This window comes from Rouxiella sp. Mn2063 (assembly GCF_049319665.1).
Lineage (GTDB): Bacteria > Pseudomonadota > Gammaproteobacteria > Enterobacterales > Enterobacteriaceae > JBMOUD01.
The window spans coordinates 115344-173014 of record NZ_JBMOUD010000009.1; the positions used below are offsets into that span (position 1 = coordinate 115344).

53 protein-coding genes (2 of these 53 cut by a window edge) are annotated in these 57671 nt (G+C 43.2%); 26 read left to right on the forward strand and 27 right to left on the reverse strand.

Annotation, left to right across the window (positions count from 1 at the left end; all coding sequences use genetic code 11):
* Positions 1–260, forward strand: partial view of a LuxR C-terminal-related transcriptional regulator gene (locus tag ACL9RG_RS14570; RefSeq protein WP_422793337.1) — the 3' end only. It extends 424 nt beyond the left edge of the window; the window shows 260 of its 684 coding nt (coding positions 425–684); the start codon falls outside the window, past its left edge; it ends in the stop codon at positions 258–260.
* A gap of 88 nt (positions 261–348) precedes the next feature.
* Here the strand turns inward: ACL9RG_RS14570 and hpaR are convergent, their stop codons facing one another.
* A complete protein-coding gene (gene hpaR / locus ACL9RG_RS14575; RefSeq protein WP_422793338.1) occupies positions 349–807 on the reverse strand; it encodes a homoprotocatechuate degradation operon regulator HpaR in 459 nt (152 codons plus the stop codon).
* Positions 808–1096: 289 nt separating this feature from the next.
* Here hpaR and ACL9RG_RS14580 point away from each other — a divergent pair, with 289 nt between their 5' ends.
* A complete protein-coding gene (locus ACL9RG_RS14580) occupies positions 1097–2962 on the forward strand; it encodes a sulfatase-like hydrolase/transferase (RefSeq protein ID WP_422793339.1) in 1866 nt (621 codons plus the stop codon).
* Here ACL9RG_RS14580 and ACL9RG_RS14585 read toward each other — a convergent pair.
* The 3 genes from ACL9RG_RS14585 to ACL9RG_RS14595 all read right to left on the reverse strand — a co-directional run bounded on the left by ACL9RG_RS14585 (position 2959) and on the right by ACL9RG_RS14595 (position 6023).
* Complete coding sequence (locus ACL9RG_RS14585) at positions 2959–3852, reverse strand: GNAT family N-acetyltransferase (protein ID WP_422793340.1); 894 nt, start codon at positions 3850–3852, stop codon at positions 2959–2961. The two genes, ACL9RG_RS14580 and ACL9RG_RS14585, sit on opposite strands and share 4 nt — an antisense overlap.
* Before the next feature lie 422 nt (positions 3853–4274).
* The gene (locus ACL9RG_RS14590; RefSeq protein WP_422793341.1) at positions 4275–5588 is read right to left on the reverse strand and encodes a PQQ-dependent sugar dehydrogenase; all 1314 of its coding nucleotides are present in this window, start codon (positions 5586–5588) and stop codon (positions 4275–4277) included.
* A gap of 9 nt (positions 5589–5597) precedes the next feature.
* A complete protein-coding gene (locus ACL9RG_RS14595; RefSeq protein ID WP_422793342.1) occupies positions 5598–6023 on the reverse strand; it encodes a DUF2231 domain-containing protein in 426 nt (141 codons plus the stop codon).
* Positions 6024–6304: 281 nt separating this feature from the next.
* On the opposite strand from ACL9RG_RS14595, the gene ACL9RG_RS14600 reads away from it, so the two are divergent.
* Together ACL9RG_RS14600 and dcuR are read left to right on the forward strand one after the other, a co-directional pair.
* Complete coding sequence (locus tag ACL9RG_RS14600) at positions 6305–7963, forward strand: sensor histidine kinase (RefSeq protein ID WP_422793343.1); 1659 nt, start codon at positions 6305–6307, stop codon at positions 7961–7963.
* Positions 7960–8679, forward strand: a complete 720-nt coding sequence (dcuR, locus tag ACL9RG_RS14605) for a two-component system response regulator DcuR (protein ID WP_422793344.1) — start codon at positions 7960–7962, stop codon at positions 8677–8679. Before ACL9RG_RS14600 ends, dcuR begins: the two co-directional genes overlap by 4 nt.
* 6 nt (positions 8680–8685) lie before the next feature.
* Here dcuR and ACL9RG_RS14610 read toward each other — a convergent pair whose 3' ends face one another.
* On the reverse strand, positions 8686–9663 hold the full coding sequence (locus tag ACL9RG_RS14610; RefSeq protein WP_422793345.1) for an FAD:protein FMN transferase: 978 nt from the start codon (positions 9661–9663) through the stop codon (positions 8686–8688).
* A 63-nt stretch (positions 9664–9726) separates the two neighbouring features.
* On the reverse strand, positions 9727–12504 hold the full coding sequence (locus tag ACL9RG_RS14615; protein ID WP_422793346.1) for a flavocytochrome c: 2778 nt from the start codon (positions 12502–12504) through the stop codon (positions 9727–9729).
* Positions 12505–13141: 637 nt separating this feature from the next.
* Here ACL9RG_RS14615 and ACL9RG_RS14620 point away from each other — a divergent pair.
* Together ACL9RG_RS14620 and fumA are read left to right on the forward strand one after the other, a co-directional pair.
* Positions 13142–14653: an anion permease gene (locus ACL9RG_RS14620; protein ID WP_422793347.1), complete on the forward strand. Its 1512-nt coding sequence runs from the start codon at positions 13142–13144 to the stop codon at positions 14651–14653.
* Between the two features lie 304 nt (positions 14654–14957).
* Positions 14958–16604 carry a class I fumarate hydratase FumA gene (gene fumA / locus ACL9RG_RS14625; RefSeq protein WP_422793348.1) on the forward strand — a complete coding sequence of 549 codons (1647 nt, stop codon included), beginning with the start codon at positions 14958–14960 and terminating at the stop codon, positions 16602–16604.
* 61 nt (positions 16605–16665) lie between these two features.
* Here the strand turns inward: fumA and ACL9RG_RS14630 are convergent, their stop codons facing one another.
* Entirely contained in the window at positions 16666–17550 is an 885-nt protein-coding gene (locus ACL9RG_RS14630) for an esterase/lipase family protein (protein WP_422793349.1), read from the reverse strand.
* A 607-nt stretch (positions 17551–18157) separates the two neighbouring features.
* Here ACL9RG_RS14630 and ACL9RG_RS14635 point away from each other — a divergent pair.
* Both ACL9RG_RS14635 and ACL9RG_RS14640 read left to right on the forward strand, forming a co-directional pair.
* Entirely contained in the window at positions 18158–18865 is a 708-nt protein-coding gene (locus ACL9RG_RS14635) for a hypothetical protein (RefSeq protein ID WP_422793350.1), read from the forward strand.
* A gap of 20 nt (positions 18866–18885) precedes the next feature.
* Entirely contained in the window at positions 18886–19167 is a 282-nt protein-coding gene (locus ACL9RG_RS14640; protein ID WP_422793424.1) for a YjeO family protein, read from the forward strand.
* A 74-nt stretch (positions 19168–19241) separates the two neighbouring features.
* Here ACL9RG_RS14640 and ACL9RG_RS14645 read toward each other — a convergent pair whose 3' ends face one another.
* Both ACL9RG_RS14645 and rpiB read right to left on the reverse strand, forming a co-directional pair.
* The gene (locus ACL9RG_RS14645; RefSeq protein WP_422793351.1) at positions 19242–19874 is read right to left on the reverse strand and encodes a LexA family protein; all 633 of its coding nucleotides are present in this window, start codon (positions 19872–19874) and stop codon (positions 19242–19244) included.
* A gap of 234 nt (positions 19875–20108) precedes the next feature.
* On the reverse strand, positions 20109–20567 hold the full coding sequence (gene rpiB / locus ACL9RG_RS14650) for a ribose 5-phosphate isomerase B (protein ID WP_422793352.1): 459 nt from the start codon (positions 20565–20567) through the stop codon (positions 20109–20111).
* A 546-nt stretch (positions 20568–21113) separates the two neighbouring features.
* On the opposite strand from rpiB, the gene ACL9RG_RS14655 reads away from it, so the two are divergent.
* From ACL9RG_RS14655 to ACL9RG_RS14665, 3 genes are all read left to right on the forward strand, one after another.
* Entirely contained in the window at positions 21114–22115 is a 1002-nt protein-coding gene (locus ACL9RG_RS14655) for a dihydroxyacetone kinase subunit DhaK (RefSeq protein ID WP_422793353.1), read from the forward strand.
* Positions 22116–22124: 9 nt separating this feature from the next.
* Complete coding sequence (dhaL, locus tag ACL9RG_RS14660; protein WP_422793425.1) at positions 22125–22781, forward strand: dihydroxyacetone kinase subunit DhaL; 657 nt, start codon at positions 22125–22127, stop codon at positions 22779–22781.
* 82 nt (positions 22782–22863) lie between these two features.
* Positions 22864–23826 carry a sugar-binding transcriptional regulator gene (locus tag ACL9RG_RS14665; RefSeq protein WP_422793354.1) on the forward strand — a complete coding sequence of 321 codons (963 nt, stop codon included), beginning with the start codon at positions 22864–22866 and terminating at the stop codon, positions 23824–23826.
* Positions 23827–23984: 158 nt separating this feature from the next.
* Here ACL9RG_RS14665 and ACL9RG_RS14670 read toward each other — a convergent pair whose 3' ends face one another.
* Complete coding sequence (locus tag ACL9RG_RS14670) at positions 23985–25241, reverse strand: MFS transporter (protein WP_422793355.1); 1257 nt, start codon at positions 25239–25241, stop codon at positions 23985–23987.
* Positions 25242–25718: 477 nt separating this feature from the next.
* Complete coding sequence (locus ACL9RG_RS14675) at positions 25719–26573, reverse strand: sugar phosphate isomerase/epimerase family protein (RefSeq protein WP_422793356.1); 855 nt, start codon at positions 26571–26573, stop codon at positions 25719–25721.
* A gap of 543 nt (positions 26574–27116) precedes the next feature.
* On the opposite strand from ACL9RG_RS14675, the gene ghrB reads away from it, so the two are divergent.
* The gene (gene ghrB, locus ACL9RG_RS14680; RefSeq protein WP_422793357.1) at positions 27117–28091 is read left to right on the forward strand and encodes a glyoxylate/hydroxypyruvate reductase GhrB; all 975 of its coding nucleotides are present in this window, start codon (positions 27117–27119) and stop codon (positions 28089–28091) included.
* Between the two features lie 109 nt (positions 28092–28200).
* On the opposite strand, the gene ACL9RG_RS14685 is transcribed toward ghrB, so the two are convergent.
* Entirely contained in the window at positions 28201–28380 is a 180-nt protein-coding gene (locus ACL9RG_RS14685) for a hypothetical protein (RefSeq protein ID WP_422793358.1), read from the reverse strand.
* A gap of 157 nt (positions 28381–28537) precedes the next feature.
* A complete protein-coding gene (locus ACL9RG_RS14690) occupies positions 28538–28828 on the reverse strand; it encodes a putative quinol monooxygenase (protein WP_422793359.1) in 291 nt (96 codons plus the stop codon).
* Positions 28829–28952: 124 nt separating this feature from the next.
* On the opposite strand from ACL9RG_RS14690, the gene ACL9RG_RS14695 reads away from it, so the two are divergent.
* Entirely contained in the window at positions 28953–29786 is an 834-nt protein-coding gene (locus ACL9RG_RS14695) for a LysR family transcriptional regulator (protein ID WP_422793360.1), read from the forward strand.
* 137 nt (positions 29787–29923) lie between these two features.
* Here the strand turns inward: ACL9RG_RS14695 and ACL9RG_RS14700 are convergent, their stop codons facing one another.
* Positions 29924–30958: an LA_2272 family surface repeat-containing protein gene (locus ACL9RG_RS14700; RefSeq protein WP_422793361.1), complete on the reverse strand. Its 1035-nt coding sequence runs from the start codon at positions 30956–30958 to the stop codon at positions 29924–29926.
* Positions 30959–31754: 796 nt separating this feature from the next.
* Here ACL9RG_RS14700 and ACL9RG_RS14705 point away from each other — a divergent pair.
* From ACL9RG_RS14705 to ACL9RG_RS14740, 8 genes are all read left to right on the forward strand, one after another.
* Positions 31755–32351 carry a hypothetical protein gene (locus tag ACL9RG_RS14705; protein WP_422793362.1) on the forward strand — a complete coding sequence of 199 codons (597 nt, stop codon included), beginning with the start codon at positions 31755–31757 and terminating at the stop codon, positions 32349–32351.
* A 104-nt stretch (positions 32352–32455) separates the two neighbouring features.
* Positions 32456–32926, forward strand: a complete 471-nt coding sequence (locus tag ACL9RG_RS14710) for a DUF2946 domain-containing protein (RefSeq protein ID WP_422793363.1) — start codon at positions 32456–32458, stop codon at positions 32924–32926.
* A 106-nt stretch (positions 32927–33032) separates the two neighbouring features.
* On the forward strand, positions 33033–34448 hold the full coding sequence (locus ACL9RG_RS14715; RefSeq protein WP_422793364.1) for a cytochrome ubiquinol oxidase subunit I: 1416 nt from the start codon (positions 33033–33035) through the stop codon (positions 34446–34448).
* Positions 34449–34450: 2 nt separating this feature from the next.
* The gene (gene cydB, locus ACL9RG_RS14720; RefSeq protein ID WP_422793365.1) at positions 34451–35458 is read left to right on the forward strand and encodes a cytochrome d ubiquinol oxidase subunit II; all 1008 of its coding nucleotides are present in this window, start codon (positions 34451–34453) and stop codon (positions 35456–35458) included.
* A 77-nt stretch (positions 35459–35535) separates the two neighbouring features.
* Positions 35536–35715 (forward strand): YlcI/YnfO family protein, encoded by a 180-nt coding sequence (locus ACL9RG_RS14725; protein ID WP_422793366.1) that lies wholly within the window; start codon positions 35536–35538, stop codon positions 35713–35715.
* 143 nt (positions 35716–35858) lie between these two features.
* Complete coding sequence (locus tag ACL9RG_RS14730; RefSeq protein ID WP_422793426.1) at positions 35859–36011, forward strand: DUF2474 domain-containing protein; 153 nt, start codon at positions 35859–35861, stop codon at positions 36009–36011.
* Positions 36012–36312: 301 nt separating this feature from the next.
* Positions 36313–37110, forward strand: a complete 798-nt coding sequence (nlpA, locus tag ACL9RG_RS14735; RefSeq protein ID WP_422793427.1) for a lipoprotein NlpA — start codon at positions 36313–36315, stop codon at positions 37108–37110.
* A 151-nt stretch (positions 37111–37261) separates the two neighbouring features.
* The gene (locus ACL9RG_RS14740; RefSeq protein WP_422793367.1) at positions 37262–37411 is read left to right on the forward strand and encodes a DUF2474 family protein; all 150 of its coding nucleotides are present in this window, start codon (positions 37262–37264) and stop codon (positions 37409–37411) included.
* 121 nt (positions 37412–37532) lie between these two features.
* Here ACL9RG_RS14740 and ACL9RG_RS14745 read toward each other — a convergent pair whose 3' ends face one another.
* From ACL9RG_RS14745 to ACL9RG_RS14770, 6 genes are all read right to left on the reverse strand, one after another.
* Positions 37533–37862 carry a gamma-glutamylcyclotransferase family protein gene (locus ACL9RG_RS14745; RefSeq protein WP_422793368.1) on the reverse strand — a complete coding sequence of 110 codons (330 nt, stop codon included), beginning with the start codon at positions 37860–37862 and terminating at the stop codon, positions 37533–37535.
* 553 nt (positions 37863–38415) lie between these two features.
* Positions 38416–38814, reverse strand: coding sequence for a hypothetical protein (locus ACL9RG_RS14750; protein ID WP_422793369.1), 399 nt, complete (start codon positions 38812–38814; stop codon positions 38416–38418).
* A gap of 422 nt (positions 38815–39236) precedes the next feature.
* Positions 39237–41333 carry a peptidase domain-containing ABC transporter gene (locus ACL9RG_RS14755; protein ID WP_422793370.1) on the reverse strand — a complete coding sequence of 699 codons (2097 nt, stop codon included), beginning with the start codon at positions 41331–41333 and terminating at the stop codon, positions 39237–39239.
* Positions 41326–42600, reverse strand: a complete 1275-nt coding sequence (locus tag ACL9RG_RS14760) for an HlyD family secretion protein (RefSeq protein ID WP_422793371.1) — start codon at positions 42598–42600, stop codon at positions 41326–41328. Before ACL9RG_RS14760 ends, ACL9RG_RS14755 begins: the two co-directional genes overlap by 8 nt.
* 79 nt (positions 42601–42679) lie before the next feature.
* Positions 42680–43114 (reverse strand): toxin-activating lysine-acyltransferase, encoded by a 435-nt coding sequence (locus ACL9RG_RS14765; protein WP_422793372.1) that lies wholly within the window; start codon positions 43112–43114, stop codon positions 42680–42682.
* A 150-nt stretch (positions 43115–43264) separates the two neighbouring features.
* Positions 43265–44806 carry an MchC protein gene (locus ACL9RG_RS14770; protein WP_422793373.1) on the reverse strand — a complete coding sequence of 514 codons (1542 nt, stop codon included), beginning with the start codon at positions 44804–44806 and terminating at the stop codon, positions 43265–43267.
* Positions 44807–45797: 991 nt separating this feature from the next.
* On the opposite strand from ACL9RG_RS14770, the gene ACL9RG_RS14775 reads away from it, so the two are divergent.
* From ACL9RG_RS14775 to ACL9RG_RS14785, 3 genes are all read left to right on the forward strand, one after another.
* A complete protein-coding gene (locus ACL9RG_RS14775; RefSeq protein WP_422793374.1) occupies positions 45798–46052 on the forward strand; it encodes a colicin V family bacteriocin in 255 nt (84 codons plus the stop codon).
* A 169-nt stretch (positions 46053–46221) separates the two neighbouring features.
* Complete coding sequence (locus tag ACL9RG_RS14780) at positions 46222–46683, forward strand: hypothetical protein (protein WP_422793375.1); 462 nt, start codon at positions 46222–46224, stop codon at positions 46681–46683.
* A gap of 411 nt (positions 46684–47094) precedes the next feature.
* Entirely contained in the window at positions 47095–48201 is a 1107-nt protein-coding gene (locus ACL9RG_RS14785; protein WP_422793376.1) for a glycosyltransferase, read from the forward strand.
* Between the two features lie 244 nt (positions 48202–48445).
* Here the strand turns inward: ACL9RG_RS14785 and ACL9RG_RS14790 are convergent, their stop codons facing one another.
* On the reverse strand, positions 48446–48778 hold the full coding sequence (locus tag ACL9RG_RS14790; RefSeq protein ID WP_422793377.1) for a hypothetical protein: 333 nt from the start codon (positions 48776–48778) through the stop codon (positions 48446–48448).
* Between the two features lie 733 nt (positions 48779–49511).
* Between ACL9RG_RS14790 and ACL9RG_RS14795 the strand changes: the two genes are divergently transcribed.
* Positions 49512–49961: a hypothetical protein gene (locus tag ACL9RG_RS14795; RefSeq protein ID WP_422793378.1), complete on the forward strand. Its 450-nt coding sequence runs from the start codon at positions 49512–49514 to the stop codon at positions 49959–49961.
* Positions 49962–50924: 963 nt separating this feature from the next.
* Here the strand turns inward: ACL9RG_RS14795 and ACL9RG_RS14800 are convergent.
* The 3 genes from ACL9RG_RS14800 to ACL9RG_RS14810 all read right to left on the reverse strand — a co-directional run bounded on the left by ACL9RG_RS14800 (position 50925) and on the right by ACL9RG_RS14810 (position 52624).
* The gene (locus tag ACL9RG_RS14800; protein ID WP_422793379.1) at positions 50925–51125 is read right to left on the reverse strand and encodes a hypothetical protein; all 201 of its coding nucleotides are present in this window, start codon (positions 51123–51125) and stop codon (positions 50925–50927) included.
* 396 nt (positions 51126–51521) lie between these two features.
* A complete protein-coding gene (locus ACL9RG_RS14805) occupies positions 51522–52001 on the reverse strand; it encodes a hypothetical protein (RefSeq protein ID WP_422793380.1) in 480 nt (159 codons plus the stop codon).
* Between the two features lie 296 nt (positions 52002–52297).
* On the reverse strand, positions 52298–52624 hold the full coding sequence (locus tag ACL9RG_RS14810) for a DUF1493 family protein (protein WP_422793381.1): 327 nt from the start codon (positions 52622–52624) through the stop codon (positions 52298–52300).
* Between the two features lie 103 nt (positions 52625–52727).
* On the opposite strand from ACL9RG_RS14810, the gene ACL9RG_RS14815 reads away from it, so the two are divergent.
* The gene (locus tag ACL9RG_RS14815; RefSeq protein WP_422793428.1) at positions 52728–53063 is read left to right on the forward strand and encodes a DUF1294 domain-containing protein; all 336 of its coding nucleotides are present in this window, start codon (positions 52728–52730) and stop codon (positions 53061–53063) included.
* 278 nt (positions 53064–53341) lie between these two features.
* Here the strand turns inward: ACL9RG_RS14815 and ACL9RG_RS14820 are convergent, their stop codons facing one another.
* The 3 genes from ACL9RG_RS14820 to ACL9RG_RS14830 all read right to left on the reverse strand — a co-directional run.
* Complete coding sequence (locus ACL9RG_RS14820) at positions 53342–53839, reverse strand: hypothetical protein (protein ID WP_422793382.1); 498 nt, start codon at positions 53837–53839, stop codon at positions 53342–53344.
* Between the two features lie 423 nt (positions 53840–54262).
* Complete coding sequence (locus tag ACL9RG_RS14825; protein WP_422793383.1) at positions 54263–56350, reverse strand: GmrSD restriction endonuclease domain-containing protein; 2088 nt, start codon at positions 56348–56350, stop codon at positions 54263–54265.
* 138 nt (positions 56351–56488) lie between these two features.
* Positions 56489–57671: the 3' portion of a type I restriction endonuclease subunit R gene (locus ACL9RG_RS14830; protein ID WP_422793384.1), read on the reverse strand. The gene runs 2066 nt beyond the window's last position; only the last 1183 of its 3249 coding nucleotides appear in the window; its start codon lies off the right edge, out of view; the stop codon is at positions 56489–56491.

Genomic DNA, 57671 nt, shown 5'->3' on the forward strand with positions numbered 1-57671 from the left:
AAGAATACCTAATAAAACATCACCTTACGTATAATGAAGAACGAGTATTGATTCTGATGTTAACAGGATTATCTGAAACTAACATTGCCAACATATTAAAAAGAAGCATTAAAACGGTGAGTCACCATAAAGTAAATTTATTGAAAAAACTCCACATTGATACTAATGCGACAAAGCTATTTTTTCTTTATAATTATAGTATCGCTAGCGTCAAACAAGGTTATGATTCATTAAATAATAAAGTGATGGAAAATGTATAAAAAAGCCCTGAAATAGAAAACACGGTTTACCAAGGGCTATTTTACCAAGGGCTATTTTACTCTTATTTAATTCTCTCTCGATTTTATACTAGTCGCCAGATTCAGTGCTGCCCAATACTGAAGAAGGTGGCAATGTTTCGCTCAGCACAATCAACTCATTAAGTAATATCATCAATTGATCCATTTTTTGTTTCGAAAATGCGGCCTCAATTTCCTGATATCCCAGCTCTACTTTATGGCGTATTGCCTCGTACAATGCTTGCCCTTGAGGGGTAAGTGATACATACAATTTGCGCTGATCATTGACTGGTTTTAGTCGAAAAATTAGATTATCACGCTCCATACGTAATAAAATCCCGGTCATGCTGGGACGCAAGATACAAGTTTTAGCAGCCAGCTCATGGAATTCAATCGAACGACTGCTGGCTAATACGCGCACAATACGCCACTGTTGTTCCGTTAGATTATGACTTTTCAACGTTGGACGGAAAAATCCCATCGCACTTTCTCGTGCTTGTAGCAGTGCAATTGTTAGTGACTCATGCATATTTGTACCTCTGTTCTGATCAAAACCTTATTAATAATACACAAATTTATTAACAAGTTAATATTGATAATTCTTCGCAACAGCAATGAAACAAACTTCACGCGGTAGTCAAAACAATGAGTACCATATAACACTTTAATAATTATAGTTAAATTAAACTTACGCTCGATAATTTGTTAGCTTCATCACAAATAAAATTCACGCTGCTGCATAAAGGAGCAATGACGGTTTATTCTAAACGTTAATATATTAATAAAATAATTAATCCCACCTTTACCAAGGAGCTTATATGCAGGGCACTAATTTATCCCGCCGTAAACTGCTGACTCACGCCGGCATTATTGCAGCTGGTGGAATATTAAGTCATACCGCAGCAAGTACTGAACAGCCCGCTAGCCGCAGTTGGGATAAAGCCTTCAGCGGAGAGATCCCGAAAAATGTTCCTGCCGGTTATAATATTTTGTTGATAACCACCGATCAGGAGCGCTTTTTCGAACGCTATCCCTTCCCTGTACCGGGGCGTGAGCGGTTGATGAAAACCGGTACTACCTTTCGCCAACATCAAAATAATAGCAATGTCTGCACCTCTTCACGCTCGGTGATGTATACCGGCTTACATATGCCACAAACCCGAATGTTTGATAATCAGGGACTGCCCTGGATGCCCTATGATCTTGATCCTGAGCTAGGCACCATTGGTCATATGATGCGACGTTTGGGATATTACAGTGCCTATAAAGGAAAATGGCATCTGGCAGAAAAACTAGAGAGGCCGCTAGAAAATATCAAGAATGCTGATATTGACGTCGGGGAAATTCCAACGCCGGAACTGCATCAGGTAATGGATAAATACGGCTTTTCTGACTATCACGGCATTGGCGATATTATCGGCAGCAGTAAAGGTGGATATTTTTATGACGCAATCACTGCGGGACAAACAATTAATTGGCTAAGGAGTAAAGGGCAGCCAATTCAGGCGCAAAAAAAGCCTTGGTTTCTGGCTGTAAATTTAGTCAATCCACATGACGTGATGTTTATTGATACTGATAAACCTGACGAAAAAGTTCAGTGGAAAGGAGCACTGGATCAAAATAATAATACTTTATCCCCCACGCAACCTCCGAATAATACGCTGTATCAGGCAAGCTGGCCTGACTATCCCCTGCCGACAAATCGGCACCAAAGCTTTACCGAGCCAGGCCGTCCCGCTGCACATGTAGAATATCAGAACGCTCAGGCAGCAATGGAAGGTCAATTCCCTGATGAAGACTGGCGGTGGCGTAAATTTTTGGATTATTACTTTAACTGTATTCGCGACGCAGATACGCATATTGAGCACATATTAACCGAGCTGGATGATTTACAGTTGACAGAAAAAACCATCGTCGTATTTACTGCCGATCACGGCGAGCTCGGTGGCGCTCATCAAATGCACGGCAAAGGCGCATCGGTTTATCAAGAACAAATCCACGTTCCCTTTATCATCTCACATCCAGCTTATCCGGGAGGAAGAAGCTGCCAGGCGCTCACCTGCCATTTAGATTTAGTCCCTACGTTAATCGGATTAACCGGATTACCCAAAGATAAGCAGCAACAAGTGCTGGGCAACAGAAAAGGCTATGACATCAGTCAGTTCCTCTACGCTCCCGAAAAACTGGGGATAAATGGCATACGCGATGCGGCGCTATATTGCTATGGGATGATCTTATATGCCGACTCCAATTATCTGCATAAAATCGTCACGCTACAGCACGATAAAACGAAGGATGCGGCGCAGATAAGCTCAGAAATAAAACAATTAAGGCCCGATTTTAGCCACCGCTCAGCGACACGGATGATCAACGATGGTCGTTATAAGTTTGCCCGTTACTTCTCGCTACGAGAACATAACACACCGGAAACGTGGGAAAGCTTATTATCTTACAATGATATAGAGCTTTATGACCTGCTCAACGATCCGCAGGAAAATCATAATCTGGCGCAAGATAAAACGCGTTACCAAGCATTGATTATGGAGATGAATACTAAACTTAATCTATTAATTCGCCGGGAGATTGGCATCGATGATGGCAGCTTTATGCCCGCGATGCCTGACGCTAAAAACCTCGCTTGGGATCTGACTATCGAGCAATTCAAGCGATTAATGAAAGATTAAGCGATCACGCGATAAAGCGGCTCACGATCGCACCAACGCTCTTTATAATCACCCGTCGGGCGTCCAAAGCTAAAACGCACCTGCTTTTGATGCCTTTCACCATACTCCAGTGCTGCCCTCACATTTACCCAGGCGGCAAGAGTTCCTACCGAAAGATGAGATAGACTGAGATTCATACCGGCATTGATATAATCCAGATATACCTGCCGATGATCTTCCGATTTCACCACCCATTGCATAGCACAAGGTTCACCGTTGAACGCCAGTATATGGCCAAACATCAGATCGGGGATTTCGCTTAGCAGCTCTCGCGTTGTATCCATGTCAATGCGCTGATTGCGGCGCTGAAAATAGAGTTCTGCATAGGTGTTCATCAGACTTTCATGATCATATTCACTAACACAGTGTACGCTGCCCCCTGCCTTGAGGAATTTATTCAGTTCCCGGTTGCGCGAACTCCGGGTTTTAGCACTGACATCGCGAACAATGCTGACTTCCCGGCGGGCATTCAATAAATGGCTGCTATTGCGTAAAGCACATTGATTAAGGTTAGAAAGAAACTTGGTACGAAACGGCAGCACAGTGCTGTGAGAAAGTTTAATAGGTAAAACTAATTCATCAAAATTGAGTGGATAACGATCAATACCATGCTTGCAAGCCACACGCTGGTCACCGGCAACAAAATGGTTATCCCAAACACAAACGCCACCAACAATTTCATTAGCGCGATCACGTTTAATAAAATAGCGTTCATTAAGATTAAAGCGGCGATGAATAAACTGCAGTATGCGCGGATCGCTAAGTACGCTGCCTCCAAAAATCGCATAAGCCTGTCGATAGTCATCAAAGGAAGATTCCTGCCAACCTAACATGCGATAAAGTGAATTCATTCTACTTCCTATTTATTATTGTTATTATTTGATATAAGAATATCTTTGCTAAAAATGAAAAATGTTAATTTCCCATTAAATTCAATGCAATTGAAGCCGATTACATCCCAGAAAAATCCTATCAGATTTTAAGTCTGATGGTTTTCATGGGTAGTAACCAAGCTGAGTCAGAGTTTATAGCCCTACAGGTGGAAATGACAATTGTTTATTTGGATTAATTACTATTATTTGATTGGAAAGTGATCTATTGCGGGATTGATTATAATCGTATGATTCTGTAACAAAGCCCATCCATCAAAAGACGGATGGGCTTGATGTATTCTGAGCTATTTTTAGATTCCAAATTACTGCTGTTAAAAATAGATTCACAAAATAACTTCTTAGATATTACTGGTAATGTTCAGAAATAATTTGCATCGTGCTTATTTAGCACTCACGCGCCACACAGTATTACCAACATCATCAGCCACTAATAATGCGCCTGATTTATCGACAGCTAACCCAACAGGGGCACCATGGAGTTCTTTCTGATCGTCAGAAACAAAACCCGTCACAACAGGCTTTGGCACACCGACAGGCTTGCCCTGTTTAAACGAGACATACGTTACTTGATAACCGCTTAGCGGTGAGCGGTTCCAACTACCATGCTCACTGATAAATGCGCCACCTTGATAATCCGCAGGTAATGCAGACCCGCTATAGAAAAGCAGGCCGAGAGGCGCGACATGTGAGCTAAGCGCATAATCAGGTTTAATAGCCTTGGCGACTAAATCAGGACGCTGAGCCTTAACACGCTGGTCAATATGCTGGCCAAAATAACTGTAAGGCCAGCCATAAAAGCCCCCATCCTCTACGGAGGTCAGATAGTCTGGCACCAGATTTGCGCCAATTTCGTCGCGCTCATTAACAATGGTCCAAAGCTTGCCCGTTTGCGGTTCCCACTGCAATCCGGTTGGATTACGTAAACCACTGGCGAAAATTCGACTGGCGCCCGTAGCCACATCAACCTCTAATACTGCCGCTCGCCGATACTCTATATCCAGACCATTTTCAGCAATATTACTGTTAGAACCGACGCCCACATAAAGCAGTTTGCCATCAGGGCTGGCGAGCAACGATTTCGTCCAATGATGATTAACTCTGTCAGGTAAGTCTGCTAGCTCTTTCCCTGGGTCGGTAATCTGCGTATCGCCGGTCTGATAATGATATTTCATTATGCTATCGGTATTGGCGACATACAGCGTATCGCCAATTAACTGCACGCCGAATGGCGAGTTGAGGTGCTCAAGGAAAGTATGTTTTTCCCATTGATGCTCCCCATTCTGGCGCAATAACGTAATACGATTCCCCCCTTTACCCGACTTCCCTGACTTTCCTTGTACCAAGCCAGCAATCAACTGTTTTGGTGAGGTAACAGGCTCAGTGCCCGGTCCATTCGCTTCCACCACCAGAACATCGCCATTGGGTAAAGTGTAAAGCTGGCGCGGGTGTAAAAATCCATCGGCCACTTTTTCAATTTTCAAATCCTCAGCAACTTTGGGTAACTGATTTTCTTTCCAACCTACGCCTTTAGGCACCTGCATTGGCGGTAATAAAAAGTTTTTGGCTGCAGGTAATACCGGATCTGCACCAATTTGCTGTTCTGGCTTCACGTTATCTTTATCATCACAGCCACTAAGTAACACAGATGCTGAAATGGCGATCGCAATTGGCGCGATAAGCAGATTCTTTTTCATGGGGCCTCCTTATTTTAGGCGCGGGCAAACAGCTAACAAAATGTTTGCGATGCCAAGTAATGCCACCACAATGATAGAGAGTATCAGGCCTTCAGGTACGACAGCATAAGCATCCCGGCTGTGTACAAATGCATTAACAATGGCAACAACCACTGCCACGAGGTTTAACCAAAAGTAAATTTTAACTGATGAGGTTTGCGGCCACGTTTTACTACCAAATATCTGAACCAGATTCACCACACGAGGAATAATGGCAATAACCAGCCCGATGGCGATTAACCAACTGGCGCTTTTCGTCCAGAGAACATCAGCATTACAGACATAGATAATGTCGAAAATGAGAGCCGCCGTAAAAAAGCCAAAAGGTATTGGATTGAGTAACTCATAAACCGCCACGGCAAATGTTGAGTGCCGTACTGCAACTTGCGTCGTCATTCTGGTCTCTCCATTAAATGCTTTCCAAATGTTTGTAAACTGTTAAAGAATCGTTCAATTATTCAATTTTGAACAATTTCGACTGGTTTATTTAGCATTAAATGTTAAAAAGCTATTATGGCGACACCGTTTTCTTACGAGGGAAAATACACATTCATTAGGTATATAAAGTAAATTTGTTTCTTAAGAACCGATATATCAACAAGCTGGACACTCAAGACGCAAACGTGGACCATAAGCTATCAATAACGGTTACCTGACTTATTCTCTTCGGGACTCCAATGAGCGACTCGCAGCACCCTCGTTTACCACATCCGCATTCAGTGGATCCGCATATACATAAGCAGCCGATGAAACTCAGTACCTCGGTCATATTGATGCTTAGTGCAGTCATTATCTCGGTGTTGTTGGCAGTGCACTCACTCTATTTCGTCCAAGTGGCTAATATGTCTCGTGACGCAGTGAAAGAAAAAGCACTGACCGTCGCCAGAACGCTTGCCGATCTTCCGACGATTAAACAGGCGCTTTCAGCGCCACCGGATAGCGGTGTGATTCAGACGATTGCCAGCGCGGTGCAAAAAAGAAATGACCTGCTGTTTGTGGTCGTGACAAATATGGATGGCATCCGCTTCTCACATCCGAATACCCAAATTATTAATAAACGCTTTATCGGTAGTGACTTAGCTCCTGCGCTGCTGGGCAAAGAAAATGTCAGCATTAATCACGGGGTACTCGACGAAGCGCTTCGCATATTCACCCCGATTTATGACAGCCAACATAAGCAGATTGGCGTAGTCGCAGTGGGCATCTCCCTGAAAAATGTTACCAAGCAAATCAACCACAGCCGCTGGAGTATTTTATGGACAGTATTATTTAGTATCGTCGTGGGTGCACTAGGCACCTTTGCGCTAGTGCGCGCCCTAAAGCGAATGCTCTTCGGTCTGGAACCTTATGAAATATCTACGTTGTTTGAACAGCGCCAGGCGATGTTGCAGTCGATAAAAGAAGGGGTTATCGCTATAGACCAAGACGCTCGCGTGACGCTTATCAACCAGACCGCCAGAACAATCTTTCAGGAAACCTTCGCCGCAGGGCGAACCACTTTTGATAATAGCAGTGAATCCCAACCGCTGATTTTCGGTTTACATAACGTGCTGCATACCGGTATCCCTCTACGAGATGAAGAGATTAACTTCAAAGGCCGTTTGTTATTGAGTAATACCGTACCGGTGCGTAACAATGGCGTCATTATTGGTGCAATCTGTACCTTTAGGGATAAGACCGAGGTCAGTCAGTTGATCCAGCGCTTGAATGGCATGGTAAACTACGCCGATTCTTTGCGTGAGCGCTCGCATGAATTCATGAATAAGTTGCACGTTATTCTTGGACTACTGCATATGAAAAGCTATGCGCAGCTTGAAGATTACATTCTCAAAACCGCTAACAATTATCAGACTGAGATTGGATCTTTGTTGTTAAAAATCAAATCGCCGGTTATCGCAGGGTTCTTGTTAAGTAAGATTAGCCGTGCATCGGATAACGGGCATCGATTGGTACTCAGCGATGATAGCCTGCTGCCTGACAATCCCAATGAGAACCAGGTTGCGGCACTGATTACCGTGCTCGGTAATCTGATTGAGAACGCACTCGATGCGCTGGGCGAGCAACCCGACGGCGAGATTGGATTGCTATTGCACTACCAAAATGGCTGGCTCAACTGTGAAGTCAGTGATGATGGTCCCGGTATTGCGCCTGCGTATCTTGACGCTATTTTTGAGAAAGGTTTTTCATCGAAGGGTGAGGAACATGGTGTTGGGCTCTTCCTGGCGAAACAGCAGGTAGAAAGCCTTGGTGGAGCAATTGGCGTTGAGTCAGAACCCGATGTATATACCCAATTTTTTGTACAACTTCCCTGGGATAGTGAGAGGAAAATGGCATGATCAATGTCTTGGTAGTCGATGATGATGCCATGGTTGCAGAACTGAACCGTTGCTATATCGGTCAGGTACCTGGATTTGCTTGCTGTGGAACGGCCTCAACGTTGCAGCAGGCAAAAGAGTTTATCCTGAATACCCAGCAATCTATCGACCTGATTTTGCTAGATGTTTATATGCAGCAAGATAACGGGCTGGATTTACTGCCGGAGTTGCGTAGCAGCGGGCGACCGATTGATGTCATTGTCATCTCTTCGGCGGCGGATGCCGCAACGATAAAAAAGTCGTTGAATTACGGTGTGGTCGATTATTTGATAAAACCTTTCCACTTCTCCCGCTTTGAGGAAGCGCTGACCGGCTGGCAGCAGAAAAAGAAGTTGATGGATACGCATCAATATTATGAGCAATCGGACGTCGACCAGTTAATTCATGGTAATCATCACCCGGTTGTCGATGACAAAAAACTGCCGAAAGGATTAACACAACAGACCTTACGTACGCTGTGCCAATGGATAGATGCCCATCCTGAGAGTGAATTCTCAACCGATGAACTGGCGCAAGCGGTAAATATCTCCCGCGTGTCGTGCCGCAAATATCTGATCTGGCTGGCCGATAGCCATATTCTGTTCACCAGTATTCATTATGGTGTCACCGGCAGGCCAGTGTATCGCTACCGGCTACAGGCGGAGCACAGCGCATTGCTGAAACAGTATTGCCAGTAGCCGCTGTCAGTTAGCCAGACGATAGGCAGTATCGGTTAGCGCGAAGCTGAACTGCCGCTGAGAAGAACAGATCACCTGCTGGTCTCTGGTCACAAAAATAGCCTCGATATCTGCACATTGTTGCAAATACGCGAGGCTTTTTTCTACGCCCATGCCGTATAACAGCGTGGTATAGATATCCCCGTCGATGGAATCATCGCAAATCACCGTCACACTCAACAATTCGTTATCGAGCGGATAGCCCGTTTTAGGGTCAAGAATATGATGGTAGCAACGCCCGTCCAGTTCAAAATAGCGCTCGTAAATGCCCGATGTCACCACTGACTTATTCGCTACATTGATAACACCAATCAAAGCAGCGGCATCGGCAAAAGGCTTTTTAAGGCCAATAGCCCAACCGCCTTCTTCGCGTGCGCCATTATCATCGCCTGCGCCAATTGTATGCACATTACCACCAAGATTAATCAGCGCGTTTTCAATGTGTTCCTGCTGTAAAAAATCCCTCACGATATCGGCAATATAGCCTTTAGCGATTGCCCCGAGATCGATTTCCATCCCTGCTTTAGCCAAAAAAACACAACGAGATGACTCATCAAGCTGCACATCATCGGGGGAAGTCAACGCTAACAGCGCCTGAAGCTCATCACTATCTGGCACCGTATTACCGCTAAAGCCAATTTTCCATCGCTTCACCAACGGACCAATAGTGAAGTTAAAACAGCTACCTTCCAGCAAGCTAACGGCTTTAGCCCGCTTGATAATCTCAAAAATCGGCTGGCTAACAACAACAGGCTGCCGACCCGCCGCATGGTTTATTGCCATAATGTCAGAATGTGGGCGATTCACCGTGAGTATATTCTCATGCGCTTTAATCAATCGGAAAACACGGGCAGCCAAACTCTCGTTATGCTCAAAGAGCTTGAGAAGAATCGGGGACCCCATCAACACAGCAGAATAAGAATAAATACGGCGGTCTGTCGTCATTGAAATCACCTGCATCAAAGAAATGAACCCCTGTATCGCCAAGGCGATACAGGTTATTAGCCGCTATTTCATGGCGTAAGACGCCGCATTACGGCCTGCCAGAATACCGAAGATAATGATATCTGCAACGGCATTGCCACCAATACGATTACCACCGTGAATGCCGCCGACCACTTCACCGGCCGCATAGGCACCGTTAAGCGGTTGCTGCTGGCTATCGAGCACGCAGGCTTGTGTATTGATGGTAACGCCGCCCATAGTATGGTGCACACCGGGGGCAATACGGATGGCATAAAATGGCCCCTGATTAATCGGATGGCGCAGCGCGGTTTTACGACCAAATTCGGCATCATTTTGCTTATCGACGGCCAGATTATAATTTTCCAACGTGGCCAGGAAGGCATGAAAATCCATATCCAGTTTATGTGCCAGTTCACGCGGAGAATCTGCGCTAATTACAAAGCCGCGGGCAATATACTCGTCTGCCGCCTTATTTTTCATCCGTACTTGTTCGTCAAAGACGACATATGCGGATTTCTCTGGCAGGCCAATAATCTGTGCTGAAACTTTATCGCGGGTTTCCATCTCATTAAAGAAGCGCCTACCTGCCTGGCTCACCAAAATAGCACCGCCACCACGAATTGCCTCGGAGATCAGATACGAGGTGCTTTGTTCAACCGTCGGATGGATTTGGATCTCGCCCATATCAACGGTTCCTGCGCCGATCTTCTCCAGAATGGCTATACCTCCCCCCGTCGCACCTTGATGGTTAGTGGTAACAAAACCGTCTAATTCTGGGCGATATTTCACGACCATATCGCGGTTAGCACTGAAGCCACCGGTAGCCACAATCACGCTTTTAGCGTTAATTATCAGCGTCTCATTTTCATCGTTAAGCAGCTCAACACCGGCTACTGCACCATCAACATAACGGATGTCCGTTACCGCAGTATCGAGCATCACATCTATCTGGCGTTTATTGATATTCTTCACCAAACCGCTGATCAAAAAGCCGCCTACCGCACTGCAATCGGCCGGGCGGTGAGTACGATCGATGCTCATCCCACCGGTGATAGTGATGTCACTGAGTTCAATATCATGTTCTGCCAACCACTCGACCGCCTGCGGTGCATATTCCACAAACTGCTTCAGCAGCACAGTATCATTTTTACCTTGGCCGCCTTTCAGGGTTTCTTGATAGAACAGATCCTTGCTGTCGTTAATCCCTTTCAGTTTTTGGAAGCGAGTTTCTGCTGCATTCATCCCCACCGAAGCTTTGATGGTATTACCGCCGATACTTGGCATTTTCTCGACGATGAGCACCTTGGCCCCTTCGTCACAGGCCTGGATCGCCGCCGCTAAACCAGCACCACCGCTGCCCACGACTACCACATCATAGTTTTGTGGTTCGGACAAACTACCGCCCTCTTCTAATAACTGTGCTTTACAGGATTTTGCTATTGCTTTAGAGACCGCTTTTTTCACCGCTTCACTTTGGGTGGTCGCACCGCTGACTGCATCAACATGTGGGCTGTTGGCATCAAGAATACGCGAACGAATGATTTCAAAATTGGTAGTGAAAGCAACGTCGAGATCAGCATCGGCGTCCAATGCAATATCGGCAATACGGTCGATTTCCAGACTAACGTTAATTGCTAACGTCAATGTGTCATCCTGTACTTTCTCGTTGAAGATACCGGCTTTGAATTTCTTAGATGCGATACTCATATCGCGGATCATCGCCTCCACCAGAGAGAAGCGCCATAGCGGTTCCGGGATATTCAACGCTTCACGCTGAGTGCTGTCGATAAACAGCTCAAGTTTCTGCTGACTAATAATGCGATCTGCCCAGTCAGGATAAGCAATACAAGCTTTACCGACGGCGATCATGTCGTAGCCGTGTTCGAGCGCCAGTTCGGCATCTTGCATATTCACCACGCCGCCAACCCCCATCACCGGGATTTTCGCCAGCGTTGTCGAACGCATCGTCACATATTTATCGATCAGTGGCGTCGGGTCGCAGGTATCGACGATAGATGACCGCAGGCTATGACCGGTAGAAAAATGCAGATAATCCAGACCACGCACCGCCAGCTGTTCCAGCAAATACATGGTGTCAACAAAACGAATACCCGGCTCTTCAATTTCTTCCGGTGAGAAACGGTAGCCAATAATGAAAGAAGGATCGGCATATTGGCTTACCATCTGATGAGCAACGTCAAGCACTGCCAGCGGGAATCTCGCGCGGTTTTCGCGACTTCCGCCCCATTTATCATCGCGCTGATTAGAATTGGGTGAGTAAAACTGTTGGATCAAATATGTATTTGCACCGTGGATCTCTACGCCGTCAAACCCTGCTTCAATGGCACGACGTACCGCCTCACCAAATTTGGCAATCATCTCATCCACTTCCTGCGCGCTTAGTGCCGTTGGCGTTGTCGCCCCTTCACGCGGTGCAGCCAATGCACTTGGGGCCACAGGCGTCTGGCCACCAATGAGCTTAGGTTCACTCATGCGCCCACCGTGGTAGATTTGCAAAATGGCTTTGGAACCTGCGGATTTTATCGCCGCCGCAATTTTTGCCAGACCGGCAATCTTGCTGTCATTATCGATACCAATCGCCCCTGGGAATGCCAATCCTTTATCATCGATAAAACAACATTCAACGATTACTGTACCAATACTGCCGGAACGAACGCGATAATACTCGACCAATTCACGATTTACAGTGCCGTCATAATACCCTGTGCAGGTGGTAATCGGGGCCATAAGAAAGCGGTTTTTAAGTACGCTGCCGTTCGGCAAGGTGAAAGGCTGTAATAACCGATTTTGACTCTTCATGATAATTAACTCCAATCATAAGCATTTAATATTCTATAAATTCGCCATCGGATAATTTAATTTATTTTAGTTGGCATCCGATCTTATAACGTCAATATATAGTTTTATTTAGTTTAAAAAGTCATGACATTAATTACTTAATTGAAAGATCATTTTTAATTGATCAAACACATAAAACTAATCCCAGCCATGAAAATAGAAAGGTAATATTGTTTTAGATCAAGGAATTTTAAACCATCACATCAAGTTAAAAAACCAGCGATGAATCAGAGAGCTAAAAATCTTTAAGCACATAAATATAAGCAAAAAAAACAGAAGATAACCACACAAATCACATGTGAATTATGAGGTTATATATTTATGACGCATTACAGTTTATTGATCTAGATCAATTAGAAAAAAACAGATAAATAGCATTATATAAATATGCTCAGAGATAAAAACAAAGCCACTAACTTAAAAATTAAAAAACAAAAATAAAATAAAACCCCACATTAAGTAACTAAAGAAAGCAAAGAAGCTAAATAAATCAAGAAACATCACTTAACTAAAATTAATAACTAGAAAATAAAAAATATCTTATTTATGTGTATGAAAAATTCTCAAAAAAATTCTCAACAACTTGTAGACAAAAAAAATGACTAACATATCAAAAGCTATGGTTACACCATCGGCGGATAAAGCATCAGGCGGCAATAAAAAACGCCTGTTCTTTATGTTCCTGCCAGTACTCGTTGCAGTGTTGTTATTATTCGTCCCGGTTCCCAACGGACTCCCGCCCTACGCATGGCATTTCTTCGCCATTTTCGTTGGCGTCATTGTCGGCTTAATCTTCGAGCCACTGCCAGGAGCGGTTATCGGCCTGACAGGTATAGTCGTTATCGCTTTATTTGGACAATGGCTGTTGTTCAGTCCAGCAGAATTAGCCGACCCTAACTTCAAAATAGCCACTCAGTCTTTTAAATGGGCGGTAAGCGGATTCGGTAACTCAACCGTGTGGTTAATTTTCGGTGCTTTCATGTTTGCTGCTGGCTACGATAAAACCCAGTTCGGACGCCGTCTGGCACTGATTCTGGTGAAATATCTTGGCCGTCGCAGCTTGACTCTCGGCTATGCCATCGCCTTTGCCGATCTACTGCTGGCACCCTTCACCCCCTCTAACACTGCGCGTAGCGGCGGCACTATTTACCCGATTATTGCTAACTTGCCGCCGCTGTATGGCTCTAAGCCAAACGATCCAAGCGCACGTAAAATTGGCTCTTATCTGATGTGGGTGGCGATTACCGCAGCCTGTATCACCAGCTCAATGTTCTTGTCGGCGCTGGCTCCTAACCTGTTGGCGCTGGCGCTGGTGAAAAGCATTGTCGGTATTAATATTTCCTGGGGTACATGGTTTATCGCCTTTCTGCCGCTGGGTCTGTTGCTGCTGCTGACCATGCCGCTGCTGGCTTACTGGCTCTATCCACCAGAAGTAAAAATTAATGATGAAGTGCCGCGTTGGGCCAGTCGCGAGCTGGAAAAACTGGGCAAACTATCACGTAATGAGATCTTACTGCTGCTGTTCGTTTGCGCGGCGCTAGTCATGTGGATTTTCGCCGCCAGTTGGATTGAACCAGCCATGGCTGCCATGTTAGTTGTCACCTTGATGCTATGGACCGGCGTGCTTGATTGGAACGATATCACCAGCAATAAACCCGCTTGGAATACATTTGTTTGGTTCGCCACATTAGTCGCGCTGGCCGATGGCTTATCCCGCACTGGATTCATTAGCTGGTTAGGCCAGGAAGGCGGCGTGCTAATGAGCGGTATCTCCCCGGGCGTTGCTACTATTGTCCTGCTGCTGGCGTTTTACCTGCTGCACTACCTATTTGCCAGCAGCACCGCCCATACCACTGCGCTGCTACCTGCTATTTTGACCATCGGTGCCACCATTCCGGGCATGAATATGCAAGTGTTCTGCCTGCTGCTAGTGACATCACTAGGTATCATGGGGATTATCACCCCTTACGGCACCGGCCCAAGCCCAATTTATTACGGCAGCGGCTACCTTCCAACCAAAGATTACTGGCGTTTAGGGACTATTTTCGGTGGGCTTTTCCTGGTCGCGTTGATTGTGATTGGTTATCCGTGGATGTCGATGTTGTTCTGATAGTAGCCAACTAAGGCCACTCAAATCATTAACATGGCATTTACTGAAATAAAACATCTTTTCCCGGTTGCCAGCCAGTAGCTTAGGCTGGCAACATAGATACCCTTCATAGTTGTAGTTGCTTCTACGTTAGCGGCGCTCACTGGCCCGAACCACTTACAAAAGTAAGCGCATCGGGATGCGTTCCCTTTCAGCCTGGATGCAACGGCAATTATTTTGACTATAAAACGAATATAAATGTCGCTCGTGTTCTCTCCACAACAGCTGTACCCATGGCGGCAATAACGGATTAAGTGAGAAAACAATGTCGAATAAAGCTTTCTATTATCAAAATCCCTTTCCTCTCGCCAAAGAGGATACCGAATATTATCTGCTAACCCGTGACCACGTTTCTGTCAGTGAGTTTGACGGGGAAGAAGTGCTAAAAGTAGCCCCAGAAGGCTTAACTCTGTTAGCAAAACAGGCGTTTCACGATGCGTCGTTCATGCTGCGCCCTGCGCACCAACAACAAGTTGCTGCCATTCTTGACGACCCTGAGGCCAGCGAAAACGACAGATATGTCGCATTACAATTCCTAAGAAATTCCGAGATCGCGGCTAAAGGCGTATTACCAACCTGTCAGGATACCGGTACCGCGATCATTATGGGCAAAAAAGGCCAGCGCGTATGGACAGGCGGCGGTGACGAAGCAAGCTTGTCAAAAGGCGTGTACAACACCTTTATCGAAGATAACCTGCGCTACTCGCAAAACGCCGCGCTGGATATGTACAAAGAAGTAAATACTGGCACCAACCTGCCGGCGCAGATTGACCTGTATAGCGTTGATGGTGACGAATATAAATTCCTGTGCATCGCTAAAGGCGGCGGTTCTGCTAACAAAACTTATCTCTACCAAGAAACCAAAGCGCTGCTTAGCCCAGGCAAGCTGAAAAACTATCTGGTTGAGAAAATGCGCACGCTGGGAACGGCTGCCTGCCCGCCGTACCACATTGCCTTTGTTATCGGAGGAACCTCGGCCGAAGCTACGCTGAAAACGGTAAAACTGGCGTCTACCCACTACTACGACGGCCTGCCAACCGAAGGTAACGAACACGGTCAGGCATTCCGCGATGTAGAACTGGAACAAGAACTGCTGTTAGAAGCGCAGAATCTCGGCCTGGGCGCACAGTTTGGTGGTAAATATTTCGCCCACGACATTCGCGTTGTGCGCCTGCCACGTCATGGCGCGTCTTGCCCGGTTGGCATGGGGGTTTCTTGCTCAGCAGACCGTAATATCAAGGCTAAAATCAATCGTGATGGTATCTGGATCGAAAAACTGGAAGACAACCCAGCAAAATACATCCCAGAAGCATTGCGTCAAAAAGGTGAAACCGACGTAGTCGAAGTGGACTTAAACCGCCCAATGACGGAGATCCTTGCTCAGTTGTCTGAATTCCCGGTTTCTACCCGTCTTTCACTGAGTGGCACCATCATTGTGGCACGTGACATTGCCCACATGAAACTCAAAGAGCGTATCGATAATGGTGAAGGCCTGCCACAGTACGTGAAAGATCACCCGATTTACTACGCGGGCCCGGCCAAAACGCCAGAAGGCTATGCATCAGGCTCTCTTGGCCCAACCACCGCTGGACGTATGGATTCCTATGTCGATCTGCTGCAAGCCAATGGTGGCAGCATGATCATGTTGGCAAAAGGCAACCGCAGCCAACAGGTAACGGATGCATGTCACAAACATGGTGGCTTCTATCTGGGCAGCATCGGTGGGCCAGCGGCAGTCTTGGCGCAACAAAGCATCAAGAGTCTGGAATGTGTTGAATACCCAGAATTGGGTATGGAAGCTATCTGGAAAATTGAAGTAGAAAACTTCCCAGCGTTTATCCTGGTTGATAACAAGGGCAATGATTTCTTCCAACAAATCCACGCAAATCAATGCGCGAAATGTGTGAAGTAATCTGAAGTAAAAAGCCCTGCTGATTTAGCAGGGCTTTACGTTATGAGCGATTAATTCGCAATTACAGACCTTTTGATTTCAACAGCTCAATATGGTCTACAAACAGTTTTACCGGATCGGTTTTGGTGCTGACAGCACCGGCCAATTGGTTAATCGCATCCACATGGTCAGTGGTGTAATCAGAACGGATCACCTTGCCCAAATGCATACTGTAACGACCGACCAGACCGTCGTTCTGATCGCGCTCTTTGGTGAACAACAATGACATCGCAATCATCGCATGGTGTAGCGGGTCAAGGTTGTTGATCCCCTCATTGATCGGGTTATAGCCGACGATCCCACCCCACGAGTAGTAGTAAACGCCATTATCTAACTCTTTCCCTTGACCGCCCCAGGTTGCAGGCAAACCTTGAGGATATTTAGCGTTGAATTTCGCCACATTTTCAGTGGTCAACGCATCAATAGAGGCCATAAAATCTTGCGGTAATGAAGGCTTGCCACTGATGATTGATACGAATGTGCCGAATGCCGACATGATGCTATTAACCACCAACTCAGGAAGGCGGCCTGGGATTAATGCCAAACGTACCAGGTCGGCAATTTCTGAACCATGGTTAACACCGTTGACTGAGGTCACGGAAGCAATCAACTGAGGGTTGGTTGAAGCAACATAGCGGCATGCCAGCGGACCTTGGCTGTGACCGATCAGGTTGACTTTCTTCGCCCCGGTTTCTGCCAGCACCTTTTTGACATAGGCCAGCAGTTGCTCACCGCGCACTTCGTTACTGTTTTGGGCTGAAAGGCTGGCAACAAACACTTTCGCCCCCGCTTTTTCCATCGGCTGCTGGATGCCGTAGAAATAAGGGTAGATCCCCGCGATTTTATCGAAGCCAAGCAGGCCGTGGACCAAAATAACCGGATATTTCAAAGTTGAGTTCTGAGGCATGATTAATGATTCCTTTATTATTATAAACCACAACAATGTGGCATTGAGTTAGCGACTTATGTCGCACGTTACTATCACCAGACTTCTTTCCTTCGGCTTCCTGCAATCAGGAGCATCGATATCATTAAAGAAGTCTCCCCATCATCCTGACCGGTGCGGGTATCATCCTAAGCCGCATCGAACTTCATTCGATGAACAGACTCTACAACATAAATTGTATTTACAAAACAATAAATATTGTAATAATTATCTTAAATAGAATAATTCATTGTTTTTAAATGATATTTATTTTTGTTTATTCTTGTTTTTATGCGAATTGAGTGAGAGTGGCATCGATAGCGGAGCCTAGACGGCAGCAACAAGCAACATGGTTAGCGGTTATCCTTGGTTCAATGGTTACCAAAAACACAATACCAGAATGTCAAATCAAGAAATGGCCTCGTTTGTGGAGTACGGCATATCTTTCAGCATGAATGAAATGGTTTTATTTTTTATTAGACATGTACGGGAAAAATGCTTAGCGTAGAGCCTGGTATCGCCTATGTTATTTTGACAGATAAATAATGTTCATTTATTTACGTACAAACATTTTAAAAGGATTTTTAGCATGTTTTACAATGAGTACTGCAAAGTAGATAAACAAGGCTTTCCAAAATTCACTTTATTTGGAACAGCTCGATATAAACTCCTACCTAATGATATATATTTTTTAACCGGTGAATATTATCTATGGGCTTATAAGGCCGCGTATCTAAATTATCATAGGAAACTTATCACTCAAGTTGCACGGGAAGAAAAAATCCCAGTATTATTAGCTGGTGTAGCAGTATCGGAGGTTGGAGGCGCACCCGATCGATTAAAATCCATGGGTGTATTACCATTTCGTCAATTCATAATTGATACAATTACGGGTGATAACACAAAATCAAATGCAACCTCTGTGGGATTAATTGCTATACAGTTGAAAGTCGCAGCCGAAACAATAGGCTTATCTCCTGAGAAATTAACAATAACTCAACAAAACAAGCTAGCTACGTGTTTACTTTCAGATTCTTTCAACATACGAATCGTTGCACAACATCTACGGAAATTGATTTTATTCGATAACCCGACTATTCAAGACACAAGCAATTTAACTGACGAGCAAATAATTTTGGCAGGCTCTAGGTACAACAGAGGGATCCAAAGAAGTAAAAATGACTTCTTGCAATCAATATCATCACCTATTGGCAGTCAAAATCGTGAATATAGTTCATACGGTAGGCGAATTCTTGAAAAGAAAAAATCAATTAATAAAATAATGAGGACTCATTGATGATAAAATTCATCATTTGTATGTACTATGCATTTTCTTTTCCTTTGATTTACATTCTCTCCTCCTTTAAAGAGGAAGACTATGTTGATGGGGTTGATATAAAAAATACATGTATTGCCCACAGAGCATTAGTGGTGGATGACACTAGAGATTTCACTGCCACACTAGCAATCATTTTTCTCATCCCCTGCGTGTTTTTTTTAAAAAAATACAAATTAAAATCGATTCATATAAACATATTAACCCTTGCTATAATTTCCTATTCAATCTGGCGATTCTATCTTAGATTAAATATATGTTAGCCCTGATAGTAAATAAAAAACCCGGCACACTATGGCCGGGTGAGAAGAGTAAGATTGTTTTTATATGCTCCGACCTACAACAGCTTCATCTTCGTTTCTATTGCTACCCCGATGATTTTGCAGGTGCCATTAATTGGCACTAACGGCCATTGCGGGTTAAGACCTTTCAGGTATTTCTGGCCACCATCAATAATCAGCTTTTTAAAGGTTGCCTCGTTCGAGTCTGACAATTTAGCAATCACCAGGTTGCCATTAGCCGGGTCCCGGCCCGTATCAAACAAGACAAAAGTTCCTTCGGGAATACTTAAGCCAATGGGCGCGGTCATCGAATCCCCTTCAACCTCCAGCCAAAAACCCTCGCCGTGGATACTGGCGTCTGAGTCCAGCCACACATCAAGGTCTTTAATGCTATAAGCTTCGACAGCTTCAGCCCAGCAACCGGCCTGAACCTTACTGATTACTGGATATTTATTGCTGGGGCGGTAAGGTGTGAGATCGCTGATTTCCTGCTCCGGCGTACCGTGCACTAACCAGTCAACGGTGACATCCAATGCCACCGATAGCTCCGGCAGGTAACGAGGACGTTTGGTTTTTCCCCCTTCTAACTGCTCAATAGACTGTTGCGAGGTACCTATTCTCGCCGCTAACTCAACCTGAGTGAGGTTTAACGCCTCACGTTTAGACTTAACTCTTTCACCGATATTCATTATGCCCCCTTTTCTTCCCTCGCTATGCTTACAAGAAAAGGTGTAATTAACAAACAAAATAAATTGTTATGAGAAAAAACTATAGATGGGATACGCGGCAGACGGTTTTCACCATTCACTTTAGAGCAGAGAAATAGGATGAACATGTTCAGAGCATTCATCCCATGACTTGATATTTAGCGAGTTGCGTTGCGTTGAAACAAGAACGCATTTTTTATCTGACGAGAGAGATTTTCAACCCTGCTTTTCTAGATTTTCATACCAGCCAATTTTTTCAACCTTCGGCACTGAACGTCCCCCTTCAAACTCTGAAGCTAGCCAGCTATCAACAATTGTTTTGGCCAATTCAGCACCAATGACACGTGAACCTAAGGTCACGATCTGTGCATTATTACTTTTCCTTGCCCGCTCTGCGGAAAAAGTGTCGTGGCATTGTGCTGCACGAATACCACTGACTTTATTAGCTGTAATACTCATCCCAATACCTGTACCACAGATCAAAATACCGCGCTGATGTTTGCCATCTTTAATCGCATGAGCCACTTCATAGGCGATATCAGGGTAAGCAGTATTGGCGATATCAGACTCTCGTGTGTAATCAGTTACTTCGTAACCGCGCTCCTGAATGTGCTTAACCAAGATCTTTTTCAATTCAAATGCAGCGTCATCTGCACCAATAGCAATAGGTAGCATAGCGTTCTCCAGATAGTTGTTAGGGATGTGCTACCGGCATCAGCCTATATACAGGCAAACAGGGCAATTCACATCGTGATGCCAAGATAAAACCAAACATACAAATAATCAACAACTGTTCATATGATACATTAAGACAACTGAGAACGCTTCACGAAAAACACGCAAATATGAGTAATTAATAATCAAAACCTATCAAAAAAGCGTGTTATTGGTTTTTTATGAGCAACATCACACTTTAACCAATTATCGCTAGGCAAAAACCGAGCTGAATTATAGTGTTCATTTGAACAATTAATTCATTAATGAACGACAACTACAAAAAGTCGGCTTTATTGGATGAAAAGAAAGGAATTACTAGCGTTTTCGCCTTGATGGATGAAGGGCCCGGACCTCAATCCGCTGGTGACGCTCCGCCAAATCATAGGGTGTTCGCGTAGTAATGTTTCAGGAGTCACGCGGCAAATCCGTTGGTTGACGGCGGTTTTACAACCCAGTCATTGTCTTAAATACGAATTATTTCATTCGACATAATGAGAAATCGAGATGAACAGAATTATCAACGATCCTGATCACGTAGTTGAAGATGCTATCCAGGGATACCTGAAAGCATACCCCCAGTATTTTTCACCAACGGACAATGCTCGCGTCATCAAATATCCAGCGGTACCAATCAAAGGCAAAGTCGGTATTGTGACCGGCGGTGGCGCGGGACACGAGCCAGCCTTCCTCGGGTATGTCGGTAGAAATATGGTCGATGCTGTGGCGATCGGTGAGATTTTCTCATCTCCAACCGCAGGGGCTTTCCTTGGCGCGTTTAAAGCCGCCGATAGCGGTGCGGGTGTCGCCTGCCTGTACGGTAACTACGCTGGCGATAATATGAACGTCAAGATGGCCGTGAAAAAAGCCGCAGTACAGGGTATTACGGTCAAAACAGTGGTTGCTAATGATGATGTTGCCTCTGCGCCAAAAACCGATCTAGAGAAACGTCGGGGCGTCGCAGGCGAAATTTTAATGTGGAAAGTCGGTGCTGCCGCTGCCGCAAAAGGTTATGACCTTGACGGCGTGATCGGGGTTGCACAAAAAGCTATCAATAATTGCCGCTCTATCGGTGTTGGCCTCTCATCCTGCACAATCCCTGCCGTCGGACACCCTAATTTCCATATTGCCAATGGCATGATGGAAGTCGGTATTGGCCATCATGGCGAACCGGGCGTTGAAGTCTCCCCTATTCAACCGGCATCCGGTATTGCTAAAACGATGCTGACTTACGTGTTAGATGATTTACAGCCGCAGGAAAATGATGAGGTCGTGGTTCTGGTTTCTGGCCTCGGTGCAACACCTATCATGGAGCTGTTCATTTATTATGCTGAGATAGAGAAACTACTCAGCGAAAAAGGCATTCGTATCCATAGCCAATATGTTGGCAATTACTTCACCTCCTTGGAAATGATGGGCGTGACGTTAACGGTGATGAAAGTGGATGATGAACTGAAATCTCTGGTTGATATGCCCGCAGAATCAATAGGTTTAGTACAAGTAGAGTAGGAATAAATGATGAACCAATATATTTCAACACAGTCCGGCAACAGAATAGTGACCGATTTAATTTATATTATCGTCACAAACCGTGGATATTTGAGCGACATTGACGGTGCAATTGGTGACGGTGACCACGGCATCAATATGTCAAAAGGCTTTGCCATGTGTGGCGATGCAATAAAAGATAAAACGCTGACATTAGCCGAAGGTTTCGACGCTATCACCGACGCCTTAATGGAAGGCATCGGCGGTTCAATGGGCCCGCTCTACGGCAGCTTCTTCCTGGGTATGGCAAATAGCGTGCGAGATAAGAACAAACTCGACAAGCAAGATTTTCTCGCCATGCTCGAAAACGGCCTTACCGAGTTACAGGAAATCAGCTCTGCTGGCGTTGGGGACAAATGCCTCATGGATACGCTAGTACCGGCAATTAATGCTTACGGTGAAGCCATAAAACAGGGCGATAACTTTGCTGATGCGTTGAGCAAATTGAAAAATGCTGCGGAGCAAGGACGTGACTCGACCAAGGACTTGGTGGCTAAAATTGGCCGCGCTAGCCGCCTTGGCGAGCGCTCAAGAGGCGTGTTAGACGCCGGTGCAACATCCTGCTGTTTCCTACTGTGCCAACTGTCTGATACCGTAACCGAACAACTCAATCCCATCGCTGCTTAAGTTCATCTATACTACCCCGCATTACACGGGGTAGTCTCATTTCTCCCCTCAGAATTCACCCACTTGGAGTCAAGTAGGCCGTATGGATAAATCATCACAATACCAAGATTTTGAACTACTAACTGAAATAGCCACGGCATATTATCTTGAGGAAGTGACGCAGGATGAAATCTCAAAGAAATTTGGTATTTCGCGCATCAAGGTGGGCCGTTTACTGAGAAAAGCCAAAGAAGAAGGCATTGTTGAAATCAATGTTCGCTACCACCCCATCTTCAGCACTCAATTAGAAAAACAGATGCTTGAGCGCTTTCCAATAAGCCGGGCATTAATCGCTCTTGATCACCCTGACGATGATGAACAGCGCTCACAAGTAGCGTCACTGGTCTCAAGCTATTTGGCATCCAATTTAAAAGACAACATGGTGGTTACAGTAGGACAAGGCCGGAACGTTGCAGCCATTGCCGAATACAATACTATTATTCCTCCACGCGACTGTCGTTTTATCTGTGGTATTGGCGGTACGCACCGTCCAGGCGATGTCATTAATGCCGATCATATCAGCCGGTTGCTGGCCAAAAAATTTGGCGGCAGCAGCGAAACACTTTATGCCCCGGCTTACGTTGAAAATCCAGAGATGAAAAACTTTCTGCTGAGTAACAGCACAATTAAAGAGACGCTGGACCGGGCAAGAAAAGCCGATATTGCCTTGGTTGGCATTGGTGATATGAATGAAAATAGCTATATGGTTAAGTTGGGCTGGTTTACGCCACAAGAGATAAACGATGCCAGTCTAAATCAAGGCGTAATTGGCGATATCGCAGGTTATGACTTCTTTAATATTCAGGGTAAGCATGTTAATACAGTAATGGATAATCGAGTCATTGGTCTTAACATTGATGAACTTCGCAACATCCCTTGTGTTATTGCGATTGCCTCCGAGAGCACTAAAGCGATTTCTATTATTGGTGCGCTGCAAACAGGAGCCATTGATATTATTGCCACCAGCGCTAGAAATATACGTACCGTACTCAGTATGAAGCAGTAAAACACAGCGTGTCACTCTCTCCCATTCAAGCCCGCGCATTACCCACTAAAAATAACGATAAACAAAACTAAGCGCGGTCCATTTGGACCGCGCTCGCCGCATTGTTTTTAACGATACGCCAGCGACGCCAAGCCGCCGGCTAGATAGCAGAGTGAAGGTTATTTAACCTCGAGTGCAGCTTTACCAACATACTGATTACTGCGGCCATCAAAACGAATCAATAATGAGCCCAATAAGTACATGATGGAACAGAAAGCAAACAGCATCAGGACACCATTGAAGCTCGCTGTAAATTGTAAAATAAGGCCAACAATAATCGGAATCAGGATACCGCCCACGCTACCGGCCATATTCATAATGCCGCCGACCAAACCCGCCCGAGATTTATGTGCCAACAATGCAGGCAAACTCCAATAAACCGAGCCGACACCGGTCACAAAGAACGAAGCCAGTGAAAGTAACCCGACGGCGACAATAGGGTCAGAAATATGTGGTAAATAAAGGAAAATACCAAAAGCAACTAAACCGGAAAGCGAGAACAAACTCTTAAAGGCGATATTACGACTTATGCCTTTTTTGACCATGTAATCGACTAAGAAACCATAGCTAAGCGCGCCAAGCCCACCGAGTAGGAAAATAAAGAACGTCGCATTGCCCACCGATTTAATATCAAATCCTCTCGCCTGGGAAAGATAACTTGGCCCCCAGGTCAATAATCCAAAGTAGATCATCGACCAGAAAAATCTTGCCACAATAATAGCCAGCATTGATACCTTATGAATACCTAAGCCTTTTACCTCTACTGGTATTTCATCGGTGCTGTTTTTTTCAAAAGCGTCATTTTCTATTAAATCAATTTCTGCCTGGTTAATACGTGGATCATCACTTGGTTTATCTTTTAATTTACGCCATGCGACGATGCTTAATAATAAACTGAAGACAGCGACAATAATAAAAGACAAACGCCAGGAATCGAGTGTTGCGATCAGGTAAGCAATCGTTATCCCCCCCAAACCAATGCCGATTGGACTGCCGCAGTCGATCAGCACCGCGCCGCGCGCACGTTCGGAACGCGCCAGCCATGCAGAGGTTAGTTTCGCATTCCCCGGCGACATTGGTGCTTCAGCGACGCCAAGGAACAGACGAGCAAAGATCAACGACAACCCGCCGCTGACCACCGCCATACAAAGCTGACTAATCCCCCACATTCCCGTGGCTACGGTAATGACTTTACGCGGACCAAAACGATCGAGTAACCATCCTGCCGGGAGCTGCATTAATGTATACGACCAGAAAAAACCGCTCAGTACTAATCCTTGTACCGTCGGTGACAGATGTAATTCGTCTTTTATATAGGGAAGCGCAATAGAGATAGTTGTCCGGTCCATCATATTTACAGCAACTAATAGACACATAACCGCTAGAATCTTCCAGCGAACTGAAGTAGGGGTGGAATTATTATTAGATACAGATCGTTGGGCATGCATATTCATATATTCTCCGCTGGCTTTTTTAAGGCGGTGATGTAATGCAATAATTTTTAATAGTCACTACTACCCTGTTAAGTTAAAGCCACGCAGACCTGTTTATATAAATGCAGATTGGTAGGCATCATTTTATTATAGGTAGTAGGGCTCCGATTTTATTATGGGTAAAACATACAGTTATACGTCAAGATACAGAGAGCTTTCGATCGTTTGCCAGCATCTCTGTATCTCGATGTTCATTGCAATAATTCCCCATAATAGTGTAGGTTGCATCCGTATTGGCTAAGCTCACTACCCCGAGTCACAGACACCAGCCAGTTCATCGGAAAGCACGACCTTATCATCCGGATACCACTCCAATTATTTTGGGTATACGACGTCTTTTTTCGTTATATTGCAAAAAAATTAATACAGCGAATGCCCTAGTAATTTTTCAATCGCCAGACGCGATCGAATTAGCACCTCAAGACTAATAGAGGGATCAATCGGCATCTCGCCGCGTAGCGGGTAGGTATTTTGCTGGCGATGCATCCGCAGTGGGATCTCTAAACTGCATGGGATTTGACGCAATGCCAATTGTTCCAGCAATGAGCCATAGTTCAAACATCCGTCGCCAATAGCGCAGAAGTAAAACTCACCGTCTTTTATTTCGATATCTTTAATGTGGAGATGGCGCATCGCTGGCAGCATTTCGAATGCCTGAGCAATCGCATCTTCATCAGGTCTAAGGGAAACCATGTTCCCAGCATCAATATTGAATGCGACGGCATCATGACCGATGTCTTGTAGCATTGCGAACCCTTCTTCGGCGACCGCGAAAGCATCAAAATTCGGGTCTCCGCCGTTCTCGATGCAAATGACACAATTATGTTCAGCAGCGTAGGGGGCAACGGCACGTAAGTTGTCAACAATCACATTGTAATGCTCTTTGCGGCCTGTGCAGATATTCATCGCGGTTGCGCCAATTGCGTGGGCGAAACGTACGCGCATCCGCAATTGCTCAACGGTATCTGGGGTCGCTAGGTTCATTGTACAGCCCAACGCGGCAGTTTTCAGACCGTATTGGTTTAGCAGGCGCTTAATATCTTCGGCATGTGATTGGCTAAAGAGCTCAGGGCTAATATTACCAATATATCCCTCGTTGTAAGCTAACTCGACATAGCGAAAGCCTGCCTGCTGAATTGTCTGAAAGGCTGTTTCAGTATCAACGCCATCAAACATTGCGGTATTGACGCCCACTACCCACTCTTTCGTATCCACTTTCTACCTCACAGAATTATTAAGTTCGACCAAAAGCTCAACGCTGCTGCACAACATTTAACGATAACCATCTGACGTTAAGGTTTTGTCTATTTGTCGCAACCACCAAAACATAAGAACACGACTATTTCTTTTGTTCAATATGCGTCGAAGGCCAGTTATGCAGACAGTGAAGAAGGTCACAAAACCAACATCGTCCCGTAAATAAACGATATCGCGAGGAGAGATGCCAAGCTGTATGCCTGCATAAGCAAAAGAAAGGCATCTATGCGATCGATACTTAGTGAAAAATATAGCTTTTCTCCGATTTTATTCTGTGAACCTTCTGCCATTTCTTAGCGATTCATCACTGAGATGGCTATCATCCCGCAACATTTTTTGTTTCATTTGTCTTTGCGTTAATCATATGAACACTTTATTGTGTCCTTGTATTCACAGATGCAGTGATAACAACACTGCATAGTAAGAAAGTGCAGCACGGGTTGAGGTACATAGAATGTGCTGGCATGGCCGTGCTTCAGAGCCTATTTTGGGGAGAGCCTAATGAAACCTGCCGTTTTACTATATAAAAAGATCCCTGCTGAACAGCATGAACGTTTGCTACAACACTTTAGGGTTTATACCGCTGACGGATTAGATGCAGCAAGTCTCTCCAATTTGGACGAGATCCTGCCAGTACTCGACGGCATTATTGGCGCGGGTGGCAAAATAGATCGTGAATTCTTGCAACAGACCCCCAAGCTGCGTGCTTTTTCCTCAATCTCGGTGGGTTACGACAATTTTGATGTCACCGCCTTGAACGAACGTCGCATTGCATTGATGCATACGCCTTCAGTGCTCACCGAAACCGTAGCGGATAACATTATGGGATTGGTGATCGCTTCTGCACGCCGTTTTGTGGAACTCGCAGACGGCGTGAAAGCCGGTGAATGGCAAGCAAGCGTCGGCCCTGCATGGTTTGGCGTTGATGTGCATCATAAAACCATCGGCATCTTGGGGATGGGACGCGTGGGAATGGCGCTGGCACAGCGGGCACATCATGGGTTCGGGATGTCGGTACTCTATACCGGTCGGTCACCAAAACCTGAAGCTGACCATCGATTCAATGCGCAACATTGTGAGTTAGAAACACTACTCACCGAGTCTGATTTTGTTTGTATTACCTTGCCACTGTCACCTGAAACCTATCATCTGATCGGTGCGGCTCAATTGGTGAAGATGAAGAAAACGGCCGTATTAGTGAATGGTGGCAGAGGAGACGTTATTGATGAAGAAGCATTGATTTCTGCTTTGGAGACCAGAACGATTTTTGCCGCTGGGCTTGATGTTTTCTCTAAAGAGCCATTACCTGTATCATCGAAATTACTAGCACTACCGAATGTTATTGCCCTCCCCCATATTGGTTCAGCAACTCAAGAAACACGTAATAATATGGCAACATGCGCAGTAGACAATTTGATTGCTGCATTATCCGGTAATATAGAAGAGAACTGTGTTAATTCGCGGGATCTAAAATAATGATCAGCTGCTACATATGGATTTTTAGCTGAGTAATATGTAGCGAACATGGATTATCAGCAGCGTAACAAAATAATCCCGCCAATGTTATACGACGGCGGGACTTTTATCAGAACGTCATATGGAAGTTAGTTGCACCGGCATAGTTAATAACACCTATATCCGTACCGCTGGTTTTCATCGTAGTGTTGATAACGCCGAAGTTAAGCCCGTCCACATCGTTCGAGACGTTCACAACGCCCAAGTCCATCCCTTGTACGTTATTGGCAATGATGCCCTCCTTCGACACTCAAAATACTGAGTTACTCACTTTTAGAAGCTCATATAACATATTGATAAAAAAATATTAATCATCATATGTAAAAACACCACCTTTATAAAAAGGTGGTGTAGAGCTGCGAACTAAGACTTATGCGGACAGCAATAGCTCGCCTAAATAAAATACATTAGCGAGCAATTTCGCTAAAGTGATGCTCATCATACGGTTCAGTAAGGAACGTGTTTACAACATCATTAAATGCGATCCAGTGCGGGGTTTGCTGATGTTTTTTCAACACATCTTTGTCTTTCCACAGCTCAATGAGTGCAAAGTGATTTTTATCACTTTCGTTATTCCACAGCTGGTAAAAATGACATCCATCTTCTTTATTTGACTCAACAACCATATTGTTCAAAACAGAAAGGAATTCAGCTTTCTTGTCAGCTTTTACTTTAAAGAATACGTTTAATGTAATCATCTTTGCTTTCCTCTATTAATAAGAAAATTTTCTCGCGTCTGGCGACAAGGTGAAGATTACTTGACTTACACATTCACTAAAAGTAACTTATTTTCAACAAATCAATTCACAAAATGGAACACAAATGAAGCTAAGATCTGCTGAAGCATTTTGTCGAGTCGTCGAATTAGGAGGAATTGGCCCCGCGGCACAAACGATGTTTTGTGTACCGTCCAATATCACTAAGATGATAAAAGAGCTGGAGAATGAACTAAGTGAGCCCTTGTTTGAACGCTACAAAGGCAGGCTAATTGTCACACCATTTGGAAAAAGTTATTACCAAGACGTAAAGCCATTAGTCGATTTCTCGAGCGAAATAGATAAAAAATATCAAAAGAATAATGGCTACTCATCGTTAACGATCGGGGCAATAGATGTGGCCGCTGATTACTGGTTACCGCCCAAAATACTCTCGTTTATGCAGGCTAATAATCACATTCAGGTAAACCTGATAAATGCACATTCGCGAGTGCTTGAAGAGGGACTGATTGACCGTAAGTTTGATCTGATCTTTTCAGATGGTCCGATTGAAAACCCCGAGATCACTAGTGCATTAGCATTCAAAGAAAGACTCATTTTGGTTGGCAAACCTGATGCCGTTTCTCGCGCCCCTATCCCGCTATATACCTTTGGTAAAGAGTGTCTTTACAGCGATATGGTTACAGCCTGGCTTACTACACAACCAGTAGGTAAATACCAAATCATCATCATGGAAAGTTATCAGACAATGCTCTCTTTGGCGGAGAACCACCTTGGCATCGCCTTTATCCCAGAGCGAGTACTAGAAAAATATTCCGCAACGCCCCTTCACCAGCAAACAGAGTCTATAGCCTGTGACGTGCATGTTGCCTGGCATCGATCTATCAAACACAAAACAATTACTACAATGTTAGATTTTATACAGATAGAACATCTGTAACTTATTCAAAAGCACTATTTTTCACCAATGAAAATGCCACGCGAATGCCGATTTAAGGGCTCAACGTGGCATCATTTTTGATATTGCTCCTTATTTTAAGATTAATAAGAACCAAATCACTCTATATTAAACACCTATCAGAACGTCATATGGAAGTTGGCAATTGGCAATACCGGTACCGCAGCATTCATTGCTACGTTAACCACACCAATCTGCAAACCTTCCAGATCTTCAGCAACGTTCACCAGGCCGAACTGGAAGTTAGTTGCACCGGCATAGTTAATAATACCTATATCCGTACCGCTGGTTTTCATCGTGGTGTTGATAACGCCGAAGTTAAGCCCGTTCACATCGTTCGAGACGTTCACAACGCCCAAGTTCATCCCTTGTACATTATTGGCAATATTAACTGCACCAAAGTTGAACCCCGTGACATCACCACTCCAGTTCAGAGCACTTATATTTGCCCCAACCACATTGCCAGATTTATTAATCGGCGCAAAGTTTAAACCTGTAACATCACCAGAGACGTTAACGATACCGAGGTTCACACCGGTGATATTCCCCTCACTCCAGTTGCCAAGTGCGCCGATATTGACACCTTTAACATCGCCAGTGTGATTGAGAACACTGACATTAACACCATCGGTTTTCTGCCCGGTCCAGTTAAATGGCGCAATGTTCAGCCCTTTAACACGCCCGGTAGTGTAGTTAGCAATAGCGCCTACGTTCAGACCATACATATTACCTGATGTGGTAACTGCACCAAGGCTTACCCCGTGCACTGTGCCGGTTGCGCCGCTATAAATACCAAGGTTAACACCATCAATATCATTAACCTGATTCGCTAAGCTAAAGTTAACGCCCTGATCATAGCCGCCGTGCCAGTTGAACAGACCAAAAGCTGCGCCGTTCATACCATTGCGGATGTGAGAACCTGAGATAAGGCCAAGCTGGAAACCGTTAAGCTGATCCATTTCGCTGTAGCCGAGGATTGGCAAATCAAAACCGCTTACCGTTCCAGTGTCGCTATACAGGAAACTACCATGGAAACCGTTAACTTCACGGTCAGCCGGCAGATTGCCGAATGATGACACCTGGACGGGCGCAGCAACGCTTGCCGCAGAAAATATCACGCATGAGAGTAATAAACCTAATTTTGAGTATTTCATTTTTCATCTCAACTTTTCAGTTTTAATTAATTAAGGAAATTAATTCCTTACTGTTATTGTTTAATAATGTTCGTTTTATTCAGTCTGGTGGATGTTGAAAATAACAGAAATGAAACACACCAATGATGACTTACTATGATGCATCCCTTCGACAATCAAAATACTGAGTTATTCACTTCTTATTTATCCAAAAAATGCTTCTAGATTTTTTATGATAAGTAATAGTTACATTTCATATTCCAATGAAAAACAGATACACCGAAAATTTTTTATAAATTTAATTAAACGTGCCATTTTCATATCTTAAAATGTTATTTATTCAATTTTATTAATTCATTAGAAATGGTGACATCATCATACCAGCCGAACCCAATCAGCAAACCACACGGCTAAGCCTGTAGATAGCCACAAAGTGTCACAATTGACAAAGAAAGCGCCGTACTAAGAGGCATTTTAAGCTACCCGTTTTATACGGCCCCGTTGGCAGAAAAACTCTTTTACACTTGTGACAATATTGTAAATAGGTTAGTTTTTCATCTTATTGTCGTAAAACGACGAATTATAGAGATAACGCTCCGCATCCAATCGAAAAATACACGATTAATTCTGTTAACAATAACATTACGAGGCCAGTTGAACCCGTCCAAAATGAACTAAGAAAACAGCTGGCAAACGTTGCAACCAATGCAGCAGGTCTGGCAGGAAGCGCGGTTAGTGGTGTCATTGCAGCACCTGGCAATATCCCAAAAACTGGGCGTTATATTTTGGGTACCATTCAATCTCTTGCGGTAATTTAATGAAATTATTAACCTTTTTAATCGGCCCACGATTTTTCGAGTTATTCCTGCACGGTAAGGAAACTGAGCAGGTTATTGCGCGAAAAGATGACCAGTTATTGCAGCACTCAACTATCGAACTAGAACGTTATTTCGATAAGCCACCGCAGCAGTTACCGCGTCAAAATGCTTTTTCTCTGGCATGGGTCTTATTGCTATTTATACTGACATTTGCGCTAAATCTGCTGACGTTGCTGCATGTTTTACCTTCACTGTCGCCACCAGCCAGAGCAGCAGCCTTCTTCCTGCCATCGATAGTTTTTATTATCAGCAATCTTACTGCTAGTTATCTAATTTCCCGCGGCTTTAATAGTGGCCTGACCATTTATTCTCTGGTCTATAACGGGTTGTTCGTCGCCACAATTTTGCAACTGATAAATGTGGCGCTCTCCTGGGATACTCGCCATGTCATTTTAATGCTAATTTCTCTGGCTTTTATCCTATCCTGTCGTTCGTTGATTAACGGAGGGTCATTTATCGTGTTTGTGCTGTATTGCCGCACGCAGCGCATCACTAGCATTGCACGTAGCCTGCGATTAAAATCACGAAACACTTAAAATAGACTTATTTTTTAACAAAGTGTGCGATATTACATCGTCAAAAAGCAAATACCTTAATAAAAATTTTAACAATTATCCTAAAGGCCGTAAAATCCTGCACCATGCATAGAAATGTTTATCATGGCTCAGTGTTAAGTTGCTTTAGCCTTTCGCGAAAAAACCTCCCTTCCTGGCTGGGTATTTTCGCAATTATGATGTTGTTTATTGGCCCAGCAGTTTCTCGAGCGCTGGACCATGGGAACACTTCTGCGCATGAAATGGCGATGGCATCAATGTCGGATGCTGATATGCACGACATGTCAATGATGGACATGTCGCAGATGGACATGTCGCACCCTATGATGGGCGATCATGCTCATATGGCAGGTGGCATGATGATGGATGATGTGGCATGCGGCTATTGCGTGATGTTGCTACATGTTCCGTTACTCGAGCTAAAACTCCCTGCTAATATCATACTGATTAGCCTATTTTCCCGCGCTCCGCCTGAACGATATTTTGTCAAATTTGTTCCGCACGCCGTTTTAAGAGATGTTCAACCTCGCGCCCCACCTCCATATCGCCATATCTAATACTCAATATGCCCTTCTGCTTGCTTTGCGGTAAGTGGACTTTTTTGCTGCGCTTTCTGCGGTAGGGATAGATGTACGCGTTATAAAATTGTTGTGAGGCCAATCAATGTTTACTTTGACGGCGCTGGAGCTTGCACGTATCCAGTTCGCATTTACGGTGTCTTTTCATATTATCTTTCCGGCGATAACTATTGGTATTGCTAGCTATTTAGCAGTATTGGAAGGTCTATGGCTTAAAACTAAGCAGAGCGTTTACCGCGATCTCTATCATTTTTGGATCAAAGTATTCGCGGTCAACTTCGGTATGGGCGTGGTATCCGGCCTGGTTATGGCTTACCAGTTTGGCACTAACTGGAGCCAGTTTTCGGTCTTCGCAGGCGGTATCACCGGACCGCTTTTAACCTATGAAGTGTTAACAGCATTCTTCCTTGAAGCTGGTTTTCTGGGTGTCATGCTGTTTGGCTGGAACAGAGTGGGGCCAAAGCTACACTTCTTCGCTACTTGCATGGTGGCGCTGGGAACGATCATTTCCACCTTCTGGATACTGGCATCGAATAGTTGGATGCATACCCCGCAAGGCTATAGCATCATCAATGGCGAAGCGGTTCCTTCAGAGTGGTTAAAAGTCATTTTCAACCCATCCTTCCCCTTCCGCCTGGCTCATATGTCGACAGCGGCGTTCCTGGCATCAGCGTTCTTTATTGCCTCTTCTGCGGCATGGCACCTGCTCAAAGGCAACGATACCCCCGCCATTCGGAAAATGCTTTCAATGGCAATGTGGATGGCACTGATCGTCTCGCCGATACAAGCCTTTTTAGGCGATGCGCATGGCTTGAACACCCTGAAATATCAACCTGCAAAAATTGCGGCTATCGAAGGGCATTGGGAAAATACCGATGACAAACCCTCACCTTTAGTCTTAGTCGGCTGGCCGGATATGGAGCAAGAAAAGACTCACTTTGCACTAGAACTTCCGGCACTTGGCAGCATTATTCTGACGCACAGTCTCGATAAACAAATCCCCGCGTTAAAGACCTTCCCCAAAGAGGATCGCCCCAATTCAACGATTATTTTCTGGTCATTTAGGATCATGGTTGGGCTTGGCTTGCTGATGATACTTTCCGGTATCTGGAGTTTGTGGCTAAGGAAAAAAGGAAAACTTTATCAATCCCGACTCTTCTTGCGCTTTGTATTTTTGATGGGACCTTCCGGCCTTATTGCCATCCTCGCGGGTTGGTTTACCACAGAGATTGGGCGACAACCTTGGGTTGTTTATGGCCTGCTTCGAACCCGCGATGCCGTCTCTGCACATGGTGAGTTGCATATGAGCCTGACTCTGCTGGCTTTTATTGTCGTCTATTTCTCCGTATTCGGAGTTGGTTACGCCTACATGATGAAACTGATACGCAAAGGGCCAACAGTTCACGACGATGGTACCGACGAGCATGGCGGCCCAGGACAACAACGTACGCCAGCGCGCCCGTTATCTGCCGTGAATGAAACATTAGACTCAAGGAGCTGAAAATGGGTATTGATTTACCACTAATCTGGTTTGTTATTATTGTCTTCGGCATCTTGATGTATGTCGTTATGGATGGTTTCGACTTAGGCATTGGGCTGATCTTTCCATTGGTGAAAGACAGCGAAGATCGCGATGTCATGATGAACACCGTTGCGCCTATCTGGGATGGTAACGAAACCTGGCTTGTTCTCGGCGGCGCTGCATTATATGGCGCGTTTCCTCTCGCCTATTCAGTTGTACTCGACGCACTCTCTATCCCCATTACAGTGATGCTTTTCGGGCTTATCTTCCGAGGCGTAGCCTTTGAATTTCGTTTCAAAGCCAGCCCTTCCCGGCGTCACATTTGGGACAAATCGTTCTTCTGGGGATCGTTGCTTGCGACGTTTTCTCAAGGGGTCATTGTCGGTGCATTTATTAATGGCTTTACCGTTCACAATAAGACTTATGCCGGAGGAGCGCTTGACTGGCTGACGCCCTTCACCCTTTTCTGTGGTTTTGGCCTGATGGTGGCTTATGCACTTTTGGGGGCAACCTGGCTGGTCATGAAAACAGAAGGCACGCTACAACAGCGCATGCATAATTTGTCCAAACCTCTGATGCTGTTTTTGTTGTGGGTACTTGCCGTCATTAGTATCTGGACCCCGATGGCACACCCGGAGATTGCGCAACGCTGGTTCAGCGTGCCAAATATTTTCTGGTTTATGCCGGTTCCGCTACTCGTTGCGCTGTGTACGTGGCGGTTAATCCATGCAGTCGAACGCGGTGCACATTTCTCTCCTTTCCTATTAACACTGGTATTGATCTTCTTAGGCTTTAGCGGCTTAGGGATCAGCACGTGGCCAAACATTATTCCACCGAATATCTCCTTCTGGCAGGCTTCTTCTTCGCTAGAAAGCCAAGGATTCATTTTGGTCGGTGCACTGTTCATCATCCCGATCATTCTGGCGTACACCTTCTGGAGTTACTACGTGTTTCGCGGCAAGGTCACGCCAGATCAAGGCTACCACTGATAGAGTTTTATTCGACAAAGAAAGGGGCAACACCGCGTTGCTCTTTCTTTGTACCGAGGCACAACAGGAAGCATCGTATGGTTGCAAAAAATGTAACGCCAAGAACGGCAACAAAAAATATTCGATTTCCGCATCTGTTAATCGCAGAAATCCAAATAGCCTTGCAGCAAGAGGGGGAGTCGAACTTCTCTGCATGGGTCATCGAAGCATGCTCGCGTCGCATAAAAGACGAACAGCACAAGGCATCAGACAGCTGATAATGAACAATTTGTAATTTGTGCCTAATCGCACCAATTCAACATTATCACGGTTAACATAAATCACACTCTCACCTACTGCGAAGACCGCTGCGCATAGAGGTGAGAGTTTGGAGATGCGAATGAAACCAAAAATTCAAAAAATGGATATCGGCACCCTTCCCTCTGGAAAGGGACGTTGGTGGAAAAAAATGTTTTGGCTGGTAGTGATCTACCTGGGCAGTATTCTAACGTTATTTGCCATAGCCAGTATTTTCCGCCTCTTCATGTCAGCTGCCGGAATGAAAACGCATTAATGAACACTAACCGTCCTTCTGGGCGGTTATTTCCTCTGTACTGACCGAGAGAATCCTCATTATTTATCGAGAGAGAAACGCACCCGACCATCGCTCAGCCCCATATTTTTTAGAGGAAATTCACGTTAAATATTAATATTCCTATGGCGATTTAACGTTATTTCAAGCAATACCCTCAAGGTATAGAATTATTTCTTATTGTTGATGCTTTTTCGTTTTTTAGGCACTCATTACCATCCTGCTATAGTCTTCATATTATGTATTACTCTTTATTTTATAAGGAAAAAATGTGAAATTGACCATGAAGGTTGGAATAGTAGCTCTGTTGACAGGATTATTACTGGCAGGCTGCGATCAAAAAGATCACGATGCAAAACATATCAAGGTTGGCGTAATTAATGGCGCTGAGCAGGATGTGGCCACGGTTGCTAAAAAAGTAGCGAAAGAGAAATACGGTCTGGATGTTGAACTGGTTGGTTTTAGTGGATCGCTGCTACCAAATGACGCGACAGAGCATGGCGAACTGGATGCTAACGTCTTCCAGCATCGACCGTTCCTTGAGCAAGATAATAAAGCACATAACTATCATTTGGTCGCCGTAGGTAACACCTTCGTATTCCCGATGGCCGGTTATTCAAAAAAAATTAAAACCGTCGATCAACTCAACGATGGGGCAACTATCGCTATTCCGAACGATCCAACCAATCTGGGCCGCGCGCTTTTACTGCTGCAAAAAGAAAAGCTTATCTCCCTAAAAGAAGGCAAAGGCCTGCTGCCAACTGCGCTGGATATCACTAACAACCCACATCATCTGAATATCATGGAACTCGAAGGTGCACAGCTACCCCGCGTGCTCGACGATCCGAAAGTAGACGTGGCAATTATCAGTACCACATATATCCAACAAACGGGTCTATCACCGGTACATGACAGCGTGTTTATCGAAGATAAAAATTCACCTTATGTGAACATTCTGGTCGCAAGGGAAGACAACAAAGATGCCGAGAATGTAAAAGAATTTCTGCAATCCTATCAATCGCCGGAAGTGGCCAAAGCCGCAGAAAAAATCTTTAACGGCGGTGCCGTACCGGGTTGGTAATCTCTGTTATATCGTCATATCAGGAATACAATAACCATAACGCAAAGTCATTCTCCAAATGTAGTGTGCCGCTGCAATTATCACTGATAACATAGCGGCCCCGCCTAGGCCGAAGCAAAGTGCCCGGTTAGGCGGTTGTCTGGAGAGTGAGATGAAACCAAAAATTCAAAAAATGGATATCGGTACCCTTCCCCCAGGAAAGGGGCGTTTGTGGAAAAAAATCTTTTGGCTGGTGTTGATCTACGGAGGCTGTATTTTAGCTTTATTCGCCATCGCCCAAATATTCCGCATTTTTATGTAAGCAACAGTTATGCAAACACACCAATCACTCATCGCTCGTTTAGGCAGTGAGTGATTGGCGCTCTAGACATGTGTTTGAATGCTTTTTATCACTGTCCCAACGTTTATTGGCAGTATCTGCATTACTCTGCTTTTAACATATAGATCCAAGATTGCAGTATGCGCCCATCTGCAGCGGTAACTTCGACGGCAACCCGCTCATATCCGTCGCCTTCAAAATCGTCAAGAGTTTTCCAGTTTGCTAACAGATTCTCAGAGAAGAAAATAAATCCATTAACCCGATTGCCGCTGTCGTCGAGAACAATACCAGGATAACCCATCTCAGCGCCCCAGCCTTTGTTAAGCAGCGAGCCGCCAACGTGCCCCTCTTCCCAGCGCCCGCCGATATCTTCCAGAACATGCGCATTAGGCCGGCCCGGCCCTAAAGTTCCATAAACAAACAGACTTTCCATTATCACTCCTATGCTGATGCGGAAAATTGAACAACGTTAGCATTTATGTCCAATATATCTAACATAGATAAATGTGTGGATGCATCTGATTTGTTGAGATATTTCGCTGACAGCGATAAGAACGGTATATTTGATGTATATTTTTATAGTAACGGGGCTACACCTATTTAGGAACTAATGAATCCAGCACGCCACCTATATCTGACCAGTATCATCATCGCCGATGGCTACAGTGTTTATTACACATTAACTAATTATTATGCTTTATAATAGATGCCTTTCATTCTCCACAAAATAAAAAATCATTCATCCTTGAGTTTATTAATAACCTCAAAAAAAACATCATCAAATAACTCAGGGTTGGTTTCTTTTAAAATCATTGTATCAACAAATGGTTTCGCATAACTCTCTACTAAAAAATAGAACAAATCTAAATCATCAAGACTTCGCAACACTCGATATAATTCAGGAAGATTTTTTTCTAAATAGTTAGATGAACGAATAGAGCGAACTCCTGCACTACAGAAACTAAATATGATATAAAAAACAGCCCTTAAAAAAACTTAGGAATAATTTTTTTGCTGAAAAAAGAAGTCACGCTATTCATTGAGATCATATTATTAACTTGATTGTAAGCTATCTCATCCAATAATAAAGATGACTTTTTAATTTTATCTCTAGGTATTTTAGATATATACATTTTCACTACTTCTTCCAAGATCTTAGCTAGTTCTGATTTACCCACTCCCGTTTCCAATGTATGAATAAGCCTGGTTTTCTCGATAAAATCCTTGGCTTTATCGTCAGATATATCACAAGCTATAAATTCAATATCAGCTTCAAAAGCTATTGCTTCCTTTCCAAATTTATCCATATAAATAACATATAAGTTTTTTTGCTTCCCTTTTATGACCTCAACTATTTTACTTGATAGATCCCCCACAATTGGCACATTCACTCCCTTTTAGTACATTCCATGTTTTCACGACCATCTATTTAACACTTTTATTTTCGCCTTGCCAATGATAAAAACCTTTAACATTCTATATTTTTATTTGTGATAGCTAAGGTCCTTAAACACATTGCAGAAATATAACCTTATTTAGTTACGTACTAACAAGCTCATTACGATATTACGATATTACGACATTACGACATTACGACATTACGACATTACGACATTAATCTTCGCTACTAAACATCACTCAACATAATAAAAAGAGGCACGTTCATTCCTTTTAAAACTCAAATCAACCATACTTACCACGCCTTTCTTTATAAAAATAAAAAAAGAAAATAACAACTTATAACCAATAGCATTTAGCCCCATATGATTAAATAAAGTTCACCTCAGTCATACTTCTTAATAATTAACTATATGGAAATAATTCTATCCACTGCCTTAAGTGTCTTTTCTCTGTGTGCAATAATCACTCTGGTAATATTTAATTTTTTTATTTCCCCATTCACAAAGCGTTCACTTTCTGTATCAAGAGAACTGGTTGCTTCATCCATGAATAAAACACCCGGTTTTCGGTAAAGTGCGCGGGCAATAAAAACCCGTTGTTTTTGCCCACCAGAAAGCCCTTCACCTAATTCACCGATCAACGTTTCATATCCCATAGGCATTTTCATTATCACATCGTGAATATAACTCGTTCTGGCACATTCCATCATCCATGTTTCATCTATATTTTCTGTAAACCCACAAATGTTCTCCCGAATTGATCCAGAGAATAGTCGGTCATCCTGCATGACGCATGCGATCATCTTATGGTAATTGTTGATACCCAACTGTCGGATATCGGTACCATTGACAAAAACCTTGCCGGAGTCGGGCTCGAACAATCCACACAATACTTTCATCAACGTTGTTTTCCCGGCTCCAGACACGCCGGTTATAGCGACACTTTCTCCTGGAGCGATTGAAATCGATAAATCAGTGAACACTGCCGCTGACTGACTATCATAGCGGTAGCTTAAAGCGACTGTTTCTAAAGATACCGGGCACATGGTAGCAATAATATTGATATCCGGCTTTTTCGCGTCCCTTTCGTGCAATGCAATATCTGCGATACGTTCATTGTGCAAACTCATAATGCGCAGTTGCAGAAGAAAATTCGTCAGCGAGGCAACACGATCGGAAAATTGACCACGAAAAGCGCCAAATGCCACAAACATACCGATGGTCATATGATTACCGATCACAAGACTCGAACCCAGCCATAAAATGGCTACTTGGTCACAGGTTGTCACCAGCGTATTGATACCACCAAAAAGCATATCCATTTTGGTTAATTTGATGCCAGAATTGATGGCATCTATTTTTAGGTTAAGCCAGTGTGAGCCTCGAAGTTCAGCCATTCCCTGCATTTTTACTGTCGCAATACCGTACAGTGTTTCCATAAAATATGAACTGGCCCGCGCCCCTCTAACAAGAGTCTCTTCAGATGCTTGCCGATAATAGCCGTAGGTTAATAGACGAATTAAAACGTAGATGGCAGTAAACCCCAGAACAACCCATGTCAGATAGCCGCCATATAGGCCCATCATCACCAATACGCCGACAACCATAATGCTGTCCATCATCGCGCCAACAATACTGGTCGTAAATGTAGTACGTACCGTATCCAGCGAACTAAAACGGGACTGAATATCTCCTAATTTTCGTCGTTCAAAATATCCTAACGGTAGCCTCAGAAGATGTTTAAACAGACCTGACTGCCACTGCACATTAATGAGTGTTCCCATCACTAGCGATGTCCAGGCTCGAACCATCCCTGCCACCGCTCGGAGAAGAATAAACAGCACCAAGCCGACACAAATAAGAGTCAGTAGCCCTTTATCACTGGCAGGAATGGCATGATCCATGACAAGTTGGGTGCCTATCGGCATGAACAGATTGATAGTTTCAATGACAAGCGACAGACAGAAAATTTTTGCCAGCGTGTTTTTAATACCGTAAATACTATGAATCAGCGTATACAGGCTCACCCGATTCTTAACGGTTTGCACAGTAAATTCGCTGCCAGGCCAGATCTCAAGCGCCACGCCGGTAAAATACTGCGACATCTCATCCAACCCGACATTTCTCTGTCCTCTCGCGGGGTCATGCAATACAAAGCGGTTACGCTTTACGCTAACCAACACAACAAAGTGATTAAAATCCCAGTGAAGAATACAGGGCATTTTCAACGCCCCAAGCTCATTTAACTCGAGCGAAGCAGCCCGGGTTGCCATACCTAGTTGCTCTGCGATGCTGTTAATACCAGCAAGATTGGCACCGCGTGATGATAAATTGAACTGTCGACGTAGCGATATCAGATCGACATTTTTGCCATAGTGCCCACATACCATTGCCAGACAGGCCAGCCCACATTCAGAGATCTCCGTCTGATGAATAACCGGGACTCGCCGTTGCCATCGCATATTTAGCTGACTGATGATTTTTTTGAAATTTCCGTTATTCATTTACCTGCCCTGTAGCGCTGTGTTTCATGTCATAGAAGGGTGAAAGCATCCATTGATAAATTTTCCTTTTTTCTAGAAAAAGTGTGCTTTGTGCCTTCATGCCATTTTCCAGAGGAAAAGATTTTCCGTCGTAGGTAATGAGCTGTTTTTCTGGTGTCACAATTACCTTGTACCAAGGCCCCGATTTTTCTTGCGTATTTTTCGTGGCTCCCTGATAGGTAAGCATCTCCTGCAATGAGGCGGGGACTCTGCTTATCGTCCCGACCGTAGCGGAAAACTGGCCAAATTTTTCAGCAGGGAAGGCTTCATAACGAATGTTGACTTTATCCCCCACCGATATATAAGGGACAGCATCATTGGGAACCCAAATAATCAGATAATAGTGCTCTATATTCTTTGGGATAAGTTGCAACAGACTATCCCCTGCATTAACCATTTGCCCGACAGTGACACTCATTGAATCTATTTTCCCATCTGATAATGCACGGATGATAATTTCCCCACCCATATCAGTATTAACCAACTCCTTTTGCAAATCATATCGCTTTAATTCCATTTCGTAGATTCGATTATCAAAATCAGCCGCTTGAGTTTGGATCTGACTTTCCAAGCTGGTCATCTGCAAGGCATTCTGTTCATTTTCACCACTCAGTGTGAGTAAATTATTTTGTTGCTGGTAATAAAGTGCGACCTGATTAGCCAACTGGTCTTTATTAATAAGTCCTTTTGACTGATAACGTCTATAACTCTCCATATTGTCTTTCATTATTTTTATCCCTTCCTCAGCCCGACCGATAATGCTCGATGATCGCTTGAAGGCATCGCTATATTGCAGGCGTTGTTTTTCCAATGTATTAAGCGTAACTTTCTTACTTTCCTCCAACCGTGAAATGATGTCTCTTACTCGAAGTAACTGACTTTCGGTATTATTATGCTCATTCTCGCTAACAACACCGCTCGACGTGCTCTTACTAACATCGAGTTGATAAATTGGATCACCCTTTTTAATTATCTGTCCTTCATAAACATACTGCTTCACGACAACACCCTGTATGCCAGAGTAAATATTAACAGCCCGCGGCCAGGTAGTAATTTCCCCACTGACATTAATACGCCGCGTATAAGACCCGACAATGACGAAAGTAAGAACCACAATTAAATAAATAATACTGCTCGACACAACTAACCAAAGAGGGATGCTAGGAAGTAAAATCACCCTTCCCCGCCATTTCATTTTCCTGTTTGCTACCGCATCCTTACGAAACAAAGTAAATCACCTTAACTATTATTGATGTACATTAACATTCCGATATTATCGGGCATCGTATATTTCCAGTTAACAGATGTTATCGTCTAAGAATCATTATTTTCTTTCTACGGTTAAGCCAGTACACCTTACCTTCTCCCCAAGGCTGCAACTTAATTAAATACTCTATAACCTTGCGCCCAAAACCTGGCTTACAGCAAAAATCGAGGAGCCAGATTTTACTTCCTTCATTCCATTCCGAAGGATGCAGTCTGAATTCAGTGTCGTTAAGCAATCGTTGTTCAGTATCAGCATCCAAATATGCCCAAGTGACATACGCCAGAGGATGGCCGTTTGTATCGAAAAGGAATTTTATCTGATCGTGTTGTATCGCGAATTCAGTCCAAAACTGAATACTCAAGACCGGATAGAGACTGTAATTAGGGTTGTGCAGCATACAACTTACGGCAAAACCAACCTGTTCCTGAGCAGACCATAATTCACGGCCATTTACGGATTCGCTTAAATACAACATGGTATTTTTATCCTTTAGGCTCTATACCCCAAATAATTGGAGTTGCAGGTAGGCAGCAACTGAGGGAGTCCCCGGGAGCTTAGATGACTAAGTGACTGGGGCGAACAAAGGCAGCCAACACCCCTGCAACTTCAAGTATGACGGGTATAACTATAAAGTCGGTTGCTGGGGATATAACACCTTTAGAGCGAATACCTGCATTTTGGTCACCATGTCACCAATCGCATGTTGCAGAGATTGAGTATCTTCGCCATAAGCATCCAACAGACCGGTAATTTCCTTAAACATCCGCAATTTACCCAGCCATGCTCTGGGCTGTAGCCTCTGTCGTACATGCTGCTCCATCTCTTTCAAGATCACAGAAGCGTCAATCCCTTGAGAATCGCAAGCTCTAGCCAGCCAGTAGATGCCGTCGTTAAAGTACCGTAATACCTCGGGGAAATAAGCATGTTGTTCCAAGTCTTGGTTGTCTGGGCGATTTTGCCCTTGGCTGCGGTGAATCAAGGCCACGGCAAGTCTCTCTAATAATGACTCGTTTGGCATATCGCTATACGAGCAGCCCATCGTTCCACTGAGGCTATCGAATAATTTCATAAAGCCATGCACCAGTTGAATCAATGTGTCAGGGATAACTTCCAATTGCAGGATATCGACGGGGATCCCTAACAACGTCAGATAACCACGGACGTAAGCTTCAGCAAATGCTTTCTGAAATGCCTCTTTCACCCGTTGGCGGGAAAGCAATGTAAATGCAGGATCGAAAAGATATTTGCCGAGATATAAACAGAGATCAGACAGCCCCTGTTGAAGAACAACGGGTTCTTTCATTAATTCTGTGAGTCTGAGTCTATATCCAAAATCGTCAGGATAATCACCGGGAAATAAGCAGCTCAGTCCGTTAAAATCCAGTAATCTGCCGTCCATTGCCATATTAGACGGTGATGTTGTCAGCCTTAGGAAACGTGTACGGCAATATGCCATTTGCCAAGCCTGACGCCGGGCCAATTCACATAATCCTTCAATACAATAGAGGCGCGGATCGAAATATGCTTCTTCACTGAATCCTGCTGACGGTGTCGGTAAACTCGCCGGCAGCATGCGGATCACCGATCTCACGCGATGCGCATCGTGCATTAGCAAGCTCGAATACTCAGGCTGCGGTCGGAAATAAGGTGCCCTTTCGAAATGCGCCGGACGCACCGCCGGCTCACGAACCAGTAATGCCCGTTGTGAGGAACCTTGCGATAATTCAAATGCGTTATCTATTCGTTTGTCTGTCAGTAAAACGGCCTGCGTTCGCACGGCTCCGTAAGGCAATACCTGTGCGAGCACTTCTCCCCATAAAGCCTCATAAATTGCATGAACGGCACCAAGCGCACCATTGGAGTGACGCTTATCCGTCCCCAGCCCGACTAATGGATTGGCACCAATACCTTTGACCTGATAACGCCCATCAAAACCGCAGCGTGCGCCACCACCGTTGCGCTGAATCCCACTACCGCCATAACGTTCGGCCAGAAATATTTTAGTAGGAGCCGAGCTGACGGGATCGATCAAATAGCTGCAAGCATGATGCAGTGCCTCTTCGTCATCTACGCCAGGAACGCACCATATCAAGGAGGACGTTACCCGCCGCGCGCAAAAGGGCACAAGATTATCTGTGAGCGCTGCAAGCGAAAGGGGATAACTCATTTATTGTATTCTCCGCTGTGTTTACTGATATGAGTCCGGTTTATTCGTGTATGGGTTTACACCGATACACTCAAGAACAGCCTTCAAAAAACGAAAAAATGCAGTTAATACCAAGCCATGAATTTATTCAGCATTTTGAACAAACTGATAAAACCAATAAATATAATAAAAGAGAGAAATACGTCTACAAAAGAATTTCCCTCGCCTACTATTTTCAATGATGAAAATGAAACAGATAACATTGTTAATGGAAAGCTTAATATAGTAGCTAACTTACCTAACGTATGATTACTCATTCAATCACCATGAAAATTTACCAAAGAAAATTACATTTCCGCGCCTTACAATTGAACACATCAAATCGACAGGTGGGGGGGGATATCCTTACAAGAAATACATCATCAATAAAATAACCATTATTTTTAATTAAAATATCACCCTACCATTAAAGTAATTTCTTAAGAAAATATCCATTTAGACCTCACCACTAAGATAATAATTCTCATTCACACAGAAACTAGCAAGGCTATTTCACTGAGTCAAGTGGTGATTTATATAGATATAAATCCATTATTACACAAGATATTTAATTTACATCCACATCACAACAAATAACCACTTGGCAAAAACCAATAATTCCTTTCTTATCAAAGGGGGATTACTTATTATTATTATAAATACCTAGGCTTATGGATAAATAACTAAAATATCCGACAGTGAAAAATCAATCATTATTCGTAATCCCGCTCTCGGTTTTATTTGAAGACTTGTTTAAACATACGTCATGATATTAATTATAATTACCGTTTAGTAATTATAGAAAGGATGATTCAATATGAAACCATGGCAGATAATTTTCGTTTTTTTGCCTATAAGCATGTTTACTGGAATTATTGCTAGTTACTTAAACGTTGGTGTTGCATTGCATGACATGATACTCATTTTAGCGACAATAATTATAACTATGATTGTTTTTTAAAGGAAAATATATATGAAGAAACTAACCATAAACCAGATGAATGCAGTATTAGGAACCGGTGACGTAAATTGGGTACAAGTCGGAAGAGATGTTGTTACTGATGGCGCGGGTGTTGCAGGAGGCGCTTTCGGCCTAGGCTTAGGTGGACCGATAGGAGCTGGATTCGGTGCAGTCGCTGCCTCAGCGGGGGCCGGTGTAATATATGATGCAGCTGGAAACACCACAACAAGCTCAACTGCTACATCAAATTCTAGTAGCGGAAGTTAGTATTTATTTAATTTTTTATGAATTTCAATTCAATCTATCTAAAAGCTTAATAAATGCAAAAAAAATATTAACGAAGTCGATTTGATTATTTTCACCAAGATAACTCTCACTGCACATCTATCATTTTCACCTTCGAAACTTCGACCATTATTTCTAAGGAAATGCACTAATGAATATCGATTACACGTTTCGCCGATTGAATTTTTTTGAACAGTGGAACCTTGATAAATTTCGCTTTCTGCTTTCAATTGCTCTTACATTAATTTTAATCGCTATTAGCATGTGGATACTACCGTTATTTTCTTATAGAAGCATTCATGATGGATTCATTGGTATGTGCTGTGGATTATTTATCGGGTTTTGGATGACTTGTATTGCTCGCTTATGTATTAACATCCCTATTGATATCGATAAATTAGCATCAATACTCGAAAGTTATGAGTATCGAAAAACGCCTCATGGTTATTATGAGATAAAAACCTATCGTTATAATAAGTTTAAATATCAGAGAGTTTTTTTTGAGAAAAAAGATGGTGTATGGGTGTTAACAGGCCCTTATAACATTTTAGAAAAAATCATTAACCAAATAGAAAATGGATCGTATTCTGGTAAGGGCAACATCAAGCAGTAGTCGATATTTTTCAGGAGATCATTATGGCTATAGTATCTATAAATAGGTTTCCTATTTTCATACCAGGAGCGGGGCTTATTTTTTCTTTTTCACTGCCAAGCACTCCGACATTGCTTTCGTCAAGGTTCTTGTGTCTTTATTTTTTTGTGTCTTTTATTGCTGGTTTCTATCTTTACTTAACCATTAAGCATGGACGGCGAGCGGACATATTCGTGGCATCAATGATGGCTATTACATCTATCATATTCATGCCGATCATAAAAATGCATTTTAGTTAATTATCATATAAAGACCTCGGCTAATTTATGTATTTATACCCAAAATAATTGGCGTTGCCTCAAGGCAGCAAAGTGATTCGGGTAAGTGACAAATTCAAATATGACGGGTATATCAATGGAAAAGGACATTTTTATGCGTATTCTTTTTATTGGCCCACCGATGTACGGCCTGCTATACCCTATTCTCTCTCTCGCCCAAGCTTTCCGTGTGAATGGCCATGAGGTGGTAATTGCCAGTGCCGGCGAATTTGCGCAAAAAGCAGCACAGGCCGGTTTGGTAGCATTCGATGCCGCCCCCGCAATCGATACGGAAACAGAATATCGACGTCGAGAAGATCGACGAAAGAAGACTAACCTCGTAGGGAATTTCTCATTCTATAGCAATGAGATGGCTGACCGCTTGGTTGAGTTCACCGGCCAATGGCGTCCTGACTTGATTGTATATCCGCCGCTGGGTGTCGTTGGACCATTACTTGGCGCTAAATTTGATATTCCCGTGGTCATGCAAACGGTCGGGTTCGGCCATACGCCTTGGCATATAAAAATGGTGACGCGTTCATTGAGCGATGCCTATCACCGCCATGCTGTCGTTGCGCCACCGCGTGATCTGGCATGGATCGATGTCACACCACCAAGCATGAGCTTACTAAAGAATGAGGGAGAACCTATTATTTCAATGCAATACATCCCCTACAATGGAGGAGCTGTAAGCCAAGAATGGTGGGAAAGGCAACCGGATAGAAAACGTTTGTTAATAAGTCTTGGCACTGTCAAACCAGTGGTCGATGGATTAGATCTGATTTCCTGGGTGATGGACTCGGCTGATGAGGTGGATGCGGAGATCATCTTACAGCTCGCAGCCAATGCACGTACTGGCTTACGCAAACTGCCGCTAAATGTACGGCTTGTAGACTGGATCCCGATGGGCGTGTTTCTTAACGGTGCAGATGGATTTATTCATCATGGCGGAGCAGGTAATACGCTGACGGCTTTACATAATGGCATACCGCAGATAGTGTTTGGCCAGGGAGCCGATCGCCCAGTTAATGCTAAAGCCGTCGTGGATCGTGGTTGTGGAATTATCCCAAGCGAGTGCGGATTAACCAGCGATATGATCAATATATTCTTGAGTAATACCGTGCTTCGAACAGCCTCAGCACAAGTCGCCTGCGAAATGGCTGCACAGCCTAACCCCTCTCAAGTTGCTGAACACCTCGTCTTAAAATTGAAAGGTGGTTGATAGCCGTTAACGGCTATGGACTTTTCTGAGCTAAAATAATAGGTTTATTTGTTCCCAGCTGCAATTCATAAAATCATTAATTGAAAAATCTATTGAAACCACTTTATCGAGTGATTAATGAATATGCACCAAAATAAACAATACCAACTCATTAACGATTAATTTTAGAGACCACTACGATAAAGTAGTTATATCATGATAATTTTTTAACGTAATACAGAGTTATAGATGCTATTAATTTATCTTATGAACCACTGTCTGCTGAACTAGTTGCACTCCCTGATGCGCTAGTTGTGCTGCCTGATGAACTTGAACTGCTGCCTATACCATTAAACGCACCTCCGGCAAGCATTCCTCCAAAAGCTCCTAATCCTATACCAATAGGTCCTCCGAGCATTCCTCCAGCCACCCCTGCTGCAACGTTATTAGAAAGTCCGTCTGACAATAATCCCATATTGTTTTGCCCCGCAGATACATTTGGCTGAAAACCATTTTCCTGTGCGCCATAACCTGGGTCACTATATACCTCTGTTCCACCGAGAATAAAAATAATCTCTTCCTTTCTCATCGTTCTCATTGATGTCTCCTTTATGAACGTGATGATTCTTTTATCAAAAATTCTAATCCATCGATAATTCTTCTTATTGCATATGATGCGCCTATAGGGACAAATATTATTATCATGGCGGTAGATACATTTGGGGATTGACTATTTAAATCTGAACATGCAGAAAAAGTAATTAGTAAACTAAAAAATAATATTATTGACTTTTTTAACATATCACTCCCTAGCATAATAAAATTAGGTGTAAAAATATAACGATATTTTATATAACAAATCATCATGAAATATCAAGAATTAGCTTATTAATTACCAAATACCCTTAAAACCAAAGGACAACCCTACAGTAATCAATCTATCAAACCTATCATTAAAATGTAAACTTACAAACTTGAACGATGACTAAAACCCTCTAAATTTAACATTTTTTCAGTTAATCTTATTGTGCTATTTTCATTAGTAGCCATTCTCCCATAATGATTACTCAACAATAGTAAAACAACGAAAAAACAGACTCCCCTCGCTTCACCAAGAATTGATATTTCTTAATAAAAACAAAAAATATCAATTTAATCATAAAATAAAAATCAACATTTTCATCTATTGATTAATACAAAGTCATCATTATGATAATTCATGACAATTATGAAAAACGATAATCAAGGAGAAATTTGTGCGTGATGTAATTTTAGATTGGTTTTATTACAACCACATCACGGCACCTTGTTACTTAAAGGAGAAAGGGTGAATGCATCCACAATACACACTTCACAGATTGAGTTTGCTTCAACAATGGCGCTTTGACAGCTTTCGCCTGCTTTTCTGTATTGCTCTTATGCTTCTGTTTAGCGTCATCATTATATGGGTCCTGCCGCTGTTCTCTCATGGCAATGTCCATGGTGCCATTATTGGAGTGTTATGCGGCCTGACCATCAATTTTTGGCTGACCTGCATTGCCCGTCTGCGTATCAATGCGCCGGTCAACGCGGAAAAGCTGCTATCAATACTGGAAGGTTATCAGTACCGTAAAACCCCGCAGGGTTATTATGACCTTCAGGTTCATCGTTACACAAAGTTTACATCGCAGAGGATTTTCCTTCAAAAACAAGATAAAACATGGGTAGTAACCGGCCCCCATAACATTCTGAAGAAAATTATTAAGCAGGTCGATCTTGCCTCGTTTTCAGATAAGGATTAGCGGTAGTTTTTATGTCCTTCAGGGTTTCTAGTACACCAACATTAAAATGACTGAAAAATCTATGGTTTCTCTCTTACAATCCGACTACTTTCGCAAAGCGTCGGCATCACTTTTCCTTGTTTTAAGAGATAACGCAAAAATGCCTAACGCACTACCTAGCGACAGCATCGTGACAAGCCTGGGGTAATAAAAACTACCAAGTGCATCAGAAAATGGCAGATTTACTACAGGATAAAGTCCGATCAACAGATTGAATAAAATAGCTTTTTTTTGATATGGTGCCTTTATATTATAGTAGGAAGCGATGATGCTAAAAAGCATTATTCCCCCCGTTATCCCAAACAGTATGATACTAAAAAGAGTCAAATTATTTGAAAGATTGACATATCCATCGCTTATATAAGTATAAAAAAAAACCATCCCCCCATAGCAAAGAGGAACGTTGTCTTAGCTAGAACATATGCATTTGAGCATAAGTTGATAATTTTTAATGTAATCAGTATCGATTTCCGGAACATTTATTTTCTCTTTGTATTACGGCCTAATGCCAAGAGACCCTGCGGGGCTCCGTTTGGTAAAGTAATATATCCGGTAAACTTAACGCTGTGGCTGTATTGACTGTACTCAGTTACCACCTTAACGCCACATCGTTGATATTGAAGTATATATCATATTATAATATTTTTCCTATCACACAAAATTGGTTTATGCTGCCGGTCTGAGCGTCAATTAAATAGAGGAAAAGACGGCGATCCGATAAACGGCTAGGAACCATGACTCAGCAAGCGGATAGTTCTATCCTTTCGATAAATCATGCTAGGCTGCAATTAATTTCTTTGCATGCTGATTATCGGCATAACATTGTTCACTCTGCACGTGAAACAACGGTTCTCGCTCTTTTTCACTTATCTCTGACAACTTCTCAACCGGCTTCAACATGGTATTCAGCTCGGGAATGGGGTCTTACTTCGTGATCACCAACTCCCCTTCTATTACACCACTATCAATCAGCGTCTCAATAGTGAACCTCACCTCTGCCAGGCATTTACCCTTAATTCTTATCTGCGGATGATGAAAACGCTTCGGATCCGGAATATCCCCCACACGACCGGAACGTAAAACTTGGTGAGAACGACAACTTGATTTAAAATCAGCGTTAGCCATATTAACTACTCCTGTAAAATAGTTAATTTGGTGAACGGGGTTTGAGTGCTGAGAACACTTCAACTTCGCGTTAATTAAATCTCAATTGGAGATGAATAGAACAGCGTATATTAAATATAAAAAACCTGTTAAATTCAAAAACACTATAAATTAAATGCTGTATAAAAAGCCACCTAAAATTGTAGGGAATGTTTAAATTGAAACGAGGTTCACGAGGTTGCAAAAAAGCCCCCCACTGATAAATACTCTATTTCACTGCATAATTTAAATAAAAATACTTATAAGGAATTCGTTAATTCATTCAATATAATGGTTCATTTGCCTGTCTCCGCTTAGAGTATGAATATCAAAAACAGGTAATAATCCAATCTAAATGATAGGCTTCATAAATTAAAGCTAACATCCTGGCTGTGATTCATCATCCATAGCGTAGGTACACTGAAAAGGATCGCTCCACTTGTTATCTTTGTAAAAGAAATTTAGGGCTTCATTATTAAAGGTACCATATCCAAAACCACTCGACTGTATCGTCCATTGCCCCGTACTTCCATCTTTGAAAGTCACCATTCCAGTTGCAATACAGGGTGAGTAGTACTGATGCTCTATTGAACCTCCGTATTTTAATACTTTCGCCTTATTAAAATAGTTAATAATTTGTTCTTTTGTTGGCCTAAATAATTTACAACCTTCTTTTTCTTTTTCACTGTGCCCTTTATATGCAATCCCAACCTTACTAACTTCAATATTACTAACCTCCTTAGAGCAGGCTAGGTTTGAAAAAACAAAAAATGGAATAGCATATATCAGTTTAGCATTTACCATATATTTATTTAACATTCTATATTTAGCTAGTATTAGCCCCTTGGTTATACTCACATATACATTACCTACTACATCAGTTTACCCCTCAATATTTGAATTTTAAATTAGCATTTAATCCATTATTAATCTCCTTTAAAACATTCCAACTTAAATTATTACTTAACGAAACTTGGAAATATTTTACACTTAAATAAAGATGTACTAGTTCAACCGTTTCATGCCACTATAGGCCCCATCAGAGGCAGATTTGCTTGAACCAACAAAATTAATTTTTTAGCACAATCAGACTTTTTTATTTTTAGCTCACCGATAAATACTTAATACCCTATGAAATAATATGAGCTTACACATCAATCGTAAAGCCAACGACCAGCCTTTGCGGATTCAATTAGCATACCGATAGTAAAATCTAGAATATCTACTATCTGTTTTTTAAAAAGATTCCACGAGAATTCAACTTCTGGATAATACGTTTCAATTTTATAACTCCCTCTGTCGACATTGAACTCAGTAAAAAACTCGTCCATTAATTCTTCAGTACCACCTTGATCAAGCTTTACATCAAAATAAATGCTTGATTCAGCAGTGTAAGTATCATATTTCTTTCTCCTGAATATATACACACCGCTGTGACGTGTAACAAGGCCAATCACACGCTGTTCAATATTATCTACCATCGTTTATTGTCGCCTCTTGCTATCATGTTGTAATCACTGATTGTATGATAACTCGGATATACCTAGGCTTTAACTTTTGCTGAAAAACGTTGCGACTAATAGTATGAATCCAAATCACTTTTGTTATCTGTTACTGGCCGTAGCGGCCACAGGCAGCCTATTCCTGCCTCACCCTCTTGTTACATGGTTCCTACTCGCCAGTATGTTAACGCTGATAATTTATGGCGTAGATAAAATGGCGGCCCGCAAAGCCTGGTACAGAGTGCCGGAATCCACCTTGCTGATATTTGGTTTTGTCGGTGGGTGGCCCGGAGCCATTCTAGGTCAGCAAATCTTTCGGCATAAAACACAAAAGCAACCGTTTAAGACTTGGTTCATCATTAGCGTGATAGTAAATATAGTGGTGCTGGTGATGTTGTATCGATCCTATCCTTGGTGAAGCAGACAGTACAAATTGCCTGCGATGCGCTGTGAATGACATCCTGGCAACGCAGAAGGACGGGCAATGTGATTTCATGTAGGTCAGGTCAGTACTGTTCAGCTCAGCTCAGCTGGTTATCGGGCCTTGCTAAAGCGGGATAATTGAAAATCAGAACCTCGCTTAGGGCTATGTCGGCATTACGTGGGTAAAATCAGTTAGTACACAATTGGCATTATTGATGACTAAGTATTTTTTCCCAGTTACTTATCTAGCAATTACTACCAAAGCGTACATTTCTAGGTGATTTTTAGTGGCAATAGTCTGGCGCCATAGTGTCCTTGCTTTGTGCCGTGCCCAAGCACAGCAAAGTAACCCTTAATCAAATGGCCACCATTTTCCCAAAACACATGCTTACTAACTTCGCCTTCTAAAGAAATCGATAACCCAGAACTATTGAAGCCATCCAATTTTTCACCCTCATCCCCCTTGTTAAATTTTTCTAGCCAAATAGAAAATTCTACACTCTCTTCTATAGAGCCATTTTTGGGATATGAGCAGAAATCTACATTTTCACCATCAAATCTAATGTTGAGATATATTTTTTTATCGATATTTCTGGAAAGGAAATCATTTAACTTTAGTAGCTCTTTACTCAATGGATTGATGATACAAAACTGAGTATGAGCATTTTTTTGAGGGAAGGTGTTTTCTTTCGTTACATCATATGCCTTCCATGCATAATAGGCAGCCACAATCCCTGCCAAAAGAGTTGTTAATGTAATAAAGTAATCCATAGAAAAATATCCAGTCCACTGTGATTTATTAATCATAATCTGATATGCAATACGCATCTACATTGTTGATATGTAAATATCTACAATTAAATTTTATTATATTATCGAGCCATCATGCATGCAATCTGCGCAATGCTGACCCCAAGCTGAGAAGCCAGCTCGACTATGTAAGGGTTTAAAGTCATTTGTATAATTTTTCGTGACTCAGTACTTCAGGATGGAGATCCTCATAGTAAGAGGCCCGTCTAAGTTATCAGGATGCGTTAATTAGCCACATACGGTACTAAATTTACGCTCACGATAAGAATCCGAGCATGACTTATATCTTACCTGTACCATTTATTCCGAATTTTTATAATAAATTTCACTTCTTCGAATATAATAAATACAAGGGCTATCTTAAGCCCTTGTATTTATTAAAAGCTAATTATCCATTTGTCGTTCAAATGCTTGTGTTACTAAAAACATAACGTAATGTAAATCTTCTAGCTTCTCGAATCCAATCTCAACATCACCATTTCCCCATCGCCCCAAGCTAGTGACATCTTTGCATAATCCACGCGGATCATTAATTTCAGCAAATGGAATATTCAATGAAAGACGCAGCCGCTTTGCTTGCGGTACGACGTCCACAAAATTCACCTCAGCTTTATAAGCAATATAAAGCTTCAAGAAGACTTCTGTGACACAAGGGTCAAGTGCCAACGTTGCTTTACGCAACGCTTCAAACAACACCTGAACATGCTCTTTAACCAGATAGGGATGATCTTCAAAGCCATAAGCGACGTTACTTTCACCCTTAGGCTGGTAATTTTTTAGAATATCATCGGGAAGATTAGCACTTGGCCAAACACTGCTTGCCTGTTCTGCCATTTTTTTCGCTCGGGCCATAATGGCTTCTTCACTCCATTTATCAAGAGCAGAAAGCCCGTCATTCAGACGCAAATGACTGTATTTGAAACCACCGTCCATATCGCGCTTATCAGCGAATGAGCGATTGCTATACTCAGAGTTATAGCCCGTTAATGTCAGGTTCCCCAACGAATGACGCCATGTTTCCCATATACGCAGCCATTCATCTCCTAGCTCAACTCTCCACGCAGCGGGCACTTTTTCTGTTTGGTTATCACACTGCGGCATAATATGTTCAATAGTGTATTCATCTACCGGGATCGGTTCTTTATGCTTATAATTTTCAAGCCTTCTAAGCCAATAGCTACGACTTCTGAAGTTATAAAGATCGCGAGTCTGAATATCCCTCTTAAATTCCTCATCGGTCGGAAAACGACGATAAGATGGCAGCAACACAAACGCAGCTTTAAGGCTGTCCAAATATTGGTTCTTATCGAAACTTTTACTCAACCCGGCAAAAGTTTTATTCATTGAATTGGTAGGAATAGCACACACCGCCCGACGAAATACATAGCTTTCTACCAGGCGCAAGGCTTCCGCGAAATCGCTTAGTTTCAAAATATCCCGCTGGTAGTCATCATACAGCTCCAGCATCAGTGGATAGGCAACATCCATTCTCAATTCGCGGATATTATGGAATATTTCTTTAAGGTGTTTATTTTTCTCAATACCTAACGCAATAGCACAATAGTAGATGGCATATTTATGTATATCTGCAACAGCAGATTCAACAGATTGACTATTGCGACGAAAGTACTGTTTAAATGCCTCATAAATATCATCAATCTTAGGGATATCGCCAGTTTTTACCGTCAGGTAGTGACGCATGAAAGCATCGAACTGTTCGGAGTAAGCCTCCTGACCAAACAGAAGCTCCATTTTGCGCCAGTGATCATTATACAACGTCGTTTGACGCTCATTTTCCAGCCCCATGAGGATATAATTGCGAATAAGATCGGCCTGGCTTAATTTTTTACCCGTTGAGTTCATACTTTCAAATATAAGCTGTGGATTATCATGGTCGCGCTGGAGAGAGATATCTACCACGATTAATTTGCTCAGCCCTTTACAGACAGTCTCTAATAATGTTTTATTTCTGAGTTTATCTTTAAAGTATTCGAAGTTTTCCGTAACACGTAAAGAATAATTCTCCGGCTGAGATTTCCCATCGATAATTGCACGCAACGTCTCGTTGTCCGTTTGTGACAGAATAAGTTTATAACGTTTCTCACCTGACAATAAGGGATTAGTCAAATAGAAACCACGTAACTGGGCTTGGCTGAACCCTTCAATAAACTCTTGATCGCCCACGGCTTCGGCTAAAGCTGCGATTAACAATGACACAGTAGTAACGCGCTGTTGACCATCAATGATCAACAATGGTGATTGAGACGTCACCGAATAAAGCCCATTTTCGATATACACCACGGAACCGATAAAATGACCTTGATTGTTCTCATCAAATCCGCAACGGAGAATATCATCCCAAAGCTGTTCACACTCCTTCAGGCTCCAGGAGTAAATACGCTGGTAGATCGGAATGACTAACTGAGGTGCAGTCTGCAGAAAGTTGAGCAACTTGGCTTCTTTAGCCTTCATCCTTTAATTTCCTTGTTAACTATCTTAATAACAAACGATGGCCATAATATCCCCTTTACAACAGATGAGACGAAAAACAATAACGGCAATACCCCCTAATTATCGTCTAAACGCCCCACTTCCCTTCAGCTCAAAAACTCAAGCCCCTTTCAACATATCAAACACTACCCGCGCAAAACCTTTTGCTAGTTCTGGATTAGACAAGTACTGCATCATCATCTCTTGTTGAGCATCACTGCTGTCCATCACTGCATCATCAATGGCTTTAGGGAAATCCCCCAGCATGGCTTGCTCACGAGTATTGTTGGCAATCTGCGTCATGACTGCCTGGTTTTCCGATAATTTGTCGCGCACGGTAAAGGCATAGTTGATCATGTCTTTATCGCTAAGATTATCGGTAATAAACAGGTCATTCAGACGCGCCAGAATATTGGACAAGAACTCTTCTTTCTTATCCTTCGGCTTGGCCGTACCGATATCGTTGCCTGGCTCGATTTTGTACTCTTCGGCGTCTTCCTGAAGCTTGAGGTGCTGCTCGTGGAGTTTTGATAAGCGGTAATGGCTCATCTCTACGTTGCTTAAATCAACCTCATCTTCTTCAATGCGCTGCTCATGCAGTAGTGGTCGCAGATGGCGGGCAAACAGGCTGAGTTTCTCCAGTTCCTTGTCATCGTACTCGACGATTTGCGACATAAATTCGTAGAAGCGGACAAAACTGCCGAGATCTTTCTTGAAGATATCCAGCTTGTCTTTCTCTTGTTTGCAGTCTTTGAAACTATTTTCAGCGTTAGTGATCAGCACCACATCATTGGTTTTTTTCGTGCGTTCAAAGATTTCTTTTGCCAGAACATAAGCGTCAATAGTGGAAGTGTAGCGTTTTGTCCAGCGTTCAACGGCGGGTTTGCAGATATTACTAATTGCCGCATTAGACTTGTTTTTGGTGAAGAAGGCTTCACAGAATTGCTCAACCTCGCTCCACAAAAAAATACCGCTAGCGCGCAGTTTTTCGAACAGCTCAAAGACTAATTGTGGATCGCTAACATCGGTAAGCTCGGCAGTTTGATAATAAGGCTGGAAAGCCCCGAGGATTTCATCCGGTTCATTGTAGAAATCCAACACAAAAGTCCCCGACTGCGCTTTGCCCGGATAGGTTCGATTCAGGCGCGAAAGCGTCTGTACGCATTCCACGCCACCAAGCGCTTTATCCACGTACATCGCGCATAGCTTCGGCTGGTCAAAACCGGTCTGAAACTTATTCGCCACCAGCATCACCTGATAATCATCGCTATCAAAGGCTTTCCGCATATCCCGGCCTTTCAGG

Excerpts from the sequence above, each read along its gene's own strand:
- hpaR (WP_422793338.1), bottom strand. The coding sequence starts at position 807 with ATGCATGAGTCACTAACAATTGCACTGCTACAAGCACGAGAAAGTGCG.
- ACL9RG_RS14580 (WP_422793339.1), top strand. The coding sequence starts at position 1,097 with ATGCAGGGCACTAATTTATCCCGCCGTAAACTGCTGACTCACGCCGGC.
- ACL9RG_RS14585 (WP_422793340.1), bottom strand. The coding sequence starts at position 3,852 with ATGAATTCACTTTATCGCATGTTAGGTTGGCAGGAATCTTCCTTTGAT.
- ACL9RG_RS14590 (WP_422793341.1), bottom strand. The coding sequence starts at position 5,588 with ATGAAAAAGAATCTGCTTATCGCGCCAATTGCGATCGCCATTTCAGCA.
- ACL9RG_RS14595 (WP_422793342.1), bottom strand. The coding sequence starts at position 6,023 with ATGACGACGCAAGTTGCAGTACGGCACTCAACATTTGCCGTGGCGGTT.
- ACL9RG_RS14600 (WP_422793343.1), top strand. The coding sequence starts at position 6,305 with ATGAGCGACTCGCAGCACCCTCGTTTACCACATCCGCATTCAGTGGAT.
- dcuR (WP_422793344.1), top strand. The coding sequence starts at position 7,960 with ATGATCAATGTCTTGGTAGTCGATGATGATGCCATGGTTGCAGAACTG.
- ACL9RG_RS14610 (WP_422793345.1), bottom strand. The coding sequence starts at position 9,663 with ATGACGACAGACCGCCGTATTTATTCTTATTCTGCTGTGTTGATGGGG.
- ACL9RG_RS14615 (WP_422793346.1), bottom strand. The coding sequence starts at position 12,504 with ATGAAGAGTCAAAATCGGTTATTACAGCCTTTCACCTTGCCGAACGGC.
- ACL9RG_RS14620 (WP_422793347.1), top strand. The coding sequence starts at position 13,142 with ATGACTAACATATCAAAAGCTATGGTTACACCATCGGCGGATAAAGCA.
- fumA (WP_422793348.1), top strand. The coding sequence starts at position 14,958 with ATGTCGAATAAAGCTTTCTATTATCAAAATCCCTTTCCTCTCGCCAAA.
- ACL9RG_RS14630 (WP_422793349.1), bottom strand. The coding sequence starts at position 17,550 with ATGCCTCAGAACTCAACTTTGAAATATCCGGTTATTTTGGTCCACGGC.
- ACL9RG_RS14635 (WP_422793350.1), top strand. The coding sequence starts at position 18,158 with ATGTTTTACAATGAGTACTGCAAAGTAGATAAACAAGGCTTTCCAAAA.
- ACL9RG_RS14640 (WP_422793424.1), top strand. The coding sequence starts at position 18,886 with ATGTACTATGCATTTTCTTTTCCTTTGATTTACATTCTCTCCTCCTTT.
- ACL9RG_RS14645 (WP_422793351.1), bottom strand. The coding sequence starts at position 19,874 with ATGAATATCGGTGAAAGAGTTAAGTCTAAACGTGAGGCGTTAAACCTC.
- rpiB (WP_422793352.1), bottom strand. The coding sequence starts at position 20,567 with ATGCTACCTATTGCTATTGGTGCAGATGACGCTGCATTTGAATTGAAA.
- ACL9RG_RS14655 (WP_422793353.1), top strand. The coding sequence starts at position 21,114 with ATGAACAGAATTATCAACGATCCTGATCACGTAGTTGAAGATGCTATC.
- dhaL (WP_422793425.1), top strand. The coding sequence starts at position 22,125 with ATGAACCAATATATTTCAACACAGTCCGGCAACAGAATAGTGACCGAT.
- ACL9RG_RS14665 (WP_422793354.1), top strand. The coding sequence starts at position 22,864 with ATGGATAAATCATCACAATACCAAGATTTTGAACTACTAACTGAAATA.
- ACL9RG_RS14670 (WP_422793355.1), bottom strand. The coding sequence starts at position 25,241 with ATGTGTCTATTAGTTGCTGTAAATATGATGGACCGGACAACTATCTCT.
- ghrB (WP_422793357.1), top strand. The coding sequence starts at position 27,117 with ATGAAACCTGCCGTTTTACTATATAAAAAGATCCCTGCTGAACAGCAT.
- ACL9RG_RS14690 (WP_422793359.1), bottom strand. The coding sequence starts at position 28,828 with ATGATTACATTAAACGTATTCTTTAAAGTAAAAGCTGACAAGAAAGCT.
- ACL9RG_RS14695 (WP_422793360.1), top strand. The coding sequence starts at position 28,953 with ATGAAGCTAAGATCTGCTGAAGCATTTTGTCGAGTCGTCGAATTAGGA.
- ACL9RG_RS14700 (WP_422793361.1), bottom strand. The coding sequence starts at position 30,958 with ATGAAATACTCAAAATTAGGTTTATTACTCTCATGCGTGATATTTTCT.
- ACL9RG_RS14705 (WP_422793362.1), top strand. The coding sequence starts at position 31,755 with ATGAAATTATTAACCTTTTTAATCGGCCCACGATTTTTCGAGTTATTC.
- ACL9RG_RS14710 (WP_422793363.1), top strand. The coding sequence starts at position 32,456 with ATGCATAGAAATGTTTATCATGGCTCAGTGTTAAGTTGCTTTAGCCTT.
- ACL9RG_RS14715 (WP_422793364.1), top strand. The coding sequence starts at position 33,033 with ATGTTTACTTTGACGGCGCTGGAGCTTGCACGTATCCAGTTCGCATTT.
- cydB (WP_422793365.1), top strand. The coding sequence starts at position 34,451 with ATGGGTATTGATTTACCACTAATCTGGTTTGTTATTATTGTCTTCGGC.
- ACL9RG_RS14725 (WP_422793366.1), top strand. The coding sequence starts at position 35,536 with ATGGTTGCAAAAAATGTAACGCCAAGAACGGCAACAAAAAATATTCGA.
- ACL9RG_RS14730 (WP_422793426.1), top strand. The coding sequence starts at position 35,859 with ATGGATATCGGCACCCTTCCCTCTGGAAAGGGACGTTGGTGGAAAAAA.
- nlpA (WP_422793427.1), top strand. The coding sequence starts at position 36,313 with ATGAAGGTTGGAATAGTAGCTCTGTTGACAGGATTATTACTGGCAGGC.
- ACL9RG_RS14740 (WP_422793367.1), top strand. The coding sequence starts at position 37,262 with ATGAAACCAAAAATTCAAAAAATGGATATCGGTACCCTTCCCCCAGGA.
- ACL9RG_RS14745 (WP_422793368.1), bottom strand. The coding sequence starts at position 37,862 with ATGGAAAGTCTGTTTGTTTATGGAACTTTAGGGCCGGGCCGGCCTAAT.
- ACL9RG_RS14755 (WP_422793370.1), bottom strand. The coding sequence starts at position 41,333 with ATGAATAACGGAAATTTCAAAAAAATCATCAGTCAGCTAAATATGCGA.
- ACL9RG_RS14765 (WP_422793372.1), bottom strand. The coding sequence starts at position 43,114 with ATGTTGTATTTAAGCGAATCCGTAAATGGCCGTGAATTATGGTCTGCT.
- ACL9RG_RS14770 (WP_422793373.1), bottom strand. The coding sequence starts at position 44,806 with ATGAGTTATCCCCTTTCGCTTGCAGCGCTCACAGATAATCTTGTGCCC.
- ACL9RG_RS14775 (WP_422793374.1), top strand. The coding sequence starts at position 45,798 with ATGAAGAAACTAACCATAAACCAGATGAATGCAGTATTAGGAACCGGT.
- ACL9RG_RS14780 (WP_422793375.1), top strand. The coding sequence starts at position 46,222 with ATGAATATCGATTACACGTTTCGCCGATTGAATTTTTTTGAACAGTGG.
- ACL9RG_RS14785 (WP_422793376.1), top strand. The coding sequence starts at position 47,095 with ATGCGTATTCTTTTTATTGGCCCACCGATGTACGGCCTGCTATACCCT.
- ACL9RG_RS14790 (WP_422793377.1), bottom strand. The coding sequence starts at position 48,778 with ATGAGAACGATGAGAAAGGAAGAGATTATTTTTATTCTCGGTGGAACA.
- ACL9RG_RS14795 (WP_422793378.1), top strand. The coding sequence starts at position 49,512 with ATGCATCCACAATACACACTTCACAGATTGAGTTTGCTTCAACAATGG.
- ACL9RG_RS14800 (WP_422793379.1), bottom strand. The coding sequence starts at position 51,125 with ATGGCTAACGCTGATTTTAAATCAAGTTGTCGTTCTCACCAAGTTTTA.
- ACL9RG_RS14810 (WP_422793381.1), bottom strand. The coding sequence starts at position 52,624 with ATGGTAGATAATATTGAACAGCGTGTGATTGGCCTTGTTACACGTCAC.
- ACL9RG_RS14815 (WP_422793428.1), top strand. The coding sequence starts at position 52,728 with ATGAATCCAAATCACTTTTGTTATCTGTTACTGGCCGTAGCGGCCACA.
- ACL9RG_RS14820 (WP_422793382.1), bottom strand. The coding sequence starts at position 53,839 with ATGGATTACTTTATTACATTAACAACTCTTTTGGCAGGGATTGTGGCT.
- ACL9RG_RS14825 (WP_422793383.1), bottom strand. The coding sequence starts at position 56,350 with ATGAAGGCTAAAGAAGCCAAGTTGCTCAACTTTCTGCAGACTGCACCT.